Genomic DNA, 57,528 nt, shown 5'->3' on the forward strand with positions numbered 1-57,528 from the left:
CGATCCCTGCCTCGACCGCGGCGCGCAGGGCCGCGCCGACCTCGGGCCCGTCGGCCACCACGACCTTGTCGACACCCTCCAGGCCCCGGCTGCGCAGCCAGTCCACCAGCAGCGGCCCGGTGCGGTCCTCGTAGGTGCCGTCGGCCGCACGGGTCGAGGCGATGAGGACCCGCGCGCTGCCCTGCAGGTCCGGGCCGACGGTCTGATCCTCGCGCACGGCGCAATCCGCGTCGCTGCGCTGGGCGGGCATCTCCTTCATGACGTCCCCTCCTGCTCGCTCTCGCGGGTCCAGTCGCCACTCTTCCCGCCGGATTTCGCCAGCACCACCACGTCTTCGATGACCGCCAGGTGGTCGACGGCCTTGATCATGTCGTACACGGTCAGCGCCGCGACGGTGGCCGCGGTCAGCGCCTCCATCTCGACGCCGGTGACGCCGGCAGTGCGCACCCGAGAGGTGATCTCGATCCGGTCCTCCCGGGCGTCGAGGTCGAGCTCGACGCCGGTCAGGGGCAGCGGATGGCACAGCGGGATGAGCTCGCTGGTGCGTTTGGCGCCCATGATCCCGGCGATGCGGGCGGTCGCGAGCGCCTCTCCCTTGGGCAGATCGCCACGAGCGATGCGGTCGACGACGTCGGGCCGCGTGCGCAGCACGGCGCGAGCGGTCGCCTCGCGGGAAGTGATGGCCTTGTCGGTCACGTCGACCATGTGGGCGGAGCCGTCGGCCCGCACATGGGACAGGCCACTGGCGTGGTCGTTCATGAGTCTCCTCCAGGGATCAGCAGGGTCTCCAGGATGTCGCCGTCGCGCACGGTGTCGACGCCGACGGGGATCGTCACCAGGGCGTCGGCGGCCGCGAGGCCCCCGATGAGGTGCGAGGACGCTCCGCCCACCAGTCGTACCCTCCCCGACGGCAGCACACGCGCCCGCCGGTACTGCTCGAGGGCCGACGGAGACGCCTCGGCCGCCTCGAGCTGCAGCGGAAGGCGCAGACGCCTGCGCGGCGGTGCGCCGAGAGCGGGGCGGGCGATGAGCTCACAACTGAGGAGGGCGGAGACGGGGTTGCCGGGGAAGGCGAGCCACGGCAAGCGGCGGTCCGCGAGGTCGAGGGTGCCGATGCCCTGCGGCCCACCGGGCTGCATCGCCACACTCGGGAAGGTCATCGTGACGCCGTCCCCGGCGGCGGCGTGCCGGACCACCTCGAAGGCACCGGCGCTCACGCCTCCGCTAGTGACGATCAGGTCCGCGTCGTGCGTCGCGACCTGTTCGCGCAAGCTGCCCACGAGCGCGGCCGCGTCATCCGGCACGGCTCCGCGATGGATCACCTCGGCGCCGGCGGCCCTCAGCGCGGCGGCCAGCCCGGGGCCGTTGGCGTCGAACACGCCCCCGGCGATCGGCGTCGCACCGCGGCTGGCGACCTCGCTGCCGGTGGACAGCACGATCACCCGCAGCGGCGCCTCGATCTCGACGTCGGCGACGCCGCACGCGGCGAGGTGGGCGATGCGCGCCGGAGTCAGCACCTGGCCTGCCCGCAGGATCGTGTCGCCGCGGTGCGTATCGGAGCCCCGCCGCCGCAGGAAACGGCCCGGCACGGTCGACTGCGCGGTGAGCGTCACGACGCGCGCCGCGTCGTCCCCCGCACCGAATCGGCCGGACTCGCTCTCCTCGACCGGGATCACCAGATCCGCGCCCGCAGGGATCGGGGCGCCGGTCATGATCGGCCGCGCCGTGCCCGCCGCCAGCTCTCCGGGGAGGTCGCCCGCGGCGATCGTCGGCCCGAGCGGCAGAGTCACCGTGCCGGCGCCCGCGAGATCGACCCCCGCCACCGCGTACCCGTCCATCTGCGAGTTGTCGTGCCCGGGCACGTCCACGCCCGCCCGCGCCTGCGCGGCCGCAACACGGCCGACGGCGCTCTCGTCCAGCAATGCCACTTCTCCCCGTCGGGCGAGGGCGAGCAGGGCGGTGGCGTCGGCCACATGGTCGGCCAGGGGGATGCGGTCAGCACCAGCCATCGTCAGGGTCTCCCGTCGTCGCCAGGTGGGCCACTGTCGTGCGCGACCCCTTTCCAGTATGGCGCGCCTGCTGCTGACTCCCCGGTGCGGCACTCCCGCCCGTCTCGGCCCGCGGCGCACCCTGGACTCCTCGCCGACCCCCGCCACGACGCCGGGAGCTCCCCGAGGTCCCGGCTCGTGCACATCACGGGGGCCTATCCTGGGTGCAGAACCCGTTCGCCACGCGAGAGGAGGACATGCCATGAGTTCCCGCCGCATCGGCCTGGGCATCCCCAAGCTGCGCACGACGGACGAGACCACCTCTGCTCTGCCCGACACCTCGGACCGCCCGGCGACGCCTGCCTTGGCGGACCGCTTCGGTCGCGAGGCGACGGATCTGCGCCTCTCCCTCACCGACTTCTGCAATCTGCGCTGCACGTACTGCATGCCGGCCTCCGGCCTCACCTTCTTGAAGAAGGACCAGATGCTCTCGGTGGACGAGGTGGTGCGCCTGGTGCAGATCGGCGTGGAACGCCTGGGCATCGAGCAGGTGCGCTTCACCGGTGGGGAGCCGCTGACCCGGCCCGATCTCGAGGAGATCATCGCCGGCGTCGCCGCTCTGACCCCGCGCCCCGACATCTCCCTGACCACGAACGCGATCGGCCTGGACCACCGCGCCGCCCGCCTGCGGGAAGCCGGCCTGGATCGGATCAACGTCTCCCTGGATTCCGTGGTCTCCGAGACCTTCGAGCGGCTCAGCCGCCGCCCCCTGCTGCACCGGGTACTGGCCGGTGTCGACGGCGCCCGCGCGGCGGGTCTGGACCCGATCAAGGTCAACGCGGTACTGCTGCCCGGCGTCAACGATCACGAGCTGCCGGACCTGCTGGACTGGTGCCTCACCCGCGACCTGCAGCTGCGCGTCATCGAGCAGATGCCGCTGGATGCGGACCACATCTGGGACCGCGCCTCGATGATCTCGGCTGCCGATGTCCACGCGATGCTCGCCCCGCGCTACGCGCTCACCCTGGTCGCCGAGGCCCGCGACGGCGCCCCCGCGGAGCTGTTCGAGGTGGCCGACCCCGTCAGCGGCCTGCATCGCGGACGGGTCGGGATCATCGCCTCCGTGACCCGGCCCTTCTGCGCCGACTGCCGACGCACCCGGCTCACCGCCGAGGGCCGGGTGCGCACCTGCCTGTTCTCCCGTGAGGAGACGGATCTGCGCGGCGCGCTGCGCTCCGGGGCCGACGACGAGGCGATCGCGCAGATCTGGCGCGCCGCGCAGTGGGGGAAGAAGGCCGGGCACGGCATGGATCGTGCCGACTTCGTCCAACCCGAGCGCCCCATGAGCGCCATCGGCGGATGAGACAGAAAGACTGAGAAAGACGACATGACCACCATCGACAGGGTTCCCACGATCACGGTGCGGCTGTTCGCCGGTGCCGCCGCCGAGTACGGGGCCGAGACCGCTACCGCCCAGGGGGCGATGCTGCAGGACGCGCTCGAGGACCTGCTGCGCACCGCACCCCCGGAGGCCGCGCGAGTGATCGGCCGCTCCAGCTTCCTGGTGAACGCCGTGGCCTGCACTGATCTCACGCGCACGCTCACCGAGGGCGACAGCCTTGACGTGCTGCCGCCCTTCGCCGGCGGGTGAAGAGAGCGGGGCCCCGAGCGTCTCCGCTCGGGGCCCCGCCGTCCTCCAGGTCGGTCAGCCCTCGAGCTTGTCCGAACCTGCCACGTAGCCGATGGTCGTCCAGTCGGGCCGCTGGAAGCCCCAGGCGCCGAAGTTCGCGAGGTCGTCGACCGTCACGAAGAAGTCGTAGGACTGCCACAGCGGAATGACGCCCGCGAGCTGCCACAGGTTCGCATCGAGCTGGTTGATCAGCTCGAGGCGCGCAGCGGGATCGGTCTCCACGGCGGCCTGGTCGATGAGATCGTCGGTCTCGGAGTCACCGATCTTGCCGAAGTTCTGCTCCCCCTCGGTCTTCCAGATGGCGTCGCTGGAGGAGAGGAACGGGTTGCCGACCCAGCCGAACAGGGTCAGGTCGAACTCGCCGGGGATCACGTACTTGGCGAAGAGGTCCGTCGGCGGCACCTTCTGCACCTTCATGGTGATGCCGATTGCGGCGAGCTGCTCCTTCACCACCGGGACGACGGCCTCATTGGTCTTCGACCCGTCGTTGTACACGTAGGTGATCTCGAGGGGGGCGCCATCCTTCGTGGCCAGGTCGCCCTCCATGGTGTACCCGGCCTCCTCCAGAAGCGCCTTGGCAGCCTCCTGGTCGGGGGTGCCGAGATCACCGGCGTTGTCCTGGTAACCCTCCTGGTTCGTCATCAGGACATGGTTGTTCAGGGGCTCGGTATTCTCCGGGTACGGCATCGTCGCGTTGACCGAGAGGAAGACCTCCTCACGATCGATCGCGAGGAAGACCGCCTGGCGCACGGACTGGTCCGCGAGCGGACGGCCCTCGGCGCCGTTGAGCGTGATGTGCGACCAGTTCGGGCCGGCCGCCTTCCGGAGCGTGACCCCGCTGCCGATCATCGGCTCCACCACGGAGTACGTCGCCGGGACGGTGGTCTCGATGACGTCGAGCTGGCCGTTCTGGAAGCTCGTCGCGGTCGCGGTCGGATCCTCGATGGTGGTGAAGAGAACCTGCTCTAGGAGGGCCTTGTCGCCCCACCAGTTCTCATCCGGCTCGAGCAGCACGGTCTTGTTCGAGGCGTCGATCTTGCCGATCTTGTACGGGCCGGCAGTCACGAGGGGCTCCGCGAGCCACCCGGTGTTGAAGGCCTCGGCCGATTCCACGAGGGAATCCGGAGCGATGGCCGCGAGCCCGATCCAGTCGGCGTACTTCTCCTTGAAGGTGATGACGGCGATGAGGTCGCTATCGCCCTGCTCCACCTTCTCGACCTTGTCATAGCCCTCGGAGGACGAGACGCCGTACTCCTCCTTGGTGCCGTCCATCGTGGTGAAGACGTTCTCGATGGACGTGAAGTCGATCGGGGTGCCGTCGGACCACGTCATGCCCTCGTTGAGCTCGATCTCCATGACCTGCGGGTCCTCGGAGGTGAGCTCGATGCGCTTGGCGTAGTGCTGGTTCGGGGTGACCTCACCGGTGGCATTCGAGTACCACAGCTCGAGCGGGAAGATAGCCCGCAGCATCTCGCTGGTGTTCGCCTCGTTGCCATCCGAGTGCAGCGGATTCCAGTTCGCTGGGAACGCATTGTTCGCCAGACGCAGCACGCCGCCTTCGCCGAGCTCGTCACGCTCCATCGCATTGACGTCGTTCTCATCGACGGCGATCTGCTCCCCACCGTCACCGCCACCATCTGACCCGCCGGACCCCCCGGTCCCCGGATCCTGGCTGCACGCAGCCAGCGTCGCCATCGAGACGGACAGAGCCGTCGCCCCCAGCATCGAACGCCGCGTCAAACGCATGTGCTACTCCTTCGTTCGCGGGCGCCGAGATCTTCGTGCCCGCTCGAGTTCTATGACCTGCAAGTCAGATGGAACAACGACCACCGTGGTCGCATCGCCCGCCTGCGGTTCCGACAGTCTAGGCACCGGTGCGATCCACAACACACTCCTTCGAGGCGCTGTTACCGGTTCGCAACACAACGTTTTACGCAGGGCGCGTTCGCATTTCCCGACCGGCATGACGACAGCGCGGCGCCGCCGACCGAGGCGCCCGCTCCTCCTGGTCACCGCTGGTCAGGAAGCCGTACCGGCGCCAGCGGCAGCTCCCCCCACTCCCTTGAAAGCGGAACGATCGATGACGTCCCGACGCCGTTGGCGCGCGATCTCCGGATCCGGAATAGGAACGGCCGAGAGAAGTTCTCGGCTGTATTCATGCTGTGGATCGGAAAAGACATCCTCGGTATCGCCCAGTTCGACGATCTTCCCTTTTCGCATCACCGCGATGCGATCAGAGATGTGCCGGACCACCGAGAGATCATGGGACACGAACAGGAAGCTCACGCCCAGACGGACCTTGAGATCCGCGAGCATGGCCAGCACTCCCGCCTGGACCGTGACGTCCAGAGCGGAGGTCGGCTCGTCGAGCACGATCAGCTTGGGGTCGCAGGCCAGGGCCCGCGCCACGCCGACCCGCTGGCGCTGACCACCGGAGAACTCTGTCGGGAAGCGTGCCGCGTGCTCCGGGAGGAGGCCCACCGTCTTGAGCAGCCATTCGACACGCTCATCCATGCGTTCCTTCGTGTACCCCTGGACGCGCATCGGCTCCTTGAGGATGTCGGCGATCGGCATCCGCGGATCCAGCGCCGCCATCGGGTCCTGGAACACGATCGTGACGTCCGAGCGCAGGGCCGCCCGCTCCTTACGGGTCAGGTCCTGCACCTCCGTGCCGTTGACGCGGATGGCGCCCTGCTGCGGGGCGCGCAGCTGCATGATCTCCATCAGCGTGGTGGTCTTGCCGCAGCCGGACTCTCCGACCAGGGCGAGGCACTCGCCTTCACGGATGTCGAAGGAGATCCCGTCGACCGCCCTCTGCTCGCCGATCTTCCGGCGCACGAGAGCACCCTTGGTGATCGGGTAGATCCGGTGGAGGTCCTCGACCTCGAGCACTGTGGGGCGCTGCTCGCGCGGCGTGCTCACCGTGGAGCCGGCGGCGGGGTCGGCGACATGACGCAGCGCGGAGCCGGCGATACTCTTGGACCCTTCCGACTCGGCGAGATCCACCCGGGGGACGGCGGCGAGGAGGCTGCGCGTGTACTCCTCGCGGGGCCGGTAGAAGATTTCGTCGACTCCCCCGGTCTCGACCATCTGGGAGTCCTTCATGACCAGGACCCTGTCCGCGAAGCCGGCGACGACACCCATGTCGTGGGTGATGAGCACGGTCGCCGCACCCAGCATCTCCTGAGCGGATTTCAGGAGATCCATGACCTGCGCCTGGATCGTCACATCGAGCGCAGTCGTCGGCTCGTCGGCGATGATCATCTCGGGCTCGTTGGCGATCGCCATGGCGATCATCGCGCGCTGACGCATCCCGCCCGAATACTCGTGGGGATACTGGGTCGCTCGACGGGCCGGCTCGGGGATCCCCACGGCCTCGAGCAGCTCGATCGCTCGCCGGTCCGCCCGGGACACCGACACCTCCGGGTGGTGGATGCGGACGACCTCGGCGATCTGCTTCCCCACCTGGAAGACAGGGGTCAGGGCGGACAGGGGGTCCTGGAACACCATGGAGATGGTGTTGCCCCGCAGCGTCGAGAGCTGGCCGTCATCCATGGTGAAGAGCTTCCGGCCGAGCAGTTCGATCTCGCCGCTCACGGTGGCGTTGCGCGGGAGCAGCCCCATCACGGCGAGGGAGCTCACGGACTTCCCGGACCCGGACTCCCCCACGATGGCGAGGGCTTCGCCCTTGTGCACCTCGTAGCTGAGGTTCGAGACGGCATGGACGGTGCCGTACTCGGAGGGGAAGGAGACGCTCAGGTCCCGGACGGACAGGATCGGTTCAGACATAGCAGTTCCCCTCAGAGACGGCTGGAGCCGCTGGTCGGGTCGAGGGCATCGCGGAGGGCTTCACCCATGAGGTTGATGGAGATGACGAGTGCCGCGAGGACCGCCGCCGGCGGGATCCAGGTGTAGGGCGCGGAGATGTTGTAGTCCTGCAGAACGGTGCCCAGCGAGACCTGCGGATACTGGATGCCGAAGCCGATGAAGGACAGCCCCGTCTCGCCGAGGATCGCCGCACTCACTCCGAGGGTGGTGTCGATGATGATCCAGCTGGCGATGTTGGGGATGATGTGCCGCGTCATCGTGATCAGTGGGTTCACGCCCATGAAGCGTGCGGCTTCGACGTACTCGGTGCGCACGAGCTGCTGCGTCATCGCGCGCAGCACACGAGCTGTGAGCATCCAGGCGAAACCCGCGAGCAGCGGGATCATCCACAGCCAGGTGGCCTGCTGGAGGACCGGGCTGAACAGCATCAGCAGCAGCAGCGACGGGATCACCAGGAACAGGTTGATCAGGTTGACCAGACCGCCGTCCGCGATGGCGCCCCACTTGCCCTTGTTGCCGACGTAGCCGGCGACGATGCCCACGGCCAGCGCGAGGAACGAGGTGAGGAAGGCGGTGCCGATGCCGATCACCAGGGAGATGCGCAGACCCTGCAGGGTGCGCGCGAAGATGTCCAGACCGTTCTCGTTCACGCCGAGCCAGTGGTACATGCTCGGGCCTGTCAGTGCGTTGCGCAGGTCCCGCTCGAACGGTCCGTACTGGTAGATCATCGGCCCGAAGACCGCCATCAGCACGAGCAGCGCGAAGATGATCATGCCGAACCAGGCGCTCGTGCTGCGGAGGAACCGGCGGCGCAGGAGCTCTCCCCGGCTCAACGATTCGATCAGTTCGAGCCCTGAGATGTTCTCCGGATCGCCGCCCGGCGTCGAGGTGTTGGTATCGCCGACGGCAGCGCCGAGCACGGGGTTGGCCTCGGGGTCCGTGCTCGCGCGCAGTTGTGCCGCGTCGCCGGTGGAACGGATGTCCTGGGGATTCGTCATGGTGTCACCGGATCCTCGGGTCGAGCGCGCCCTGCAGGAAGTCTGCGAAGGTCGCGGAGATCAGGGTCAGGATCGCGGTGTAGAGCACCACGCCCGCCGTGCCGTTGACGTCCGCCATGGCGATCGCGGAGATCACGAAGCGTCCGATGCCCTGCCAGTTGAACATGAGCTCGACGAAGAGCGATCCGGAGAAGGCACCGCCGACGGCGAAGGCGAAGTACTGGCCCATCGGGATCAGGGCCATGCGCAGGCCATGGCGGTTCATCGCCCGCCCGCGGGTCAGACCTTTTGCCCGCGCGGTGCGCAGGTAGTCGCTCCCGAGCACGTCCAGGGTGGTCACCTTCATGTACCGCGAGTACGAGGCGGCGGCCGCCAGGGCCAGCACGATGGTGGGCATCACCAGCGCTTTGATCTGGTACCGGATCGATTCCCAGGACCCTGCTTCCAGCAGCGGGTTGATCGGGTTGATCGCCGGGAGCCCCCAGCCGGTGCCGTCCATGATCAGCTGGTTCGTCTGCTGCACGATCAGGATGATGACCGGGGTCGGCAGCGACAGCAGGAAGAAGGCCAGCAGGGTCGAGGCGCGATCGCCGAGGGAGTCGCGGCGCACCGCGGCGACCATGCCCAGGATGATGCCCAGGGCGGTGCCGATCACGGTGCCGAGCACGATGAGGCGGAGGCTGATCGGGATCCGTGTCTTCAGTTCGTCGAACACCGGGACCATCGACTTGTTCGTCCCGGTGGTGACGCCGAGGTCGCCGCGGATGAGGCCTCCGAGCCAGTTGGCGTAGCGCTCGAAGAGGGGCGTGTCGGGATTGATGTTGCGGGTGTTGAGGTAAAGCTGCGCGGTCTGGTGCGGAACGGGTTCCGTCGCCGCCGGCGGATACAGCACTTCCTCGGGGTGCATCAGGGAAGCTGCCAACAGGTAGGCGAAGCTCGTGGCGACGAACGCCAGGATCACGTACGTGAGCAGCCGGATGGAGATGAACCTAATCACGGTGTCTCCTGAGCAAACTGTCGAACATCCGCCAGCATTCCTCTCAGTACCTCGCGGGTACATCTGTCCAGTTTCCGTGCCGGAGCGGTTTCGCTCCGTTCCGGAGCCATGACCGGGTCGGCCACATCGGTGTGGCTCGAGACGTCCGTACGACCCATGACACATCGGTGTGTTGCGGGTCTCCCCCGTCCTGCACGTCGACACGATAGCGCCTCACACGCCGTCACTGTGTCGTCACTGGACCGGCCAGCCACCACCAGGCACACGGTTATGCTCGAATCGTGACCTTCTTGCACCTTCTCGTGCTGGCGCTGGGCATTCCTGCCGCCCTCGCTGCCGCCGATCTCCTCGGGCACCGGAACATCGGCCCCTGGCCGATCGGCCTGGTTGCTCTTGCCCTGATCCCGGTGGCCGGGTGGTTCTACAGCCCTTGGATCGCCGCCTTCGCCCTGGGCCTGGCGGTCGGAGCAGCCGGTGTCATCGTCACCTCGTGGACCCGATCGTTCGTGCACCGGCGTCAGACCCGCCGAGAGCAGGCGCGTCAACGAGAGCATTCCCGATCCCGCCAGCTCGAGGAGCCACTCACCCGCGATCGCTGACCCCGCGCCGGAGACGTCGCCCTTTGAGCCCTACCAAACGGTCACCACCGTCGCACCGCACGACGGCGCAGCTCGTCGGTCGCCGGCCATTCGGCCACCAACCCCTCGGCCTGCAGCCCTCGGTCAGAGGGGAATGATCAGCGTCGTCTCCTCGTTCAGCGGGCCGGATCCGCCGCGCCGCTGATCGCCTCCACGCAGCACGATCGCGTCGGCCCGCCCATAGGGCGCGAGCCGTCTGCCGGGGAGCAGATCCACTCGCTCCCGTCCGGTCCCGTCCCGACCCAGACGGCCGGGCAGCGCGCGCACGCCGTCCGGCCGGCGGCGCCCCGCCTCCGCACCGTCGTCCCCGAGCAGTACGCGACGAGGCTCGGCAGATGCCCCCGGCAGCAGCGGTCGCACGAAGAGGTGATAGCCCACGAGCGCCCCCACCGGGGTCCCGGGAAGATGGATCATCGGCGTGCCATCGGCCAGGTGCCCGTACCCCTGAGGGCCGCCGGGCCGCAGCAAGAGGTGTTCGAAACGGGAGGTGCCGGCGCCGCGCTCGCCGAGCAGAGTCTTGACCACGTCGAAGGCTCCGTGCCCGATCCCGCCGGTGGTGATCACCAGATCGACGTCGACCGCCGCCACCTCGAGACCGCTGCGCAGCTGCTCGTGCTCATCGCCGCTGTGGACCGCGTGAGCCTCGGCGCCATCGGCGGCGAGGGCGGCGCTCAGCATCGCGCCGTTGGACTCGCGCACGGTGCCGGGCTCCGCGGCCTCCCCGGTGAGCTCGTCCCCGGTCACCACCACCCCGACGCGCAGCGGCCGCAGGACCGGGAAGGTCGCCAGGCCGAGGGTGCGGGCCAAGCCGATCAGACCGCCTCCGACCCGGTCCCCTGGGCGGGCGAGCACGTCACCGCGCGCGACCTCTTCGCCCGGCCCGCGGACGTGACGCTGCGCCGGGGGCAGAGCCGCAAGCATGAGGGTCACGATCCCCGGCGCCGAGCCGAACGGGTCGGCGTCGGTGGCCTCGACCTCGATCACGACGTCGGCTCCGGCAGGAACCGGGGCGCCGGTCATGATGCGTGCCGCCGTGCCGGGCTCGAGCGCCGCGATCTCGCCCGGGCGTGCGGCGATGTCGATGCTCACCGGGAGCGCGGTCGAGCCCGTGGCGAGGTCCTCGCGTCGCACCGCGAAGCCGTCCATCGCGGCGGTCGGCACAGCGGGGATCTCCTCCGGGCTGCTCACCGGTGCGCCGAGCACCCTGCCCAGGGCGTCGCCCACCGGGACGTCGACAACGCCGCGCGGCAGATCGATCTCACGGCGCAGGAGGTCACGCCACTGCCAGGGCTCGAGGCCTGCGGCGGTCATGGTCCTCCTGAGGGGTCCGGGCGGGTGGGGCGACCACTCTCCATGATCCCCCATCCACAGCCCAGCGGGCTCCCACCCATCGGTCGGTCCGGGGGTGCATGATGGGTCCATGCGCGAGATCCGTTTCGACCGCTTCGGCGGCCCCGAGGTCCTGACCCTGCACTCCGATGCCCCGAGCCCGCAACCGGCGCCCGACGAGGTATTGGTCCGGGTCGCCTACGTGGGATTGAACCCTCTGGACTACAAGGTCCGCGACGGCTCGTCGGGGATGTCCAAGGACCTGCAGCTCCCTGCCGGCACCGGCCGCGAGATGGCCGGCACCGTGATCAGCGCGGGCTCCGGCCTGGACGACGCGGAGCTCGGCTCCCGCGGCCTGAACCCCGGCACCCGCGTGTTCGGCATGCGCGCACCGGGCGACGTGCGCGGCATGGCCGCCGAGGTCATCGCGATCGGAGCCGACGAGCTCGCCCCGATCCCCGACGAGATCCAGGACGAAGACCTCCCGCGCTGGGCCGGCCTGGCCCTGGTCGGCCTCACCGCGATCGCCACCATCGAGGACACCGCCCGGATCGAACCCGGCCAGACGGTTCTCGTGCACGGCGGCAGCGGCGGCGTGGGCCAGCTGCTGATCCCGATGGCCCTCGAGGCGGGCGCCGCCCAGGTCTGGGCCACCGGCCGCGCCGCCAACGCTGAGCGCATCCGCGACCTGGGAGCCATCCCGATCGCCTACGACGCCGAGGACTGGCAGGCGGAGATTCATCGCCAGACCGATGGCCGCGGCGTCGACGTCGTCCTGGACACCCACTACCACTCCACGTTCCTGCCCAGCCTCGATCACGTCACCGAGGGCGGGCTCCTGGTCACCCTGCCGACCCTCGCGGACCTCACCCCGGCCCATGAGCGCGGTGTCGACGCGAAGGTGCCCCGCATCAAGCCCGGCCGGGACCGTCTGGACCGGCTGGTGCAGGGGATCCGCGCGGGCCGCTACCCGCTGGAGGTCTCCCAGGTGCTGCCGCTCGCCGAGATCGCGCAGGCTCACCGCCTGCTCGAGGACGGCCACACCCGTGGCAAGCTCGTGCTCGACGCCCGAGCCTGAGCCCGACCTCCCGACTCCCTCGCTGCGCCACCCCTCGAACGGGTGACGCCGGACACATGTCCACCAGGTAGCCTGGCCCGCATGGTTTCGCCTTCCCCCGACGACTCTGATGCAGCCGTTCGCGCTCTCGAGCCGGTCCTGCAGAGCTCCGGGTGGGCGCTGCTGAACTCCCTGCCGCCCTATCAGGAGAAGGACGCGCTGCGTCAGGGCGCGCAACTGCGCCAGGCGGGCCACCCTCCGGAGCTGGTCGCCGCCGTGATGACCCAATCGCGGCTGCGCACGAAGGCCATCGACAAGTTCGGCGAGTTCGCCGCCTCGATGCTGTTCACCCCGCACGGCCTCGAGCAGGCGACCCGGTTGCCGGTCGCAGCGATGCACGCCGAACGGTTCCAGCGCGCCGGCGTCACCTCGGTCGCGGACCTCGGCTGCGGCATCGGCGGCGATGCCATGGCCCTGGCAGGGCTGGGCCTGGAGGTGCGGGCCGTGGACCGCGATCCCCTGGCGGTCGCCGTCGCCACCATGAACCTGCGGCCCTTCCCCTCGGCCCGGGCCAGACTCGGTGAGGCGGAGGGCCACGATCCCGCCGAGACCGACGGAATCTGGCTGGATCCCGCCCGTCGAGCTCCCACCCGCGGCGGCACCCGCCGGCTGCACGATCCCGAGGAGTACGAGCCGCCGCTGTCCACGGTCATCGAGCTCGCCCGTCGGCTCGGCACCGACGGTGACGTCGGCCCCCTCGGCGCGAAGCTCGGGCCCGGCATCGACCGCTCGGCGCTGCCGGCCGACGTCGAGACCCAGTGGCTCTCGTTCCACGGCCAGGTCCTCGAAGCCACAGCGTGGTTCGGGCCGCTCGCGCGCGCCGGCGTCGCCTCCTCGGCGGTGCTCATCGACCGCGCCGGTGCGCACCGCCTGGATCATGGGCCCGAGGCCCCCGGCGACCCCGAGCCCGGCACGCTCGGCGATCACCTCTACGAGCCGGACGGCGCCGTGATCCGTGCGAACCTCATCGGGCGTCTCGCCGAGGATCTGGGCGCCCATACGATCGACCCGACCATCGCGTACCTGACCGGCGACCGTCACGTGCGGACGCCCTTCGCCCGCGGCTACTCCGTGCGCGATGTGATGCCCTTCGGTCTCAAGCGCTTGACCGCCTACCTGCGCGAGCACCGCCTCGGCGTGCTCGAGATCAAGAAGCGCGGCACCGCGGTGGAGCCCGATGACCTGCGCCGCAAACTGCGCCCGCGGCGCTTCGGCGACGAGTCCGCCACGCTGATCCTGACCCGCATCGCCGGGGAGCAGTCCATCATCATCGCCTCCCCGCATGGCGCAGCGGCAGCGCCCGAGGCGGCGCCGTGAGCTCCCTCGACCCCCGATCCGCCCACACTGCACGCGACCCCGACACCGAATCCGCCAGCGGTGACGACGCCAGCGCCGGTGCCACCACCGCTGCGGTCACCGACGCTGGAACCGCCGGCCGTGGCGCCGACATGCACCGACGCCTGGTCGCCCTGCTCCTTCTGATCGCGGCCCTCGGCGGCCTCGGTCTGGCCACTCTCGGGGCCGGCGCCGAGCGTGGCCCCGGCCCCACCTTCGTCGGGCAGACCGGCCGTGAGTTCGACCCCCCGGAGCAACAGCAGCAGGACTACGAACCACCCGAGTGGCCGACGGAGAACATGCCCGCCCAACCGCCGGAATCCACCGGCACGAACTCGGGGCTCACCGCCACCTTGATCGTGATCGGCGTGCTCCTGGCCGTCGTGGCCCTCTGGGTGCTGTACCGGATGCGGAAGCTCGCCCGGCCGGCGCCCGGGGTCGCCGCGGCGGCCGATGAGGACGAGCTCACGCCCGCCCAGGCCCGCGCCGCTCTCGACGACGCCCGCTCCCACCTGTCGACCGTCGTCGACGCCCACGACGCGGTGATCGCCGCCTGGCTCGCCCTGGAGCGGGCGATCGGCGAAACCGGCGTGCGCCGTCAGCCCTCCCAGACCACCCTCGAGTTCGTCGTCGCGGTGCTCGGGGCCCTGGATCTGGACAGGGCCTCCCTGGACCGCCTCGCCCACCTGTATCGGCGGGCACTGTTCGACGCCGAGCCGCTCGGCGAAGGGGATCGCGACGAAGCGATCACCCTGCTGGACCGACTGACCGACCATCTCGGGGCCCCTCCGGCAGGCGGCCCCGAGTGATCCGGAACCTGCTTCCCCTGCTCTGGCGCCTCGCCATCAGCGTCGTAGCGGCCCTGGTCGTGGTCGGCGTCTGCGCACTGTTCAAGCTGCTGATCCCCATCCCGGTCCCGATCGCCCTGGGGCTGAGCATCGGCGCGATCTGGTGGATCATCCATGTCGGAGCCGCTCGGGCGGACCAGCTCGACGCCCCGCAGCTCGACCGCGACGCCGATTACGCCCTCCCACATGCCCAGGACATGCGCGTGCGGCGGCTCGAGGATCTCATCCATGGCGCCCAGCCCAGCCGCCGCATGACCTCTCGCGGCCTGGCCCGCACCCTCGGTGATGTCGCCGACGAACGCTCCCGCGACCCCGACGCACCACCGCTCAGCCCGGGCCTCACCCACTTGATCGCGCAGTCCCGCCACGCCGACGCGGAGAGCCATCCCGTCGCCCCGATCGACCGCCGTGCCCTGCACCGCTACCTACGAGAACTCGCCGTCGGCGAGGAGAGGGACCGATGAACCAACCCACCCCCATGTCACCTGCCGAGGCGACCGCCGCCGCGAAGTCCGTCCTGGACGCCGTCGAGACCGCGGTGGTCGGCAAGCGCGAATCCCTCGAGCTGGTGCTCACCGGCATCCTCGCCGGCGGCCACGTGCTGCTCGAGGACCTCCCCGGACTCGGCAAGACCCTCGCCGCGCGCTCCTTCGCCCAGGCGCTCGGGCTGCCCTTCACCCGCGCCCAGTTCACCCCGGACCTGCTGCCGGCGGACCTCACCGGCGCCGAAGTGTTCGACCAGCGCACCGGCGAGTTCGTGTTCCGGCCAGGACCCGTGTTCACCGGGCTGCTGCTGGCCGACGAGATCAACCGCACGCCCCCGAAGACCCAGTCGGCGCTGCTCGAGGCGATGCAGGAGCGGCAGGTCTCCGTCGAGGGAACCACCCGCAAGCTGCCCCAGCCGTTCCATGTGCTGGCCACCGCGAACCCCATCGAGCACGAGGGAACCTACCCCTTGCCGGAGGCGCAGCTGGACCGTTTCCTGCTCCGGCTGTCCTTCGGGTATCCCACCGCCGCGCAGGAATGGGAGGTCGTCTCCCGCCGCATCGACCGGCGCCGCGAGGAGCAGATCGTGCCCGAGATGCTCGATGCCGAAGGCCTGCTCGCCGTGCAGGACGCCGTGGAGAACGTGCACGTCGAGGACTCGGTGGGGCACTACGCGGTCGAGCTGGTCGCCGCGACCCGCAGCCATCAGCATGCCCTGGTGGGGGCCTCGCCGCGCGGCACCCTCGCGCTGATCACCTGCGCCCGTGCGCTCGCGGTGATCCGGGGGCGCACCTACGTCGTCCCCGAGGACGTCAAAGCACTCGCACATCCCGCGCTCGATCACCGCGTGACCGTGAAGCCGGAGCTGTGGCTGCAGAACGCCACCGGTGCCGGCGTCGTCGAATCCGTGCTGGACCAGGTCCCGGTGCCGGCAGCCGTCGAGCCCGCCCCGCGAGTCCCGTCGGGCGCTTCGGCGTGACCTCCCACCCTCCGCAGCCTCCGCCGGTGCGGACCGGGCCGTCGGCCGCCCTGGTGCGCGCCGCGGTGATCGGCTGCGCCGCGGTGGGTCTCGCGGTGCTGGTGGGCCGGCCCGTGCTGATCCTCGCCGGGCTGCCCCTCCTGGCCTGGGCATTGGTCGCCCTCGCGCGGCGGCTGGCCCGCGGCGAGGAGCACGGCGTCGCTGCGCCGCATGCCCGGACCACCCGGCGCACGATCGAAGAGGGTGGGACAGCCGCCGTCACGCTCACGACTGCGCCGGGTGTGCTCACCGCGGCGACGATCCCGATGCGGGCCCACGCGCTGTTCGGCCCGCGGCACGGCTCCGCCGCCGGTGACGGGTCGCTGCGCCTGCGAGTGACCGCGCAGAGATGGGGTCGCATTCGCATCGGCCCGATGCACGTGCTGGTCACCGACTCGCTCGGTGCCTTCCGAAGCCAGCAGCAGCTGCCCGCCTTGGATATCCAGGTCATGCCGTCCTCGACCGTTCTGGATGCCCCGGTCGAAGTGCCGACGCCGATCGGGGTCAGCGGCGTGCACCTGTCTCGCCGGCGCGGCGACGGCACGGCGCTGTCGGAGGTACGGGAGTTTCGCCCTGGGGACCGCTTGCATCGGATCAACTGGCGCGTCACCAATCGCACCGGGAAGCTGCACACCAACGCGACCTTCACCGAGCAGGACACGGAGGTCCTCATCGTGACGGACACGATCTCCGATATCTCTCCCGCCCCGTGGTCGAGCGACGAGGCCCCCACCAGCCTGGACATGACGATCCGGGCGACCTCCGCAGTGGCGCGCCACTACCTGACCGCCGGCGACCGGGTCTCCCTGTTCGACATCGGGCACCTCATCGGCCCGGTCCGCGCCGGCACCGGGCCCCGCCAGCTGCGCGTTCTCACCGACGCGCTGGCGCGAGCCGGCAGACAGGACGGCCGCACCCGCACTGCGCGACGCCTGCGCACGGTCCGTCCCGGCACCCTCACCGTGGTCTGCACCCCGCTGCTGCACGCGGAGGCGATCGGGCAGATCGGCGTGCTGGTGGCACACGGGGCCGACGTCATCGTCGTGGACACGTTGCCGCCGAGCATCGGAGACGTCTCGGTGCTGCGCGGCAAGGCGATGCGTATCGACTCCAAGATCTCGGACAGGTTCTGGCCGGAGGCGTGGGCCCTTCGCCGCTTGCTGCGCGAGACAACGGTGCGAGAACTGCGCGAGGCCGGAGTCCCCGTCACGGCGTGGGACGGCCCGTCCTCCCTCGCACCGGTGCTGTTGTCGTTGTCGGCCGCACGCTCCGCGCCACGGATGAGGAGGTCCTGATGCGCTTGGGAGGCCTCGTCGATCCGATCGCGAGCAGGTTGCTGGACCTGCAGAGCGTCAGTGGCACGCAGTGGGTGCTGCGCCTGACCGGCATCGCCGCGATGGTTCTGGCCCTGCTCACGACCCTGCCCGCCGGCTTGTTCTCGAACGTCGGGGCCGGCATCGTCTCCCTGGCCGTCGCGCTGGCACTGATCGTGCAGTTCCTGCGCCCGGACAGCGACCTCGGTCTCTTGGCACCGGCAGCGATCATCATCGCCCTGGCCGGCCAGGGCGACCTGACGATGCTCCGTGCAACCGGCGTCGGGTTCGCGCTGCTGCTGTCCCATGCGGCGTTCGCCCTCGCGGCGACGATCCCGGTCCACGGAGTGTTCGAACGTTCGGCGTGGCTGCTGGGTGGTCGCGGACTGCTGCTGGTGCTCGCGGTGAGCGTCGTGGGAAGTCTCGTCGTCGCGGCCCTGTCGGGCATCCAGTTCGGATCATGGATGCTGGTTCTCGGCGTCCTCGCGGTGATCGCCCTGTTCGCGACCGTGCTGCCCCGCACCCGGTGAGGTCCGGCAGCCAACTCATCCCACCGGTCGGCGCAGCCTGGGCCTCAGGTGCTCCCGCCGGTCACCCCCACGTCGGGCGCGGCGTCTCCGGGCCTTCGTAGGGCCGGTCCCCCACCTGTGCCTGGAGCTGGCCGAGGCGCTGCTCGAGGTCGGCTCGGACCGTGGCGTACGCCGGATCATCGGCGATGTTCGTCAGCTCCGCCGGGTCGGTGACCAGGTCGTACATCTCCCACTCCGCCTCACGGAGCGCGTCGGACGAACCGGGCGCCCCCATGCCATCGCCGTAGTAGTGGATCAACTTGTGGGTGCTGGTGCGGATCCCGTAGTGCGCGGGAGCATTGTGCGAGGGGTCCTCGTGCTCCCAATAGCGGTAGTACATGGCATCCGGCCAGTCTGCGAGGGCCTCGTCGTCGGCCGTGCCATCGAGCAGCGGGAGCAAGCTGCGGCCCTGCTGGTCGGGCAGTGTTTCGGTCGGGTCCGCACCGCAGGCGTCGAGCACGGTCGCGGCGAGGTCGACGTTGGTGGCGAGCTCGTCGATCACGGTGCCGGCCGGGATGGCAACCGGCCACCGGACCATCATCGGCATCTGCAGGGACTGGTCGAACATCAACCGCTTGTCGAACCAGCCGTGGTCGCCGAGGAAGAACCCCTGGTCGGAGGTATAGATGACGATCGTGTTCTCAGAGAGCCCATGTGCCTCGAGATCGGCGAGCACCCGACCGGTGGAATCGTCGATGGCCTGGATGGTCTGCAGGTAGTCGCGCATGTACAGCTGATAATTGCGCCGGGCGCGCGCCTCACGGTTCTCCTCGCCGGCCAGCTCCGGCGGCAGCGGCTGCTTGAGATCATTCTCGGTGAGGTCGTCGGCGACGCTCATGCGGACGTCGCGGACCGCCCGGCTCATGGTCGAGTGGTCGGCGAAGAGCGTGTCGGGTTCGTGGATCGATCCAAGTGGGTAGAGATCCGCGTGACGGGGGTGCGGGATCCAGTTCCGGTGCGGTGCCTTGTGGTGAAGGAGCAGGCAGAAGGGCGCGTCGGGGTCCTCGCCCTGCGCGCGGTGGAGCCAGTCGAGGGCGAGGTCGGTGACGGTGTCGGTCGCGTAGCCGGGGACGACGTCGTCCACCCGCTCACCGGCTGCATCGACGCCGTACATGACGGGGTCGTTGTACTCGCCCTGGCCGCGGTAGATCCTCCACTCGTCGAAGCCTTGGGGATCGTTGTGCGCCTCGTGACCGAGGTGCCATTTGCCGAACAGGGCGGTGCGGTAGCCGCAGTCTTGAAGTACCTGCGGGAAGGTGCGCACGCGATAGTCGAAGCCGGAGTAGATCGTGGCGGCGCCGTTCACGTGCGAGTAGGTGCCCGAGAGGATCGTTGCGCGGCTCGGGGTGCAGATCGAGTTCGTGCAGTACAGCGAGTCGAGCCGTGCGCCCTGGGCCGCGATCCGGTCCAGGTTCGGGGTGCTGTTGACCCTGCCCGAGTACGCGCTGATCGCGTGCGCCGCGTGATCGTCGGTCAGGATGAAGACGACGTTGGGACGGGCCTTCGGAGGCTCGTCTGCTGTCCCTGCCGCACCGGCTCGTGGTCGGGGCGGTTGGACGGCATTCTGATCGTGAGGCGTCATCGTCGGCTCCATGGGCTCATTCTCGCACCGGACCTCCCGGCACGCCCTCTCTCGACGCGCCCCGTGATCTCGTTGGTGCTGGCACGCTGCCGTGGCGCAGCGCCTTCACCCGGCGCGCGGCTCCGCGTCACTGTCGTCTCGGTCCTGGTCGGCTCGGTTGGCGCCGGTGGAGCCGGTGATCTCGGGTGTGTCGATGGGTGGTGAAGTGGGGTCGCCGGTGCCCATCACCTCGGCCTGCACGTCCGGGTCCTCACCTTCCGGTGGTTTCTGTTCTGCCCCTTCCGCAGGTTCTCGTAGCGAGGGTGCGGTGGAGCTGTAGTGGTGCCCGGTCGGAGTGATGATGGTCAGCGTGCTCGGCTCTCCTTCGGCGGCCGGCTCGTTCGAGGTCTCCCAGCCGGGGATCTCCTTGACCAGGTTGAAGCGCTGGCAATGCCCGATGCCGTTGTCGGGCGTCGTCTTGCCGCCGTCGGCGTACCTCGTGGCGTGGTCGACATCGTGGATCGCCGAATCGCACCATGGTGTGCGGCAACGCTGGTCGCGAAGCAGGATGAAGTGTCGAACTGTGCCTCGAAAGAGTCGCCGGCGGGGGTCAGCGCCGGTGAGCTCCCCGGTGTGTGGATCGGTGTACAAGCGGCGTATCCATCGCGTGGCGTCGATGAGCACTTTGCGCGTCGGCCTCGAGTCTGCAACCGCCGGCCCACCGTGGGCTTCGCGCTCTAGCGACGGATCCTGCGGGGATTGCGACATGGGCCGGTCATCGGTTCTGGGCTCGGGCTCGGCTTCGGGCCCGGACTCTGGTTCCGGCCCGAATTGGGACTCGTCGCCCACGTCTCCCGATGTCGAATCGGTGGGCTCCAGCTCGTTCTCTCCGGGCGACTCTGACGCTTTTTCCGACTCTTGGCTCAGGCCCGGAACTACCGAGGACTTCCCCTCAGCTGCGGCGCTGCGCTGCCCAGTCTCAGGCCTCGTCGCGACTCCGAGGGCGACATCGCGGGCGATCCGCCCGGGAATCGGGTGCCCCTCCATCCACGCGGTCCTGTCCTCATCGTTGAGCAAGGTCGTGTCCGTCATGAGCAGATTGATCTCTACCGGTATCTCATCGACGGTTGCGGCTCCCGTCACGCGTTCGACCAGGGTGTCTGCCATGATCTGGCCCTTGCCTCGCCGGTCCCCGGAGCTCTTCGCAGATTTCGACTCGATCGTCAGTGCTTTGAAGGCGGCGACGCCCTCTTTCGCGGGAAGTACCGCGCGGAATATCGACATCCCGTCCGGTGCAGGCCGGAGCGATACTCGCCGCTGCGACACGGCTCGTTGCGCTCTCTTCACGGCCGCTTCCGGGTCGAGCTCCTGCGCTCTCGCACGGGTGACATGCCCCGACTTCGAGGCCGTCATGGCGGGGAGTTCGAGCTCGAGCTCCCGATCGATCTGATCCCGGTCCTCGTCATCGAGGATGAGGACATTCTTGGCCACCTCGTGCGCAGCCCACTCACTGATCTCGCCTCGTTGAAGGAGCTGCGTGGTGCGCGGCAGAGTTTCGACGAGAACACGGTGCAGCGTCAACTGGTCGGACCCCTGTTTCGGCGTGATCCGCCGGGCGAGTGCGATTTGATCAGCAACACCACGGCCAAGGAGCGCCCGCGGTACATCTTGACGACGCTGCCGCTCGACCTGCGAGTCTCGGAAGGCGATCTCGGTGCGAGCTTGGACTGCACTGATCGTCCCCTTGCTCCGCTCGAGTGTCCTGACCACGTCGATGAGCTGGGCATCTGAGGCAGCCACCGGGCCCTCGACGCACGGCGCTCGCTCGAGGAGGCTCGCGAGCTCCTCTGTCCAGTCCTGCAGCGCCGAGCTCATGATCGCCTCCTTGCGAGGTCCCCGGACGAGGCAGCTTCTCTCCCTCGATTCTCCGTTCGCTTCAATCGCTCAAGCATCACTCGTCGCGCGGGCGCCGACAACCCCTACCAGAAAATGGGGAGAAAGTTGTGGAAAAGGGTGCTGTGTGGAGGAAAGAACTGGAGAAGTCCACATTCGTGCACCGACTGTGGATACCTTCACGATGAGGTGGGGCCCGCATTCCTCTCACCGGTTACGCGCCGGTTTCCTCCGCACGACGATTCGCCCGCCAGACCCTGCAGGCATGGCAAACGCCCAACACCTTGGTGGCGTTGGGCGCTGGCTGCACGGTCGTCAGGAGAGAGTCTCAGATCTCGCGGTGCGTGGCCTCCGGATCTATTGGCCCTTCTGTCTCAGGTGTGCGCTCGGGGATCCACGGGTCTCCTTGTTCGTCGACAGGAACATCCCCGTCGACCAGACGCGACTCCAGCGACTTCGAGTAGATGGGGATCGGCTCCGACGCCACCTCGATCGTACCGTCAATGTCCTGCCACGGGCCGCCGTTCACGGCGAACTGGCCACTGAACGTAGTGGTCAGAGTGACGTCGTACCAGCCCTCACCTGCGTAGGTCCCAGAGACCTCTTCCGACGGATACGCCTCCCCTGGGCTCTTCGTTGTGATCTCGTTACCGTCGCCCAGATCCCAGTGATAGGAGACCGGGACAGCACGAACCGAAACCGGCACCGTGAGAACCTCGGTCTCGAGGGTCTGCGAATCCGCATCAGCGTGCAGCACGTTCACCATACTGACCGGCAACCATCCATCCTCAGGACCAGCGCTGGCCACTAGGGGTGCGACCGGCATCGATTGGAAGTCGCTCACGGTGATCGTGATGACCACAGGCGCAGAACCTTCCTGGGATGCCGCTCCACGCTCCAAGCAATTAAACCCTAAGAGATCCTCTTCGTCGTTTACGGTATCTATCCGGACAGTTTCCGTGGGCACGTACCCTTCCCCCTCCGGGGCCAATATGTCGGATAAGGTGCAAGCCATATTCCCAACCCCGCAGGCCAATTCTCGAAACCTGTTTGAGTCTGGCGGCAGGTCTGAGCATTCGAATTTACTGTTTACGCCGAGCTCTCTTGAAGTGACATATTCATCGGGACGACCACCAGTACTGGCGCCCGACCTCCCGTTCGACGAATTCTTCGAATTCCCGTAACCCACAATGTCTTCGATGTCAGACAGGCCGATTCCCACCTCGTTATCCTCGACAGTGGGTGTAACGGCAGAATCGGGCGCGGCCTTCGAAGTCGACTCGGAGATCGACTCTCCGTCAGCATTGGCGGTCATTGGCAAAAGTGCCGCGACCATGCAAACTAAGATCGCGAGACTCCGAACCCAAGCGTGACTCCTATCAAATCGCCACTGCGCCCCTTCACCCATTTCCGGACTCCCCAAACGTCATCCCGCTAACTATCCAAGCATCTCCATCCCATTCAACACCCACGGCCGCCGTATAGTCTACATTTCCGACTTTACGTAGTTCTTCGCCATCCACGGTCGGTTCGGAGTGCGCGCCAACCGTGAATACATAACCAACCTCGTAGTCGAAGCTATCTGAAGATAGATGCGTTATACCAAAATCCGTAATCTCAACTTCACTCCAAGACAGACCATTGGACTGCCCTTCGATTCGCTCAACAAAATCAACACATGCCGCACATTCCTCTGTATGCAAATTTCGAAGGGGAGCCGAATCTCCTGTCTGGTACCCCCAGTACACGTTTGCAAAGTAGAACCGCACCGCCTGCTCCGCCCCCTCAGGCGTGTTCTCGTCCATCCCCGGGAAGTCCGCAGGGTCCGGCGCCGGGATGTCGGGCGCGGCCTCAACCGGGTCCCCCTCGGCCCCACCGCCGTCACTGGAGGGGGCCTCATCGCCGCCTCCGTCGCTGGCGCCGCCGTCGTCGCTGCCGATGCCGACCTCAGGGGGTGGCTCGGTCACGGTGCCGTCGCCGCCATCACCGCATGCGGCAAGACCGAAGGTCAGGGCGGCCGCGGCCACGGCGGCCAGGAGTCGTCGGGACATGCGAGAACCTTCCGGATGTGCAACAGATCACCGCGACCTTACCGGGGGCTCCTCGGCCCCACCAGCATTCCGCCGAAGTTGTGGACGACCGACGTCGGGGAGGATGCATCCTGCGTCGCTGTCAGTGCTCGCCTCACGTATTCCCCATCTGCGCTCCTCGTGAGAAGCGTCCCTGCGGCCTGCCGAAGGCCATCCGCGAGGACTACGGTGACCTTCATGTGGCAGATGATGGATCTCCTGTACGGGCACAAGAAGGACATGGTCGCACCGGAGGACGCCCTCCCCGGTCGGGACCAGTACCCCTATCCCCTCGCGCGCGAGCACCTGGTGCTGGGCACCGACATGCTCGGCCCGGACTCCCCCATCGATCCGCGCCCCTGGCCGACGGACACCGAGGAGATCATCCTTGCCGGCGGCTGCTTCTGGGGTATCGAGCGCATCGCCTGGCAGATCCCAGGAGTGCACACCACGTCCTCCGGGTACGCCGGCGGCTACACGCCTCACCCCACCTACGAAGAAGTCTTCTCCGCGAAGACCGGCCATACAGAAGCCGTCCGTGTCATCTACTCCGGTGGCGACGAGACTCTACGGGCGCTGCTCACGCAGTTCTGGCAGCAGCACGATCCGACCACCGCGAACCGCCAGGGCAATGACGTCGGCACCGAGTACCGCAGCGCCGTGTACTGGACTTCCACAGCGCAGGGCATGGTCGTTCAGGAGTCCGTCACGCGCTATCAGCAGGCGCTGGACCAGGCCGGCCGCGGCAGCATCACCACGGAGCTGAAGCCCCTGGCCGAGGCCGGGAACGGCATCTACTACACGGCCGAGCCGGAACAGCAGCAGTTCCTGGAGAAGAACCCCGGTGGCTACTGCAATCACGGGTTCAACGGGGTGGCCTGCTCGCTCTGACCGCCGTGCGATTGCCGTGAAGGTCAGCCGGTCGTCCCGCCGGATGCCGTGCGCGGCAGCCCCTCACCGATGTCCCCGCCCATGAGGTTCCGGCGCTCGCCGATCTCGGGCCCCCTGGCCGGGAGCGCTGGAGCGGGCGCTGCGCCCATGAGCTGCGCGGCGAATCCGCCGGCCTCGCGTGGCAGCGGGGCACCACCGGGACCGCAGGCGGAAGCCGCTGCCGAGCGACGCTCCCGGGCCTCCACGCCGGCCCGGGCGAAGCGCGTCATCTGCTCCGTGGTCGGGTAGGCCGCGCTGACCACGATGTCCAGACCCAGCAGAGTCACCGGCAGCGCACCATCCCCCGCGGATTCGAGCAGCGCCCGCACGGGTTCGCACTCCTCGAAAGCCCAGGCATCCTCGTCCCGCAGGTAGACGGTGATCGGATGGCCGTCCAGTGCCAGCGCGGCAGCGTCGTCGAGGAAGGCTTCCTGCGTCTCGGCATCCGGTGGCGGAGAGGGCAGGAAGATGTCCAGTCCCGCCAGCTGTCCGAGGTCATCCGCGTCGTTCATGACCACCACGGTAGCGCCCTGTCCGACCCACGGGGCGCGAGGCCCACCCCACGCCTGGACGGGGCGGGGTCAGGGCCGGTCAGCGCAGTACTCGCCGCGCCGTCCGCAGCCACGCCTCGCCCTCCTCGGTGTAGCCGAGCCGGCTCAGGTAGACCCCACTCGTCACGCGTTCGAGATGCGCCCAGGCCAGGGTCCGCTCCGCATCGAGCCCGACGCGCCCGGCCAGACGCTCGGCGAGCGCGGCGTGCCAGCGTCTGCCGGATCCCGGCCCGTCGGTGCGGTCGAGAGCCTCGATGACCTGCTGGTGATCACGCAGCGCCACTCCGAGGTCGTACTCGGGCTCGCAGAGGAAGCCGTCGGGGTCGATGAGCACGTGCGAATCGCCTCGCTGCAGGACGTTCGCGGGATGCGGGTCACCGTGGACCACCACCTGATGCGGCGAGGGTGACTCGATGAGGTCGAGCGCCAGCGTCCGGGCCCGGGCGAGCACGTCGGCATGAGTGTCAGCGCAAATATCGGCAGGATTGTGGGCCTGCAGCGGCGAGTCGAGTCCGTCCGCCGCGAGGGCACTGTCGATGATCGCGAGGAGGGAGCGCGCCTTGTGCTGCGGGGTGAAGGGAATGCCGACGGCGAGCGGGACCTCCCAAGCCTTCAGCAGCAGGTCGCCGAGAACATCGGTCTGCGCGACGGGATCGGGGACGGTCTGCGGGAGTATCGGACCGAGCCGCTCGAGAAGCAGCGCGTCGTGCCGCGGGTCGTAGGCGAGCAGGCGGACGTAGCCGTGCCCGTCCGCCGCGTCCAGGATCCGAGCCTGCTGCGCCACGTCGGCGCCCCCGCCACCGAACTTCACGACGACACCACGGCCTGCTTGCGCGTCACCCTCCGGGCTTTCTCGCCCCTCTGGTCGGTCCTGCGGGCCGGCGGGTCCCGGCCGACGCTCCGCCTCGAGCACGGGCAGTCCGGCGCCGGCCAGATGCACCTGCCGCAGCTCCAGACCCCAGTGCGTCAGCACTCCGCGCAGACGCTCGGGAAAGGCGGCGACGAGATCGTGCGCCCACGGCTGCGCGGCCCAAGGCCGGGCGTGCAGGAGGGCGACGACCTGCTCCGGGGTCACGGCAGCACCCGCGGGGACGGGGAGGCGAGCTCGGATACCGGCCGCACCTCCTGGGTGTCGTCCGGCGACTGCCAGGTCATCTCGCCGATACCGACGCGGCCGCGCGACCGGCCGCGTCGAGGGTGCGACCCAGCGGCCGATAGTGCTCGTGCACAGCCTCGCGATACGCCTCGGCGTCTCCGGCTTCCAGAGCCGTGAGCATCGCCTGGTGCGCATTGACGGTGTCCAGGATGTCCTCGGACGCAGGGATGTCCAGCAGCGGCACGGCGGTGGTGTGGATCTCCCAGAAGGCCTGCGCGAGCTGGCGCAGCAGGTTGTTGGGCAGCTTCGAGAACAGGGCGCCGTGGAAGGCGGCGTCGGCCTCCGGGAATGGTTGGCCCGTGCGAGCGAGCGAGCGCATCTCGCCCACCAGGGTCTCCAGTTCGGGGTTCACGGTGTCGCGATAGATGTCCACGAGCTGATCCGCGACGGAGAGGTCGATCGCGATGCGCAGCTCCACGACCTCCCGCAGGGCCCGCAGGTCGTTGTCGTCGTCGAGTCGCGCTCGGAACAGCAGCCCGTTCACGAGCGGCGCGAGCGAGAGCTGGCCGACGAAGGTCCCGTGCCCGTGGCGCACCTCGACGATGTCCAACGAGGCGAGCGTGCGCATGGCCTCCCGGACCGAGGAACGGGAGATCTCGAGGCGCTCGCACAGCGCGGTCTCGGTGGGCATCGGATCGCCCGGCACCAGGGCCTCGGCCAGGATCAGCTCCTGGATCCGTTCGACGGCGCCGTTCCCGGCCCGTTTGGTGTGCACCATGTCGTCCCCTCCCCGGCGTACTGCCACGCTCTGTGACGTCCGCCCCATCATGCCGTGACTCGTCCCGTCGGCCTCGGATCGGCCCGACGGGTCACCACCTGGTCTCGATCTTCACTGCGGCAGTGGCGGTCACGGCTCAGGTCCTGTACTCTCCCGAGTCATCAGACATCATACGTCTGATCTTCGCGAGGTGGCGGATATCCCGTCGAGTCGCGAGGACGGGTTCCCCACGACCCTGACGCCACGGGCGTCGGGACCACCCACTGAAGGGATGGCATCAACGGTGATCACCACCTCCATCGATCGGTTCGGCCGACGCAGCTTCCTCCGCGGCTCCGCCGCCCTCGCCGGCGCTGCCGGCCTCGTCGCAGGCATCGGTGCCTGTGCTCCTCGCGACTCCGAAGCGGGCACCGGGTCCGACTCCGGCGGCGCCCCCGCCGGTGAGGCGAACCCGGACGGCCACCTCACCGCCGCCATCAGCTATGAGCTCGGCACCAACGGCTACGACCCGATGACGACGTCGGCCGCCCTGACCGTCGCGGTCAACTGGCACACCCTCGAGGGCCTGACCGAGCTGCATCCCGTGACCCGTGAGGTCTACGCGGCGCTGGCCACCGAGGTCCCCTCCGCCGACAGCACCTCCGTGGACGTCGCCCTGCGCGAGGGCGCGGTCTTCCACGACGGCACGCCGGTGACGACCGACGACGTGGTGTTCTCCTTCGAGCGCGTGATGGACCCCGCGAACGCCTCGCTCTACGCGCAGTTCATCCCGTTCATCGACTCGGTCACCGCGAAGGATGACACCACCGTCACCTTCACCCTGACCGCTCCCACCGGCGTGTTCGCCGACCGGCTGTCCACCGTGAAGATCGTGCCGAAGGCCGCCGTCGAGGCCGACGCCAAGGCGTTCGACTCGGACCCGATCGGGACCGGTCCCTGGAAGATGACGGACAACGGAGCCGCGTCCAAGGTCGTCGAGTTCGAACGATTCGACGACTACACCGGCGATATGCCCGCGAAGGGCGCCACCATGAGCTGGCAGATCATCCCCGACGCCGCGACGCGCACCAACGCCCTCCAGTCCGGCACCGTGCAGTCGATCGACTCCGTCCCCTACCTGTCGATCGACCAGCTCAAGGGGTCCGGCCAGGTCGAGTCCGTCGGCGGTTTCGGCCTGCTGTTCGCGATGTTCAACAACGCGGAGTCCAATCCGTTCCACGACCTCAAGAACCGGCAGGCCTTCCTCTACGCGATCGACATGGACAAGGTCATCGAGACCGGTCTGAGCGGCCAGGCGGAACCCGCCAGCTGCTTCGTGCAGACGGACCACCCGAACCACAAGGAGGCCTCGACGGTCTACTCCCTGGACGCGGACAAGGCGAAGTCCCTGTTCGCCGAGACCGGGCTGACCTCCTTCCGGATGCTGGTCACCGACCACGGCTGGGTCCAGCAGGTCACCCCGATCATCCAGGAGTCCCTCACCGCGCTCGGCATCGAGGTGACTTTCGAGCAGAAGCAGTCCGCCGACGTCTACAACACGATCGATTCGGACCCGGACTCCTACGACGTGGTCATCGCTCCCGGCGACCCCTCGGTGTTCGGCAACGACCCCGACCTGCTGATGCGCTGGTGGTACGGCGGCGACGTCTGGACCGACACCCGCATGCACTGGAAGGGTCAGGACTCCTACACGGAGGTCCAGGACCTGCTCACCCAGGGCCTGGAGACCGCTGACGCGGCCGAGCAGGAGACCGTCTGGGGCCAGCTGTTCGACCTGTTGTCGAACGAGGTCCCGCTGTATCCACTGTTCCACCGCAAGGCCCCCACGGCCTGGGCCCCCACCACGCTGGTGGACTTCAAGCCGATCTCGCTGACCGGGCTGAGCTTCATCGACGTCGCGTCCACGCAGACGGCCTGACCTCCGCGAGGCGGGACGGCGCCGCTCCGTCCTGCCTCGCGCTCGGCCCGCCGAGACCCGACGGCCGTCCTGCGTCGGCCCCGCCGTACCTACTGTCCTGACCCACAGCTCGACCCACGGAGGACCTCGTGTCCCAACTCGTCCGACTCATCGGGCGGCGCCTGATCGCGCTGCCGCTGATGATCCTCGGCGTCACCCTGATGGTGTTCGTCATCATGTCGTTCTCGCCCTCGGACCCCGCGCGCCTCGCGCTCGGCGAGTCCGCCTCGCCGGAGGCCCTCGACCTCTACCGCGAGAACAACGGCCTGAACGACCCGATCTGGCTGCGCTACTTCACCTTCCTGGCCGGCCTGGTGCGCGGAGACCTGGGCACCAGCAGTGGCAACGTCCCCGTCACCGACGTGGTCGCCCGCGCCTTCCCGATCACCCTGCAGCTGACCTTCCTGGGGCTCGCGATCGCGATCGTGATCGCTGCGATCCTCGGCGTGCTGGCCGCCCTGTTCCGTGACCGGTGGGTGGACCAGGCGATCCGCGTGTTCACCGTCGCGTCCCTGGCGACCCCGTCGTTCTGGCTCGCGATCCTGATGATCCAGTGGCTCGGGGAGATCCCCGGCGGCTGGGGCATCTTCCCCGCCCTGGTGACCCGCTGGGTCGGACTCTTCGACGACCCCGGCACCTACCTGCGCAACATCGCGCTGCCGGCCCTGGCCCTGGCCATCCCCGTGGCCGGCTCCCTCACCCGCGTGGTCCGCACCGCCATGGTCGAGGAACTCGACCGCGACTACGTGCGCACCGCCGTGGGAGCCGGTGTCCCCTACTCGATCGTCATCAGCCGCAACGTGCTGCGCAACGCCCTGATCACCCCGATCACGGTGCTCGGCCTGCGCGTCGGCTACCTCATGGGCGGCGCCGTGATCATCGAGATCATCTTCAACATCCAGGCCATGGGCCAGCTCATCCTCGACGGCGTCACCCGCAACGACGTGTTCCTGGTGCAGGGCGTGACCCTCGTGGTCGCGATCGCCTTCATCGTGGTCAACATCGCCGTGGACGTCCTGTACGTCGTCGTCAATCCCCGCATCAGGAGCGTCTGACATGCGACCGAAGCTCGGATCCCGCCTCCAGTCCGTCAGCGGCAGCCCGCTGGCCTCCTTCACCTCCCTGCCCTTGCCCAGTCGCTTCGCGGTCGTGTTCCTGGCGCTGCTCGCCCTGATCGCGATCTTCGCGCCGCTGACGAGCTCGTACAGCCCCCTCGCCAGCGGCACCCCCGTGCTGCCGCCGAGCGCGGAGCACTGGATGGGCACGGACGCCATCGGCCGGGACATCTTCTCGCGCGTCTCCCATGGCGCCCGGTCCTCGCTGCTGATCGGCCTGGCGGCGACCGCCGGCGCCCTGGTCGCCGCCACCGTGCTGGGCTCCTTCGCCGCGACCGCCGCGAAGATGCCCTCGGAGATCCTGATGCGAGTGCTCGACGTGATCATGTCGTTCCCGGGCATCGCCCTGGCCGCCGTGTTCGTCGCCGTGTTCGGCACCTCGCTGCCGGTGCTGATCTTCGCCATCGGCTTCCTCTACGTGCCGCAGCTGGCGCGGGTGGTGCGCGCCAATGTGCTCTCCCAGTTCGGTGAGGACTATGTCGCGGCCTCCCAGGTCATGGGCGCCTCCACCTCGTGGATCCTGCTCAAGCATGTCGCACGCAACTGCATCGCGCCGATCATGGTGTTCGCGACCGTGCTGGTGGCCGACGCGATCGTCCTGGAGGCGTCGCTGTCCTTCATCAACGCCGGGGTGCAGCCACCGGCCCCGTCGTGGGGCAACATCCTCGCCGATGGCAAGCAGCTGCTGCTGGCCGGTTACTGGTGGCCGACGTTCTTCCCCGGCCTCGCGATCCTGCTGACCGTGCTCGGCCTGAACATCCTCTCCGAGGGGCTCACCGACGCCATGGCCAGCCCGCGCATCAAGGCGACGGTCGACGTCGCAGCTGCCGAAGCAGCAGAGTCCGCCGAGCCCCATGAGTCGAATCAGTCCGTCGAGTCCCACGAGGCGCTCGGCGCGACCGACCGGGCGACCGCGCAGCGTCTGCTGCTGGATTCCCTGGCCTCCCTGCGCGCGGCCGAGCGGTCGCGCCCGGCCCGGCCCGTGGCTGACAGTTCCGTGCCCCCGCTGCTGGACGTCCAGGATCTGCGCGTCTCGTTCCCGGAGGCGCACGGCGAGGTCGACATCCTCGACGGCGTCTCCTTCCAGGTCCGGCCCGGCGAGACCATGGGCCTGGTCGGGGAATCCGGATCCGGCAAGTCGGTCGCGAGCCTCGCGATCATGGGGCTGCTGCCGCGCACCGCGCGCGTCAGCGGCACGGTGATGCTGGGTGGGACCGACCTGCTGTCCGTGTCGCAGAAGCAGATGAATGCCCTGCGCGGGCACGAGATCGCCATGATCTACCAGGACGCGCTGAGCTCTCTGAACCCCTCGATGCTGATCCGCTCGCAGCTCGCACAGCTGACCAGCCGCGGCGGCACCCGCAACGCTCGGGACCTGCTGGAGCTGGTGGGCCTGGACCCCGAGCGCACCCTGGCCGCCTACCCGCACGAGCTCTCCGGTGGCCAGCGACAGCGCGTGCTGATCGCGATGGCGCTGACCCGCGATCCGACGCTGGTGATCGCCGACGAGCCCACCACCGCGCTCGATGTCACGGTGCAGAAGCAGGTCGTCGAGCTGCTGAACTCCCTGCGCGAGGAGCTCGGTTTCGCGATGGTGTTCGTCAGCCACGACCTCGCCCTGGTCGCCCAGCTCGCCCACCGCGTGACCGTCATGTACGCGGGCCAGGTGATCGAGCAGGGCATCCAGCACGAGATGCTCATGGACCCGCGCCACGAGTACACCCGTGGGCTGCTGGGATCGGTGCTGTCGATCGAGGCCGGTGCCGAACGGCTCCACCAGGTCCCCGGCATCGTCCCCTCCCCGCGCGACTTCGCCCTCGGCGACCGCTTCGCCCCGCGCTCGCTGGATCCGTCGGCCGATCCCGCCCGCCGCCCGAAGCTGCTGGAGATCGGCGAGTCCGGTCACCGCGTGGCCAGCACCGGCGCCGTTCCCGCGCCTCTCGAAGGAGACCTGCGATGACCGAGACGACACGTTCGACCACGGACGCAGTACCCACGATCGAGCTGCAGGACGTGCACGTGGTGCACAAGCTGCGCACCGGCAGCCTGCTGCACCCCGACACGATCCGCGCCGTCGACGGGGTCAGCGTGTCGGTGCGCCGCGGCGAGGTGCTCGGCATCGTCGGCGAATCCGGGTCCGGAAAGTCGACCCTGGCCCGAGTGATGACCGGCCTGCAACCGGTGACCAGCGGGAGCGTGCTCTTCGACGGTCGCCCCTTCAGCCGCTCCCGGGCACGCCGCCGAGAGCTCGGTCGCACCGTCTCGGTGGTCTTCCAGGACCCGGCGACCGCCCTGAACCCGCGCCTGGCGGTGCGGGAGACGCTCCTGGATCCGCTGCGGGTGCACGGCATCGGCACGGAACGGGACCGGATCGCCCGGGTCAAGGAGCTCCTGCACCTGGTGGGCCTGCCGCAATCGGCGCTGGAGGTGCTGCCTCGGCAGATCTCCGGTGGTCAGCGTCAACGCGTGGCGATCGCCCGAGCCCTGGCGCTCGAGCCTCAGATCATCGTCGCCGACGAGCCCACCAGCGCCCTGGACGTCTCGGTGCGCGCCCAGGTGCTGAACCTGCTCATGGACCTCAAGCGCGAGCTGGGCCTGGGCCTGGTGTTCATCTCCCACGACATCAGCACGGTCCGCTTCGTCTCCGACTCGATCATCGTCATGAACCACGGGAAGGTGATCGAGCACGACACCGCCGCGCGGATCTTCACCGATGCCCAGGACGAGTACACCCGCACCCTCCTCGCCGCCGCCCCCTCGCTGCTCTGACGGCCCGACCCCACACCCTGCTCGAACCACTCAGCACTCGTCTCCCGAAGGAGCACCCCTGACATGACCTCCCCGCAGTCCAGCACCCCCACGCCCGCCTCCGCGTCCGAGGGCCTCACCGGCGTCGTCCCGCCGCTGATCACACCACTGACCGCCGACGGTGAGCTCGACGTCCCCTCGCTCGAGCGCCTCGTCGCCCACCTGCTCGAGGGCGGGGTCGACGGCATCTTCGCGCTCGGCTCCAGCGGCGAGATCGCCTACTTCGACGATGCGCGACGCGCCCAGGTGCTCGAGGCCGTCACCGGCGTCGTCGCCGGCCAGGTGCCCGTCATCGCCGGTGTCATCGACACCCAGACCCACCGCGTCATCCAGCAGATCCGTGCCGCAGAGCGCTTCGACCTCTCCGGGTACGTGGTCACCGCCCCCTTCTACGCGATCACCGGCCCGGAGGAGATCGATACCCATTTCCGCACTGTCGCAGCCGCCGCGGATGCCCCCCTGTGGGCGTACGACATCCCCGTGTGCGTGCATGTGAAGCTCGCCGCTGCCCAGCTGCTGCAGCTCGGACGCGACGGAGTGATCACCGGCGTCAAGGACTCCAGCGGGGACGACGTCGGCTTCCGCCGGCTGTCGGCCGCGAACCGCGCGGCGGGCTCCCCGCTGACCCTGCTCACCGGCCACGAGGTCGTCGTCGACGGCGCGTACCTCGCCGGGGCCGACGGCTCCGTACCCGGCCTGGGCAACGTGGATCCTGCCGGGTACACACGCATGCACCGCGCGGCGCAGGCCGGCGACTGGGAGCAGGTGCGCCTGGAGCAGGACCGCCTGGCCGCCCTGTTCGAGATCGTCTTCCAGCCCACCGACAAGGTGGGCCCGGCCGCCGGTGTCGGGGCCTTCAAGACGGCGCTGCGCGAGCTCGGCATCATCTCCACCAATGCCATGACCGTCCCGATGTCGCCGATCGAGGGAGAGGCCGTGGGCCGGATCCGCGCGATCCTCGAGCAGACCGGTCTGCTGGACGGCGCCCATGCCTGACCCGGTCCTCGCCCTCGACATCGGGGGCACCAAGATCCGCGCCGCCCTGGTGCACGGGGCGGATCCGTCCGACGCCGCTGGTGCGACCGCAGGCCTCGCCGGAACTGCACTGACTCCTCGGATCGAGCGCGTGGCACAGGTGGCGACGCCGGCGGGCGAGGGGCCCGAGGCGATCCTCGGCGCCGCACTCGACCTCGCCGCGCAGGTACGTGGCGCGACGGGTATCCGCGCCGTAGGCATCTCCTCGGCCGGGGTGATCGACGCCGCGCGCGGCCTCGTCACCCATGCGACCGGCTCCCTGGCCGGGTGGGCGGGGACCGACGTCTGCGGTCCCTTCGCCCAGCGGTTCGGAGCCCCGGTCAGCGTACTGAACGACGTGCATGCCCACGGGATCGGCGAGGCCCGTTTCGGGGTCGGCCGCGACCATGCCTCCTTGTTGCTGCTCGCCGTCGGCACCGGGATCGGCGGCTGCCACGTCGTGGACGGCTCCGCGGTCCTGGGTTCCCACGGCGCCGCCGGGCACGTCGGCCACCTCGCCGTCCCCGAAGCCGAGGGCGTGCCGTGTCCCTGCGGGCGTATCGGCCACCTCGAAGGGCTGGCCTCCGGGCCGGGCATCGTGCACCTCGCGCAGCGGCACCGGGCGGAGACGGCCGGGTCCGGCTCCGGGGCTTCGACCGCTCCTCCCCTCACCGACGGACACAGCCTTGCGCGCGCAGCCCAGGAGTGCGATCCGGCGGCGCTGGAGGCGTACCGGGTCGCGGGCTTCGCGACCGGCCGCGTGATCGGCGGGCTGCTGAACACCCTGGACGTCGATGTCGTCGCCGTGACCGGGGGCGTCGCCGAGGTCCAGGGCCCCTGGCTCGCGGCGCTGGAGGACGGCATCGCCCACGACGCGATGGACGTCGTCGCATCCACCCCGGTGCTGACGGCGAGCGCCGGCACCCACGCCGCACTGCTGGGCGCCGCCGCCCGCGCCCTGGACGATCTTCCGGCTTCGCGCGGCGCACTCCGCACTGCACATCCCCCGAGTCCGCTCTCCCGCTCACTGAGTCAAAGGTTCCGCATGCATCCCCTGATCGCTCCTCTCGAGGGCACGCTGATCGTGTCCTGCCAGGCCTACCCGGGGGAACCGATGCGCGATCCCGGCACGATGGCGCGGGTTGCCGCGGCCGTGGAGAGCGGCGGGGCGAGCGCGGTGCGCGCGCAGGGTCTCGCGGACATCGAGCAGGTCGCGGGCATCGTGGATGTCCCCGTGATCGGGATCTGGAAGGACGGCGCCGAGGGCGTGTTCATCACCCCCACCCTCGAGCACTGCCTCGCGGTGATCGACGCCGGGGCCGACATCCTCGCCCTGGACGGCACCACCCGTCCCCGGCCCGACGGCCGCACCCTCGCCCAGACCGTCGAGGCGGTGCGTCAGCGCTTCGACGGCCCGCTGATGGCCGACTGCGACAGCGTGGAATCGGCGCTGATCGCCGCAGACCTCGGGATCGAGCTCATCGGCACCACCCTGGCCGGGTACACCGGCGCCCGGGAGAAGACCGACGGCCCCGACCTCGCCCTGCTGAGCGAACTCGCCGGCCGGCTCCCGGCATCCTCCGTCCTGGTCGCCGAAGGGCGCGTGCACACCCTCGCCCAGGCCGCCGCCGCCCGGCAGACGGGGGCGTTCGCCGTCGTCGTCGGCACCGCGATCACGCACCCCACCAGCATCACGACCTGGTTCCGCGACGCCGTGGCATCGGTGGAGCTCCTGTAGAGCTACGTCCTGACCGCTGCACCTGTTCACCGCCGAACGGAGACCCATGGAAGGCAACCCGCAGAGCGCCCGCGATCTGCCCGCGAGCGTCTGGACCTTCACCGGCTGTGCCCCGTCCGACCTGCGGATCACCGGGCAGCGGCGCGCCGGTGCGCCTGATCGGCCACCAATCCGATGCCGGTGAGGAGCATGCCCCGATTCTCGTCGGCGATGTCGCCGACGCCCTCGCCCCCTGACCCAGCGGGGCGAGACCCTGAAGAATGCACCCCCAATGAAGGAGCACCATCGATGGACATGCCCATGAGTCGACGAGGACTGTTCGGCACAGCCACCGCCCTGACCGCCTTCGGAGCCGGCGCCGTATCGGCGGCCGCCCTGCCGCCCGCCAAGGAGCACGGCACCCGCCACGGCATCTACGAGGAGCAGGTCCTCGCGGCCCCCGGCGACTACGGGGTGGCGAACTTCCGCATCCCCGCCCTCGCCGTGGCCCCCAACGGCGATCTGCTGGCCGGATTCGACGGGCGGCCGCAGTTCGGGGACGCGCCCGCCCCGAACTCCATCTGGCAACGCCGTTCACGGGACGGCGGGCGCACCTGGGAGGAGCCGACCGTCGTCCACCAGGGCTTCGAGTCCGAGGTCCCCGGCGAGAAGCTCGGCTACTCCGACCCCTCCTACGTGGTGGACACGGAGGCCGGGATCATCTATAACTTCCACGTGTTCTCCAAGGACCAGGGTGTGTGGGGATCGCAGTACGGCAACGACGACGAGGACCGTCAGGTGCTCAGCGCCGCCGTGTCCGTCAGCCACGACAGCGGCGAGACCTGGGAGCACCGTTCGATGACGGAAGTCGTCAAGCCCGCGGACTGTCGCGCGACCTTCGCGACCTCCGGCGCCGGCATCCAGCTGCGCTACGGGAAGCACACTGGGCGCCTGGTCCAGCAGTACGCCGGGTTCTTCCGCGGCACGGGGGACGACGAGATCGTCCAGGCATACTCCGTCTACTCCGACGACCACGGCGAGACCTGGACGATGGGCACTCCTGTGGGCTCCGAGATGGACGAGAACAAGGTCGTCGAGCTCTCCGACGGCACGCTGATGATGAACTCTCGCGAGCACGTGCGCACCGGGCACCGCTGGGTGGCGCTCAGCCACGACGGCGCACAGACCTGGGAGGACCTCCACCGCGACCCGAGCCTCGTGGACCCGGGCAACAACGCGCACATCACCCGCGCGTATCCGGACGCCCCGCAGGGCTCGGACACAGCGAAGGTGCTGCTGTTCTCCCATGCGGATCACGTGCCCAACTCGCGCGAGCGGGGCACCATCGAGATCTCGACCGACGACGGTGCCACCTGGGAGCGCAAGCGTGTCTTCCAGCCCGGCGCCTGTGCGTACTCGGTGCTGATCGCACTGGGCAGGGGCGAGTACGGTCTCCTGTACGAGGCGCAGGATGAGGCCATCACCTTCGCTCGACTCGACCTGGATTGGATCCTCTCGCGGTGATCTCCCTCGGCCACAGCCCGTCCCGGCGGGCCCGACGTGGTCGTGGGCGGCGGCGCCCGATCCCCCGGGTGCCGCCGCCCACGCGAGGGGTCCGGCTCAGCGCGCGCCGGGCTTGCCCGGGGCCGGATTCGAGATGGTGAACTGCGGGGAGGTGAACTCCTCCCAGTGCTCCGGGTTCTCCGGATCACCGAGGGGCTTCAGCACCCGCATCTCCAGGACGTAGTCCCCGTTCTTCACGGTCTTGGACTTCTCGTTCTTCAGCGCGTAGCTGCCGTCCCAGGCGAAGACCTCCGGTTCCGCGGAACGACCCAGATGATCGGCGGAGTCGATCAGGCCGACGGACGGGTTGACGACCTTCATCGTCCCGTTCTTCTTCACCTCGTAGGCACGGATCTCCATCGTCTCGACGGGGTAGGAGAAGTAGTACGCGAGGTAGGGGACGTCCCCTTGCTGCATCGTGTAGGTGCTCCCGCCCTCCGGGTCCAGCAGCACGCCGCCCGCGCCATCGCTGACCCCGAGCGAAGGCAGACCCATGCCCTGGTCATCGAGGACCGGAAGGGCCTGATAGTCACCGGAGAGGCCCGCGAACGGGACCACGAGATCATCGTCGGCTCCGGTGAGGGTCACCCAGCCGCCGTAGATGATGCCGTCCTCGCCGAAGTCCTCGCCGAGCGTCACGCTGACCTCCGCGGTGCCGCGGGCGGGCACCGTCACGGTCGACGCCGAGGGCTCGGCGATCCCTTCGGCCGTGTAGAACGTCGGGTCGAAGGTGGGGGCGCCGGTGGCGATGCCGTGGCGGACGCCGACGTCGTAGGTACGGTCCTGGTCGGAGTCGTTGGTGACGCTCACCGTGACCGCCTGCGGCCCGTTCTCGCCCTCGCCCAGCGAGATGGACGGTTCCTCGACCGTCGTGGTCGAATGCGTGGCCTCGACCATGTCGAGCAGGCCCGCACCCTGGCGGTGAACCGGCTCGAGGTAGCCCTGATCCGGCATCAGCGACCAGGTCAGCGGATCCGCGGTGTTCATCATCGCGGACTTCACGTCATGGGGTTCGAGGGTCGAATCGGACTCCAGGAGCAGTGCAGCAGCGCCCGCGACGTGCGGAGCCGCCATCGAGGTGCCCGACTTCGAGCCGTGGCCGCCCTGTTCGAGAGGGACGGTCGACCAGATCGAGCCGCCGGGAGCTGCGACGTCCGGCTTGAGGGCCAGTTCTGCGGTGAGCCCGTACGAGGAGAAGTCGGAGACGAGCCCGCCGGTCGCGTTCTCGACGACGGTGGTGCCCTGCTGCCAGGTCCACGTCACCTCACCGGCGGCGAGCGCCTCCTGCAGGGCCGCACCGTCGGCCTGACCGATCATGACGACCGGGACCGTGATCGCGGGGTCGCCCTCGACCGACGGGTTCACGGCACCGGGCGAATTGTTGTAGAGGATCACGGCGTCGTAGCCGGCGAGCTGACCCGCCAGCGCCTTCTCGTGGAACGAGCAGACCCCGCGCTCGACGAGCAGGGCCTCGCCCGCCCCGGAGGCCGGGGCGACGGCGGCGGGATCGCAGGCCTGGCCGGCCTCCGATCCCGGGGCACCGGCCGGGATCAGCGCGAGCTCTCCGGAGGTGGGCGCCGCCGGGCCGCCGGTCGCGGCCGAATACGCACGCTCCTCGTCGGCCGCCGTGGCATACGGCGTGCGCAGATGGGTGTTGTCCACCGAAGCGACGGTGATGGCGTCGGAGGCGACGCCGGGGGCTCCGCTGGAGAAGGTCCCTGCGGTCCCCTCGTTGCCGGCGGAGATGACGACGGTGACACCGTTCGCGGTGAGTGCATCGGTCAACTGCGCCGTGGGGTAGTCCTGCCACGTCATGAAGCTGGCGCCGAGGGACATGTTCACGATGTCGGCGCCGTCGGTCTGCGCCTGCTCCATCGCCTCGAGGATCACGTCGGTGCTGCTGGTGCCGTCGCAGCCGAAGATCCGGTAGGCGAGGAAGTCCGCCTCCGGCGCGACGCCGGTCACCTCGCCGTCGGCGCCGACGATGCCCGCGACGTGGGTGCCGTGGCCGCCGCAGTCATCGGGATAGTCGTCGGGGGCCACGGGGACTCCGTTGCTGGAGTCGTAGTCGTCACCGACGTAGTCGTACCCGCCGACCACACGGTCGTTCGGGAAGTCCGCGGTCTCGTCGTCGACGCCGGAGCCCCCGAGGTCAGGGTTGTTGTAGTCGATCCCGGAGTCGATCACGGCGACCGTGACGCCCTCACCGGTGAGACCATCCACCTCCTGCACCTGGTCGACCCCGGTCATCGCATTGCCGTACACGTCCTCCGGGGCGGAGTCGGACGGTACGGGGGCCGACACCTCCAGCACCGGGTACACGGCGCTGACGCCCTGGACGTCGCGCAGCTTCGCCACGTCGGTGTCGTCCATCTCCACCGACATGCCGTTCCAGCCCTGGACGAAGGATTCCTCAACGGTGAGCGGGATCGAGGCGGCCTCCGCGCGGGTGCTGACGGCGTCCTGCGCCGAGGAGTTGGTTGCGCGGGTGCCGCCTCGCAGAACCGGCTCGCCCTCGACCTCGACGAGCCAACGGCCCGGGATAGCCGCCGGGGATGCGTCCAGGACCTCGTCCGGGGCCGGGGCCTCGACCCCGAGATCGGAGGCGGAGCCGAGTGGTTGGGGGTCTCCGCCGTCGGCGAGAGCTGGTGGGGCCACGAGCAGGCCGGCGACGAGCGTCGCGCCGGCTGCGGCCGCGAGCACTGCGCGCGACCGCGCCAGGACAGGATGGTTGACGGACATCGAAGTAATCCTCCGGGGATGGGACGGACGGTGCACTGCGCATCGTTGCGCCCGGGTATCCGGCGGGCACCGGCACTGCGCATCTCACCACGCAATGGGGCTCGGCGTGGGCCATATCACCGAGATGGTCGGCCACGATCGTGCAACGACGGCCCGTCGCGCTCCGCTCCGCAGGGCCGGATACCCTCGCCCCGTGACCCCCGACGCCACTGCTCGCCCCGTGCGGCGCACCCGCGCCGTGCCTGCCCCTGCGGTGGAGATCGCCCGGCGCGTGGTGCCGCCGCTGCTCGCCGTGCTCGCGACCGCCGCCTATGGGCTGCTCGGCACCCAGCAGTTCCGGAACCTCGTCGCGCGGTCCTGGGACCTGGGGATCTTCACTCAGCTCGCGCGGGCCTACGGAGAGTTCCGCGCCCCCATCGTCCCCATCAAGGGCGACGAGGTGAATCTTCTGGGCGACCACTTCCACCCGATCCTGGCACTGCTGGCTCCGGTGTGGTGGGTATGGCCCTCCGGGGAGGCACTGCTGTGGACCCAGGCTCTGCTGTTCGGGATCTCCGCGATCCCCCTGACCCGCCTCGCGATCGACCGGCTCGGGCCCGCACTGGGCTCTCTCGCCGGCGCGGCGTACGTGTTCTCCTTCGGCCTGCAGGCGGCGGCCTCCGTGCAATTCCACGAGATCGCCTTCGCCGTGCCGCTGCTGGCGCTGTCGCTGACCGCCCTGCTGCGCGAGCGCCCACTGGCCGCGATCCTGTGGGCGGCACCCCTGGTGCTGGTGAAGGAGGACCTCGGGCTCACGGTCGCCCTGCTCGGTGGGCTCATCGCGCTGCGGCACCGCTCGCACCGGCTCGAGGGACTGGGCCTCGCCGGCTGGGGTGCGGGCTGGTTCGTCCTGTCGACCTTCGTGATCCTGCCGCTGCTGAACACCGCCGGCCAGTACGACTACACCGACAACCTCGGTTCGCCGCTGGAGGTGTTCTGGCCGCCCGTGAAGTGGCTGACCGTGCTCATGCTGCTGCTCGCCGCAGGACTCATCGGGGGCCGCTCACCGCTGATCGCCCTGATGCTGCCCACCCTGGCCTGGCGCTTCACCGGCACCGTCGATTTCTACTGGGACTGGTACTGGCACTACAACGCGGTGCTCATGCCGATCGCGCTCGCGGCGATGCTGGACGCCCTCGGTGATCGCCGCACAGCTCACGCCGCCGCCTGGCTGCGCCTCGACGCCCCGATCCCGGCGCGCCGGATCCGGGTCACGGCGGTCGCCGCCTCGGCCGTGGTCACCCTGATGCTGGCCGGCGCGATGCCGCTGCTGGACATCGTCCGCCCCGACCAGTGGGAGCGCACCTGGAGGGCCGAGCCCGCCGCCGCGGCCCTCGAAGCCGTGCCCGACGGCTCTGTGCTCTCCGTCGACATCACGCTGATGGCCCAGGCCGTCCCGGATCACGACGTGCAGTGGATCCACGGCCCCAATACGCGCGCCCCCGACTGTGTGCTGAGCGATCAGTACGCCTTCTCCTGGGCCAACAGGCCTCCTGCGGACATCACGGTGTGGGCACAGCAGACCTGGGGCGCGAGCTACGAGACCGTGTACGAGAACGGAGGCTTCACCGTCGCCTGCCGCCCCTGACGGGGCCGCCGGGTCGGGGCGTGACCTACTCGGTTCCCCGGTTCGACGTCGACGTCGGTTCAGGGACCGTCGATGTCGAGTCTGCGGATTCCGTCGAGTTCCCAGGGTCAGTCGGGGTCTCCGTCGGGGGTTCCGTAACCGTCGAGGTCGCCGTCGGGGTCACCGTGATCGGCGGCGACTCAGAATCCGTCGGCGACTCAGATTCCGTCGGGGGCTCGGGGTCCGTCGTCGGAGACTCCGTCGGGGGCTCGGGGTCCGTCGTCGGAGACTCCGTCGGGGGCTCAGGGTCCGTCGACTCCCCCGTCGTCTCCTCCGGGGAGGGCGAGGTGTCCGGGTCCTCCGTCGGCGAGTTCTCCGGATCCTCCGGGGTCGTCTCGGAGGGCGGGGTCGTCTCGGAGGGCGGGGTCGTCTCGGAGGGCGCGGGCGGTGTCGAACCACCGCTCCCGCCGGTGCTCCCGCCCTCGTCCTGAGAGTCTCCGCCCGAGCCGCCCTGGGGCGTCTCCTCACGACCTCCGCTGTTCCCGGTCGAGCTGTCCTCGGTCTCCGGGGGGTCCACGGCGGTGGGCTCGGCGGGCTCTGCCGGCGTGGGATCGACGGCGTCCTCGGGTGCGGGCTCCTCGGTCTCCTCGGCGGTGGGGCTCTCCGCGTCGGTCTCCTCGGCGGTCGGCGAGGGATCGACCGCCGTCGGCGAGTTCTGCGGGTCGGTCGCTTCACCGCCGCCATCGGACGGCACGGTCTCAGATGTCGCAGTCGTGGCGGCCTGATCGGGGTCCCCGGCGAGCGCGGCCAGGGGGCCGACGCCGGCGACGCCGAATCCTGAGAGGGCGCCGACGGCAGCGACGCTCGCGGCAGCCAGGGCGATGCCGGCCCGCGGTCGCGACCGCAGCGGATCAACGCTGCGGATGCCCGTCACTCGTCTGCGCATGGACGCTCTCCCCCTGTTCCTCTGCCTGCGCCAGTACCTGTACCGGTGCCGGCGAGTCGGTCCTGCCCGCATCCGACCTGCTGGTCCTGTGCATCTCAGCGTAAACGCGTCGCCCGGAGAAGGGAACCGCGTCCGCGACGCGTCACAGCGGCACCAGCAGCGACGTCGACATCAGTCCATCTTCACGTGGCGGGTACGGCGGGCCCGGGGATCGACCTGGGCCTGCTCCCGTTTCGCCTTCGCCGACTCCACCCACAGTCGCCACGGCGAGTATCGTTCCGCCGCGAGGGCGATCTGGAGTCCTCGCGAGAGCGCCTGATCCGTCGGCGTCGCGGGCAGGGCCGCGAGCTCGGCCGCTCGTTCGGGCAGCAGATGCGCTGTCCCGCAGGCGCTCCAGCGCGCGGCGATCTGCGTGATCTGACTGCGGGTGTCGAGCATCGAATGGCCCGCCCCGGGAACCTCCAGCAGCCGCGCGCCCGGGATCCTCTCGGCCAGGTCCCTGGCGATCCGGGGTGGGGCGATCAGATCCTGCGAGCCGGCGATGACGAGGGTCGCGGCAGTGATCGCGGGGGCGAGCGCATGCAGGTCCAGCACCTCTCCGGTGAAGGGCGGCACCGCACGGGTGTGCTCGCCGGAGATGATCAGCGGGTCCAGGGGGCCGCCGTCGGCGTGATGGCCCCTCCCGAGCTCCGTGTGCGCGATCCGCGCGGTCAGGTCGTACTCCATCACGTACGGCGTAGACTGCAACCATCCCTGGTTGAGCACCTGGCGCACGCTGTTCCAGGTCAGCTGGCCGCGGCCCAGCGCGAGCAGGTCCACCAGGTCGCGCACCGCCGACGGGCCGCCATGCTCGTGGACGGCGAGCAGGATCGGCCCCGCACGGTGGGCGTCGACCGTGCCGTCCCGGGACAGTCGGCGCAGGGCGGAGGCGGTCGTGGAGGTCGCGGGGTTCGTGCCCTCCCAGTACAGGGCCCGAAGTGTCGCCTGCGCGATGCGTTCGTCGTCGGCGCTGGTCAACGGCGAGTCGAGCACCAGTGAATGCACCCGCTCGGGGTGGAGGACGGCGAGCGCCTGTGCCAGGTACGCGCCGTATCCGACGCCGTAGACCGCGACCTGCGGAACCCGGGCGTGGTCCAGCACCGCGAGCAGATCACGGATCACCTCACGCAGCGTCATGGCATGGGCGGGGAGGTCGTCCCCGGCGGCGTCCAGGCGCGAGAGCCCCACACCGCGATGTTCCATCATCAGCACGTCCAGGCCGCGTCCGGCGAGATTGCGTCGCAGCACGTCGTACGGCAGCACCGACGCCCGATCGGGGCCGTCAGGGATCAGCAGCACCGGGGCCTGAGCGCTCGCGGTTCGGGCCGTGGCGTCGGCCTCCTCGGCCGCCGGCGCGGAGGCCCGGATGCCCCGGCCCGGCCGCGGGCGGCGCGGGACCGTGCGGGCGTAGCGCAGCGGGAACAGTCGCTCGTCGTCGGCGGAGATCTCGCGGTAGACCGTCATCAGGTCGTTGCGGATCTGCAGCAGATCGTCCTGCGCGGGACGGTCGAAGAGGTCAGCGGAACGCAGGAGTGGAAGCTTCACTCGCCGGTCCGACCGTCCAGCAGCTCCGCGAGCACGTCGAGGTGGCCGGCATGGCGGGCGGTCTCCCCCACCATGTGGGTGAGCACCCACCGCACGCTGCGCAGGTGCTCCCCGTCGCTGATCTCCTCGTCAAGATCCCGTCCGTGCAGCTGAGTGCGGGACAGTTCGGTCGCGGCCGCATAGTCGGCGAGGGCGGCATCGAGGGAGGCGTCAGGCGCAACGGCCCACTCGGCGTGCGGTCCGGACTGCTCATACCGGGTGTAGTCGACCTGCTCCTGCGGGACCCCGCCCATGAACTCGCGGAACCAGTAGCGCTCGGCATTGGCCAGGTGCCGGACCAGGCCCGTGACCGTCGTCCCGGAACCGACCAGGCGCGTCGCGGCCTGCTCATCGCTGAGACCCGTGGCCTTCCAGATGACGGTGGCGCGGTGGAGGTCGAGGAAGCCCTGGAGAGTCTCCGTCTCCGCGGCGACGGCCGGGGGCACGGGGCGGTTTCCCGGGAGCGTCGCGAAGGCATCATCGCCGCTGTCCGCCTCGACCGCGGCCTGCTCGTCGGCGAGACGGTCCACCAGGATGTCGAGCTCGTCCGGGACCTTCGGGACGTCGGCGGAGGCTGGGCCGGCCGCGGGTTCCCCCGGCTCCGCGCGGTGGTTCGGGCTCACGCCTGCTCCTCGGTGCCCCGGCCGATGGTGTTCCACAAGAAGGTGTACAGCAGGGCGTTCATCCGAGCGGCCTGCTCGTTGGTGGCCGCTCCGCCGTGCCCGCCCTCGGTGTTCTCCCAGGAGCGCACGTCGGCTCCCAGGGATTCCATCGCGGCGGTGAACTTGCGGGCGTGCCCGGGATGCACGCGGTCGTCGCGGGTGGAGGTGAGCAGGAACGTCGGCGGGTACGTCACGTCCTCGCGCAGCAGGTGGTACGGGCTGAAGGTGCGGAGGAACTCCCAGTCGTCCGTATCCGGATCCCCGTACTCGGCCATCCAGGAATAGCCGGCCAGCAGCTGGTTGTATCGCTTCATGTCCAGCAGCGGCACCTGGATGACGACCGCCCCGAACAGCTCGGGGTACAGCGTGACCATGGCTCCGGTGAGCAGGCCGCCGTTGGAGCCGCCGCGCACCGCGAGGTGATCGCGGTCGGTGACACCGCGCTCGAGAAGATCCTTCGCGACACCGGAGAAGTCCTCGTAGGCGCGATGACGATTCTCCTTGAGCGCCGCCTGGTGCCATCGGGGCCCGTACTCGCCGCCGCCGCGGATGTTCGCCAGCACATAGGTGCCACCGCGCTCGAGCCACGCCTTGCCGATGGCCCCGAGGTAGCTCGGGGTCAAGGAGATCTCGAAGCCGCCGTAGCCGTACAGCAGGGTGGGCACCGGGGCATCGGACTCCGCGCGGTCGGTGCGGGAGATCTCGAAGTACGGGATGCGGGTGCCGTCCTCGCTGGTCGCGAAGTGCTGGCTGACGTCCAGTCCGTCCGTGTCGAAGCGGGCAGGCGTGGACTTGATGATCTCGAGGTCGCTCGGGTCCCCGCCGGCGGCGACCTCCGCGAGATCACCGAGATGCAGCGTGGTGGGTTCGATGAAGCCGGTCACGCTCACCCAGATCTCGTCGTTGACGTCGGCGTCGACCGCCGCCACACCGATCGATCCACGCAGCTCGGGGTAGAGGTCGCGGCGCTCCCAGGCGCCGTCCTCGTTGCGGGTGTGCACCTCGAGGCGGTGCACGACATCCTCGAGGATCGACAGCACGACGGCCGAGCGGGTGATGGTCATGCCCTCGAGCGAGGTGGTGTCGGTGGGCTCGAACAGCATCTCCAGCTCGGGTTCGCCGCGCTGGAAGCGCTCGAAGTCGCCGACGACCAGCGAGCCGGACGGGAACGTCGAGCCGCCGATCTCCCAGTCGCTGCGGGGGCTGAAGATGCCCAGGTCGCGGTGCGCGCTGGCCTCCATGTCCCGGGGCACCTCGACCGTGCTGAGCACGGGCGGCTGCTGGCTGCGATCGACGACGTGGACGGTGGTGTCGTAGAACGCGTGCGCCTCGATGACCCAGTCGCGCTCCCAGCCGGGGGTGGAGTCGTGCGCGGCGAACACCGCCATGTCGTTCTCCGCGACCTCATGCACCAGCTGCGCCTGCGCCAGCGGGGTGCCGCGGGTCCACAAGCGGGCCTGGCGGGCATAGCCGGAGCTGGTCAGGGTCCCCTTCCCGAAGTCGGTGGAGACCCACACCGTATCGACGTCGATCCAGCTGAGGCCGCCCTTGGCCTCGGGGCGGAAGAAGCCGCCCTCGGATTCGGGGACGAAGGCGAGGGTCTCGAGGTCGAACTCCCGGGTGACGTCCGCGTCGGAGCCGCCGTGGGAGAGATCCACGAGGGCACGACGGTAGGGCTCGCCGTCCTCGAGTCCCACCGGGCGCAGCAGGCTCGCACCGTGCCATACCCAGTCCTCGCCCTCGGCCTCGTTGAGCGCGTCGACGTCCAGCAGGATCTCCCAGGTGGGATCGTCGGTGCGGTAGGACTCCAAGGTGGTGCGGCGCCACAGCCCGCGCTCGTGCTCGGCGTCGGTCCAGAAGTTGTACAGGAACTCCCCGCGCTTGACCACCCCGGGGATCTTGTCCTTCGCGTCGAGGATCTCGCGGATCTCGCGCTGCAGGGTCGCGGCGAGCGGGTCGCCGCTGACATCGCGCGGATCGCGCACCTCGTCGAGCTCGGACTCCGCCTGTGCGTTGCGCTCGTGGACCCAGGCCAGGGCCTTCTCGCCGGTGACGTCCTCGAGCCACTGATGGGGGTCCCGAGTGCCGTCGGGGGTGGGCAGCTGCGGGGTCGGCGAGTGCTGCGGGGCGGTGTCGGTCATCTGTTCTCCTTGCCGGGGGCGGTGTTGATGGGGACGGTGCTGTCGGGGCCGGTGAGAGCCGTGAAGTCGTCGAGGGTGCGTGTCCAAGCAGCCTTCCAGGCGTCACGATCCGCGGCGCTCCCGAGGCCCTTGTGCTCGATGCTGAGGGTGCTGCGCGGGTTCCGGGAGCTGCCGGCGCCGGGGGAACGAGTGGCGCTGCCCTTCGCTGCGGCCTTCGCGGTGATGTTCACGCTGAGGCGGGTGCCGTCCTCCACCGCTGCGCGCCAGTAGCGCCACGTCGCGGTGTCGGTGAGGCTCGGCTCCTCGAGCCCGAGTCGTGCCCGTCGCGCCGGTGTCATGTAGGCATCCCAGCGCGCCCGCACCGCATCCGGGTCCCCCACCAGGGTGCGGGAGGCGGAGGCCGCGAAGTCGCCTTCGCAGCTCTGCCCCACCACGCGCCGGCCGATGAGCTGCTCGTAGGTGACGGTGACGCCCTGGGCCCACCACTCGGTGATGTCCCAGCGCTCAGGGAGCAGGCGCGCGATCGCGGTGTGGTCGAGATCCCGGCCGCCGGCCTGCTCGATCCGGTCCACCCAGGTGGCCAGCGCGGTGCCGGTGCCGGATTCGATCGATGCGGCCCGCGGATGCTCCGCGGGAGACATATCGGTGCTCATGGACCCAGCCTACGGGGGTTCCGGTGCCCCAGGTCACTCCTTCGCAGACCGTCGGCGCCGCGTGGAAGACTGGCGCCATGCGCCGACGCCATCTCCTCGCCATGGCCCCCGCGGCCGCGCTCGCCGCCTGTACCCCGCAGGGCGAGGATCCGCCGAGTGATCCGGAGGCGACCGGCCCGGGTGACCCCGAAGCGACGGGTGACGACACCACCGCCGAACCGACCGGCCGCCCGACCACGACCGCTGCGCCACCGACCGCCGCGGAGGAGCTGCTCGCGGAGCTCTCGCCCCGGGAGCTGGCCGGCCAACTGGTCCTGGTCGGCATCCCCGCCGGCAGCGAGATTCCCCCCGCAGTGCTCACCGAGCACCACGCCGGTGGGGTCTTCCTGCTGCAGGTCTGGGAGAGCCCCTCCGCGGTGGACGACGCCGTGGCCACCGCCCGCGAGGGATCTCGGGTCGATCTGCCGCCGCTGATCGCGGTCGACCAGGAAGGTGGCCAGGTGCGGATGCTGCGCGGGGACGCCGCCCGTCGGACGCCGTCGGCCGAGGAGCTCGGCTCCGACGGCCCGAGCGCGGTCTCCGAGGCATACACGGTCATCGGGGAGGACCTCGCTGCGCGCGGGATCCAGGTGGCCCTCTCCCCCGTCGCCGATGTCGTCGACCCCGCCCTCGGCGACGCCAACGAGCCCGTCGGAGGTCTCGACCGTGGTTTCGGAACGGATCCCGAGCAGGTGGGAGCCTGCGTGGCGGCGGCAGTCGAGGCGCTGGCGGCGCAGGGCGTCGCCGCCACCCTCAAGCATTTCCCGGGCCTGGGACGGGTGGACCAGAACACCGACTTCTCGGCCGAAGGCATCGAAGACCCCACGACCGGGCCCGAGGACCCGTTCCTGGACTCCTTCACCGCGGGGATCGATGCCGGCGCGCAGCTGGTGATGATGTCCTCGGCGATCTACCCGCAGCTCGAGGCGGGCGTCCCCGCGATGTTCTCGCGCGTCGCGATCCAGGAGCTGCTGCGCGGGCAGCTCGGCTTCGACGGGCTCGTGGTCACCGACGACATCGGTGCTGCGAAAGCCGTCGCGGCCATCCCCGTCGCCGAGCGTGCCACGCGGCTGCTCGAGGCGGGCGGGGACGTGGTGGTGACCGCGGACGCCTCGCTCACCGGCGAGCTGGTCGACGCGATCGAGGACTGGGCCCGGCAGAGCCCCGAGAACGAACAGCGGATCCAGGAGTCCGCGGGCCGCATGCTCGCCCTCAAGGACGGGCTGGGACTGCTCCAGCGGTGACGTCGCTCAGGCCTTGTCGAGCGTGATGAGGTGGTTCAGGGGACCGTAGCCGCTGCCACTGCTGCGCGAGACCTTCCAGTCCCGGGCGTTGTCGATGGCGCTGGCGAGGAACTCGCGGGCCGAGGCGACGATGGTGACCAGGTCGTCGTCGGCCCCCTTCTGACCGCTGTCCCCCAGTTCACCGGCGCGATCGAACTCCTCGATGCGTGCGAGCTGCGCCGCGATCGCGGCCGACAGGGTCGAACCAGCCCCGCGCACGTGCCGGTCGGGCACGCGGTCGGCGCGCAGCAGATCGGTGCCGCCGGGGTGGACGAGCACGTCGACCGCGTCGTCGTCCACCAGGCGTCCTCCGGTGACCAGCACGGCTGGCGGGCCCAGCGCCTGCAGCGCGAGCGCCTGGTCGCGCATCTCGTCGATCGAGGTCGCCAGCGGCCTGCCCAGCAGCTGGGCCGCCTCGGCCATGTTCGGCGTCAGCACGTCCACCAGCGGCAGCAGGGACTCCCGCAGCGCGCGAGCACCCTGGGCGGAGATCAGCGGCGCACCGTCGCTGCCCACCATCACAGGATCGAGGATGAGTCGCCCCAGTCGTCCCCGATGCTCCCGCACCGCGCCGGCGACGGCCTCGACCACGGCGGCGCTGCCCAGGCCGCCGATCTTGGTGGCGTCGAGGAAGAGATCGGAGGCGACGGCGTCGATCTGGCTGCGGACCACGTCGCCGGGAAGATAGTGGATGCCCGTGTGCCCCTGCGTGTTCACGGCGCAGACCATGCTGACGGCGCTGGCGCCGTACACCCCGAGCGCCGTGAACGTCTTCAGATCCGCCTGGATGCCCGAGGCACCGTCGGAGTCGGAGGCGGCGATCGTCAAGACCAGAGGCGGGCGCATGCGGACTCCATCCGTCGAGGCCGGGGCCGGAGCAGGAGGCTCCGTCGGCCATGTGCCCGGAGAGTACCAACCGCGACTGGTCGCTCCTGCGCGGCTCCGACTCCCTATCCTGTGAGGGCACGCATCGCGACGAGCGTGCGAGAATCACCCGGGGACGAGGGTCCCGAAACGGGGGCATGGGGCCCTCCGCGCCGGGGAGGTGGCGATGACTCAGGATCCGCACGGCGGCGATCAGCGACCGGCGGGCTCCGGCCTGCCCGACTTCACCGGTCACGAGGAGGGCGGGCTTCCCGACCACGGGGCTGCCGATCAGGGCGTCACCCTCGGCGAACCCGGTCAGCGCACTCGCAACCGGACCCTCGCGATCGTGCTCAGCGTCATCGCCTCCAGCGTCGTGCTGCTCGCCGTCATCGCTCTGGTGCTGTCGCAGACGGTGTTCCGCTCCGTCCTGGAGGAGGACGATCCCACCGCGTACAAGACCGCCGAGCGCACCGGTGAGGGGCAGACGGAGTACGTGCCCGATCCGGAGGAACCCGACATCGCTCCTCCCCCGCCGATCTTCACCGAGAAGCCCACCACGAACTGCACGATGCCGGAGGACGGCACCCCGGCGGCGAAAGCGGACCCCGGCACCATCCGGGGCGGGGACCTGCAGTACACGGTCCCGGAGACCTGGGAGCATCCTTGGGGGTCGTCCTACCTTCCATATCTGACGGAGACCGACGCCCAGGCCCGAGTGGTCGAGGGCAGCTGGTTCAGCGTCGTCAACCTCGGTCGCGTGGTCTGGCCGGAGGACGAGGGCGGCTACCCCGGTCTGGAGACCGCCGGGGTCGCGATCTTCCAGTGCTACGCGACCACGTCGGGCGTCGTCTCCTATTTCGGGGAGCACCCCGAGGTCACGGACTACCGCTCCGAGGCCACGACGGTCGATGGCCACCCCGCCTGGATCGTGCAGGCCACCTATCATTTCGAGGATCCCGAGATCCTCGAGACCTCGAGCGCCTCGGTCGTGACTGCTGTCGTCGTCGAGGGCCCGAACGGTCCCAGCGCCCTGGCCAGCGACGTCGCGGCCGACCAGCCCGAACACGTCCAGGAACTCGAAGACATCATCGCCAGCCTCGACGTCGTGGAGTGACGCCGCGGCAGTCGCGAGCGACCGCAGAAGGAGCAGCCCGTGGACAGCGGACCGCAGTACACCTCGACCCAGCCGCAGAGCCCCGGCCCGGGCGGCGGGCGCGGGGGCGCACTGCTGATCGGCGCCCTCGCCTTCGCCATCGTCTTCCTGCTGATCGTGGGCGCCACCGTGGGGTACCTCGTACTGCGTCCGACCGGTGGCGGAGACCAGGCCGGTGACACGACGTCGGCCTCGGCGACACCGGTGGACCCCGAGAGCACCTCACAGGATCCTGAGCCCTCCGGCGAACCGACGGAGGTGGTGGAGCAGCGCTGCTTCGAGCCCGAATACGAGCGGACCTCCTCGAACCCCTCCAGCAAACTGCGCGGCGGGGGCCTCGAGTTCATCCCCCCGGCGGCATACAGCGGCCGGGGCTCCAGCGGTTACGCCCACTTCGTCAACGACTCCCAGATCGCTTACGGCGAAGTCGAGGACAGCTGGATCTCGACGATCACGGTCGGCAAGGTCGAATGGCAGCCCGACGTCGAGTACCCGGGCAACGAGGTCGCCTCCCAGAAGATCGCGAAGTGCTTCTTCACCGATGGCAACTGGGGCGAGCAGGCCCGCGAGCGCACGTGGGACGACGAGACCACCCAGCCCGTGACGGTCGCCGGGATGCCCGGCTACGAGACCCGGGCAATGGTCAACTTCGGTTCCGACGATCTCGAGAAGACCGACGCCAGCGAGATCGTCGTGGTGGTGCTCGATACCGAGCAGGGACCCAGTGCTCTGATCACCGAGACCGCCGTCGGGGTCACCGCACACGAGGAAGCGGCCGACGAGGCCTATACCTCCCTGACCGCCCTCTCCGGGTGACCGGACAGACCCTGAGGGTCCCGCTCAGACGACGGCGGAGGCCAACCGGCAGAGGTTGTCCAGGATCATCATCGGCATCGGCCGCTGGTTCCATTCCTTGAGCGTGAGCTCCCGGCTGCAGGACCGGTAGACGTCCTCGACCACGTGCATCTTCCCCATGAAGTCGGTGCCACCGATCATCATCGAGCTCTCCATGTCCAGCAGGAACGAGCGGATATCCATGTTCGAGGAGCCGATCACCGTGACCGAATCGTCGATGGTCACGTGCTTGGCATGCAGGATCGTCGGGGCCCGGTAGAGCCAGATCTTCACGCCCGCTTCGAGCAGCGCCGAATAGTACGAGCGCTGGGCGTGGAAGACCAGGAACTGATCGCCGATCTCCGAGACGAACAGCTCGACCTCCACCCCGCGGCGAGCGGCGGTGATGAGCGCCGACAGCATGGACTCGTCGGGCACGAAATAGGGGCTGACGGCGCTGATGCGGTCTCTCGCCGAATAGAACAGCTGATTCAGCAGGAGCAGATTGTTCTCGAACACGAAACCCGGTCCGCTGGGGACCAGCTGGCACTCGTAGCCCCCGGAGGTGTCCGACGGCCTCGTGACCACAGTCTCCAGCGACAGCTGCTCCGAGGCCTCGTAGTACCAGTCGGTGGAGAACAGCAGGTTCATCTCCGAGACGATCGGCCCCCGGAAACGCGCCATCGTCTCCTGCCAGTGCAGCCCGCGACGGATGTTGGACCGCTTGTTGTAGTGGGCCGCGATCATGTTCTGGCTGCCCATCCAGCCGATCTGGCCGTCCACGATCAGCAGCTTGCGGTGGTTGCGCAGGTCGGGGCGCTGGAAGGCGCCGTCGCTGAACGGCTTGATCGGCATCATCGGGTAGTGCTCGATCCCATGGGCGTTCAGGCGTCGCCGCATCGCCCGGTAGACCGAGCCGTGGCTGAGCGACCCCCAGTGGTCGTAGAGGACCCGCACGGTGACACCGCGCTCGGAGACCTCCGTGAGCGCTGCGAAGAAATCCTCGGTGACGTCGTCGAGCGCCATGGTGAAGAACAGGACGTGCACCTCACGCTGCGCGGTGCGGATATCCGCGGCCATGCGGGCGATCGAGGTCTTGTAGTCGATCTCCAGATCGGCGGAGTTGTTGCCCGTGAGCGGGAACGCGCCCAGTTCTCGGTTCAACCGCACGGCGGACTGCAGCCAGCTGGGGGCGTCGGCGTCGAGCTCGCTGTCAGGGATGCTCTGCGCCCGCACATGCATCAGGCGATTGACGATCTTCTGCTTCTCGCGTCGCTTCCGGGGCAGCTCGGCCTTGCCCAGGATCAGGTACAGGGGGAACCCGATCAGCGGGAAGATCATGATCGCCATCAGCCAGGCCAGCGCCGAGCCCGGGCGACGATTGCGCGGCACCAGGAGGAGACCGAGGATCCGCAGGATCACGTCCACGACCAGGAAGGCATAGGTCGCCACGACCACCCCGTGGTCGAGCAGCCACTGCCACGCCTCAGCCATGAATCAGCCCCTCCTTCGGACACCGGAACGGCGGGCCCCCGACCTGGGGACCCGCCGTGTCAGCATACGGTCGAGCGGGTGCCGCTGCCCGAGCGCTGCGTCAGTTGCCGCGAAGGATCGCGAGAATCCGCAGGATCTCGATGTACAGCCACACCATGGTGGCGGCGAGGCCGAAGGCGCAGCGCCACGCGTAGTTGCGGGGAGCACCGGCGCTGGCGGCGCGCTGGACATCTTCGAAGTCCATCACCAGGCAGTACGAGGCCATGACCACGGCGAGGCCGCCGATGATCAGACCGACGACGCCTTCGCGCAGGCTGGTGCCGGAGATCAGCAGGTAGCCGATGTTGACGACACCGAAGATCAGGTACGCGATCATCGCGACCATGAAGATCTTGTTCAGGGCCGGGGAGGTGCGCAGGATCCCCATCCGGAACAGCACCAGCACGGTGCCGGCCACGGCGAGCGTGCCGAGCACGGCCTGCAGGGCGATGCCCGGGTAGATGTTCTCCATGGTCCCGCTGATGCCGCCCAGGAGCAGGCCTTCGAACCCGGCGTAGGCGAGCACGAGGACCGCTGAGGGCTGCTTCTTGAAGATGTTGACCAGGGCGAGGACCAGACCGCCGATGAGCCCGATGAGCGTGGCGGCCCCGGCGATCAGCAGGCCGAGCTGCTGTCCCGCTTCCCCGGCGACCACGCCGAGCAGCATCGGGGTCACGGCGATGACGAACCCGACGACCACGATCAGGCCGAGGGTCGCGGTGATCGCGTTCAGGGCGTCCCGCATGGTCATGCGGCCGGTGTCCTGACCGGTCGCAGCCGGGCGGGCGTACATGGCCTCGAGCTGGTCGCCGCCCTGCTGGTCGAACCCTGAGGACCACTGGGTCCCCTGGGCCGGTCCGCCCTGCGACTGACCGAACTGGGGGGCGTTGTAGTTCCGCCCCTGCTGCACTGCCTGGTCCTGGCCGAACACGATGTTGTGGCGTGCCATGGCGCTCCTCACGAGAGATGGTGGGCCGACGTCGGGGTGCATGCTGGAGGGTCCCCGGCGCACCGACTCGTCCATCCTACCGGCGATTCCCGTGCCTGGGCTGGACGTGGAATCCGCTCTCAGCGAGCAGCGCGCAGGGCGTGATCGAGGTCCTCGATCAGGTCGTCCACGTTCTCGATGCCCACGGACAGCCGCAGCAGATCCTCGGAGATGCCTGCCCGCTCGCGCGCCTGCGGGGTCATGGCCTCATGGGTCATGGCCGACGGGCGGCAGATGAGCGACTCGACCCCGCCCAGGCTGACCGCGCAGGCGGGGTACCGCAGGGCGCGCAGGAACGCGACGCGGTCCAGCCCTGCCGCGAGCTCGAAGGAGAGCACAGCGCCGGTCCCGGTGGCCTGGGAGGCGTGGACCCGCGCCTCGTCCTCGCTGTACGAGCCCGGGTACCAGACCTCGCGGATGGCCTCGTGGCCACGCAGGAAGTCGACGATCGCGATCGCATTGTCCTGCTGGCGCTCCAGGCGCAGGGGCAGGGTCTTGATCGCCTGGATCAGTCGGAAGGACTCGCCCGGGGCCAGCACGCCGCCCTGCGCCTTCTGGGCGAGCGCGAAGGCTTCGGCGAGGTGGGGGTCGTTCGTGGTGATGGCGCCGGCGAGCAGATCCGAGTGCCCGGCGAGGTACTTGGTGGCGGACTGGACGACGACGTCGGCCCCCAGGTCGAGCGGCTTCTGCAGCACCGGCGTCATGAAGGTGTTGTCGACGATCACGAGGGCGCCGTGGCGATGGGCGAGCTCGACCAGTCGGCGCAGGTCGGTGATCCGCAGCGTGGGGTTCGCGGGGGTCTCCATGAAGATCGCCTTGGTGGCCGGCGTGAAGTCCTCGTCGGTGAGCGCGCCGAGATCGTCCACGAAGCGCCCGGTGACCCCACGGCCGGGCAGCACGAGGTCGACGAAGCGGTAGGTGCCGCCATAGACGCTGGCCGGCAGTATCACCTCATCGCCCACCGTGAGGGTGGACAGCGAGGCGGCGGTGGCGGCCATCCCGGACGCGAAGGCGAAGCCGTGGGCGGCGCCGTCGAGGGTCGCCAGGACCGTCTCCAACTGCGCCCGGGTGGGATTGGATCCACGCTGGTAGGCGTAGGCGCCGTCCTCGCTGCCGGGATCGAGCTCGAAGGTCGAGGAGAGGTGCACCGGGGGGACGACGGCTCCGTGCTCGTGGTCCCGCAGGGTATGCACGGCGGCGGTCTGGATATGCACGGGGCCTCCACGAGGGTCGGGTCGATGACTCAGCTTCCGATTCCACCCTAGCCACCGGGCACGTCGACTCCGGAGCGGGATGACCGTGTGTGACGCGCCGCAGAATCCAGGCCCGGCTGCACCCGCGGAGCCTGCAGGCCCCCAGGCCCCCAGGCCCGCAGGCCCGAAGGCTCGTGATCAGACGCTCGCGGGCACCGCGGGGATCGAGCCGGTGGTCGCGAGCTCGTTGCTGTCCAGCACAGCCAGGGTGCGGCGAGCTCGGACACGCAGGGCCACCAGGGTCGCGACGACCATCGCGAACCCGGTGCTCGCCAGCACGATCGCGACGATCATCGGGGCCTCGTAGCCGAAGCCGGCGGCGATCACCGCGCCGCCGAGGGTCGCGCCCAGGGCGTTGGCGACGTTGAACGCGGCCTGGTTCATCGATGCCCCGAGCAGCTCGGAGCGGTGGGCGATGCGGATCATCCAGGTCTGCATCGCCGGGCTCAGCGAGGAGTTGACCAGGTTCACCACGAAGAAGCCGACCACGAGGGCGGTGAACGAGCTGTGGGCGACCAGGAAGAGTGCCACCAGCGCCGTGATGTACAGCGGGAAGCCGATCAGCAGGGTGCCGTTCAGGGAGCGGTCGGTGGTCACGCCACCGATGACGTTGCCGATGGTCATCCCCAGTCCTGCGGCGGCCAGCACCCATGGGACGGCGCTGGCGGGGGCGCCCGTGACCTCGGTGGTGATGTCCGCGATGTAGCTGAAGACCGCGAAGGCGCCGGAGAAGCCGATCGCGGCGATGCCGATGACGATCCACAGCTGGAGCCGGCGCAGCGCGACCAGCTCGTCGAGCATGCGGCGACCCTCGACCTTCTCCTGCCGGGGAACGGTGAGGTACAGAGCCGCCACGGTGACCAGGAAGACCCCGGTCAGCAGCAGGTAGACGGAGCGCCAGCCGGCGGCCTGTCCGACGGCGGTCAGGATGGGCACGCCGATGAGGTTGGCCACGGTGAGCCCGGACAGGGCCAGAGCCGTGCCCTTGCCCTGGCTCCCGGGCCCCATCAGCGAGGCGGCGAGCAGGGAGGCGACACCGAAGTAGGCGCCGTGGGGAATGCCGGCGAGGAAGCGGGCGAACACCGTGAGCTCGAAGGTGGGCATCACCGCGGACAGCAAGGTGCCCGCCGCGAGGGCGACGGCGAGCGCGACGATCATCGAGGAGCGGCTCCAGCGCACCGAGAGCAGGGCGAGCGCGGGGGCTCCCACCACCACGCCGAGGGCGTAGGCGGTGATGGCGAGACCTGCGTGGGCGATGCCCGTCTCCGGGTCGGAGGCCATGACCTCGGGCATCAGGCCGTGCGCGATGCCGGGCAGCAGGCCCATCGAGACGAACTCGGAGCCGCCGATGCCGAAGCCACCCAGGGCGATGGCGAACAGCGCCAACCGGCGGCGGGCAGGGGTCAGAGGCGGGGAAGCGGTGCGGGTGTCGTCGACAGTGGTCATCAGGGTTCCTCGACGTTCGGGAGCGGGAAGGTGCAGGCGGGCTCCATCGACCCAGCACCAGGATAAGCAAACGCTGTTGCGTTACGTCAAGGGGGTGGGTGGGTCGATCCGCGTCACACCGGGTCGCGCCGTCGACGCCTCCGCGACGCGGAACGCTGCGTCGCCGGGCCCCGTGCGAAGATGACCGGCGTGAGACCGACCAGCCCTCTGGACCGCGTAGCGGGTGCGCACGACGCCGCCGTCCTCGCCGTCGCGCGCCGGGGCGACCCCGTCTCCCGGGCAGACGTCGCGCAGGCCCTGCAGGTCACCCCTCAGGCCGTCTCCAAGATCCTGGGCCGCCTGATGGACCGCGGGTTGGTGGCGGAGGCCGGCACGATCGTCTCGGGACCTGGCAAGCCCACCACCTTGTACCGGATCGTCCCCTCGTCCCGGCGCGCGATCGGCCTGCACCTGACCCGCTCACGGGTGCACGGCGTGGTGGTCGATCTCACCGGCGAGATCCTGGAACGGCGAGAGCTCGAGACCGGCCACCTGCAGCCCGTGCCGGAACTGA

At 69.7% G+C, this 57,528-nt stretch carries 50 protein-coding genes and 1 pseudogene (2 of these 51 cut by a window edge); 25 read left to right on the forward strand and 26 right to left on the reverse strand.

The genetic code is table 11. From position 1 onward, the window contains the following. The 3 genes in view from INT51_RS08455 to glp are tightly spaced (each overlapping or abutting the next) and all read right to left on the reverse strand, a layout consistent with a single transcriptional unit that may run on beyond the window. On the reverse strand, nt 1-259 hold the start of the coding sequence (locus INT51_RS08455; RefSeq protein WP_193104859.1) for a molybdenum cofactor biosynthesis protein MoaE. 857 nt of this gene lie to the left of the window's left edge; the window shows 259 of its 1,116 coding nt (coding positions 1-259); the start codon lies at nt 257-259; its stop codon lies beyond the left edge, outside the window. Further along, nucleotides 256-759: a cyclic pyranopterin monophosphate synthase MoaC gene (gene moaC, locus INT51_RS08460; protein ID WP_193104860.1), complete on the reverse strand. Its 504-nt coding sequence runs from the start codon at nt 757-759 to the stop codon at nt 256-258. Before moaC ends, INT51_RS08455 begins: the two co-directional genes overlap by 4 nt. Continuing rightward, entirely contained in the window at nt 756-2,009 is a 1,254-nt protein-coding gene (gene glp / locus INT51_RS08465; RefSeq protein WP_193104861.1) for a gephyrin-like molybdotransferase Glp, read from the reverse strand. Before glp ends, moaC begins: the two co-directional genes overlap by 4 nt. 241 nt (nt 2,010-2,250) lie before the next feature. On the opposite strand from glp, the gene moaA reads away from it, so the two are divergent. Together moaA and INT51_RS08475 are read left to right on the forward strand one after the other, a co-directional pair. Beyond that, nucleotides 2,251-3,351 carry a GTP 3',8-cyclase MoaA gene (gene moaA / locus INT51_RS08470; protein WP_193104862.1) on the forward strand — a complete coding sequence of 367 codons (1,101 nt, stop codon included), beginning with the start codon at nt 2,251-2,253 and terminating at the stop codon, nt 3,349-3,351. A 24-nt stretch (nt 3,352-3,375) separates the two neighbouring features. After that, entirely contained in the window at nt 3,376-3,639 is a 264-nt protein-coding gene (locus tag INT51_RS08475) for a MoaD/ThiS family protein (protein ID WP_193104863.1), read from the forward strand. Between the two features lie 54 nt (nt 3,640-3,693). Here INT51_RS08475 and INT51_RS08480 read toward each other — a convergent pair whose 3' ends face one another. The 4 genes from INT51_RS08480 to INT51_RS08495 form a co-directional block, all read right to left on the reverse strand. Then, on the reverse strand, nt 3,694-5,424 hold the full coding sequence (locus INT51_RS08480) for an ABC transporter family substrate-binding protein (protein ID WP_193104864.1): 1,731 nt from the start codon (nt 5,422-5,424) through the stop codon (nt 3,694-3,696). Between the two features lie 273 nt (nt 5,425-5,697). Next, the gene (locus tag INT51_RS08485; RefSeq protein ID WP_193104865.1) at nt 5,698-7,467 is read right to left on the reverse strand and encodes an ABC transporter ATP-binding protein; all 1,770 of its coding nucleotides are present in this window, start codon (nt 7,465-7,467) and stop codon (nt 5,698-5,700) included. Between the two features lie 11 nt (nt 7,468-7,478). Next, a complete protein-coding gene (locus INT51_RS08490) occupies nt 7,479-8,504 on the reverse strand; it encodes an ABC transporter permease (protein ID WP_193104866.1) in 1,026 nt (341 codons plus the stop codon). Between the two features lie 4 nt (nt 8,505-8,508). Further along, nucleotides 8,509-9,501: an ABC transporter permease gene (locus INT51_RS08495; protein ID WP_304502123.1), complete on the reverse strand. Its 993-nt coding sequence runs from the start codon at nt 9,499-9,501 to the stop codon at nt 8,509-8,511. A gap of 281 nt (nt 9,502-9,782) precedes the next feature. On the opposite strand from INT51_RS08495, the gene INT51_RS08500 reads away from it, so the two are divergent. Further along, nucleotides 9,783-10,100, forward strand: a complete 318-nt coding sequence (locus INT51_RS08500; protein ID WP_193104868.1) for a hypothetical protein — start codon at nt 9,783-9,785, stop codon at nt 10,098-10,100. Nucleotides 10,101-10,223: 123 nt separating this feature from the next. Here INT51_RS08500 and INT51_RS08505 read toward each other — a convergent pair whose 3' ends face one another. After that, nucleotides 10,224-11,450, reverse strand: coding sequence for a molybdopterin molybdotransferase MoeA (locus INT51_RS08505; protein WP_193104869.1), 1,227 nt, complete (start codon nt 11,448-11,450; stop codon nt 10,224-10,226). A 109-nt stretch (nt 11,451-11,559) separates the two neighbouring features. Between INT51_RS08505 and INT51_RS08510 the strand changes: the two genes are divergently transcribed. The 7 genes from INT51_RS08510 (at nt 11,560) to INT51_RS08540 (ending at nt 18,115) form a co-directional block, all read left to right on the forward strand. Continuing rightward, nucleotides 11,560-12,546: an NADP-dependent oxidoreductase gene (locus INT51_RS08510; protein WP_193104870.1), complete on the forward strand. Its 987-nt coding sequence runs from the start codon at nt 11,560-11,562 to the stop codon at nt 12,544-12,546. Between the two features lie 81 nt (nt 12,547-12,627). Beyond that, on the forward strand, nt 12,628-13,902 hold the full coding sequence (locus INT51_RS08515) for a class I SAM-dependent methyltransferase (RefSeq protein ID WP_193104871.1): 1,275 nt from the start codon (nt 12,628-12,630) through the stop codon (nt 13,900-13,902). Further along, nucleotides 13,899-14,729, forward strand: a complete 831-nt coding sequence (locus INT51_RS22655) for a DUF4129 domain-containing protein (RefSeq protein ID WP_193104872.1) — start codon at nt 13,899-13,901, stop codon at nt 14,727-14,729. Before INT51_RS08515 ends, INT51_RS22655 begins: the two co-directional genes overlap by 4 nt. Further along, a complete protein-coding gene (locus INT51_RS08525) occupies nt 14,726-15,232 on the forward strand; it encodes a hypothetical protein (protein WP_193104873.1) in 507 nt (168 codons plus the stop codon). The genes INT51_RS22655 and INT51_RS08525 overlap by 4 nt, the downstream gene beginning before the upstream one ends. Next, nucleotides 15,229-16,233 (forward strand): MoxR family ATPase, encoded by a 1,005-nt coding sequence (locus INT51_RS08530; RefSeq protein ID WP_193104874.1) that lies wholly within the window; start codon nt 15,229-15,231, stop codon nt 16,231-16,233. Before INT51_RS08525 ends, INT51_RS08530 begins: the two co-directional genes overlap by 4 nt. Nucleotides 16,234-16,259: 26 nt before the next feature. Beyond that, entirely contained in the window at nt 16,260-17,567 is a 1,308-nt protein-coding gene (locus tag INT51_RS08535) for a DUF58 domain-containing protein (protein WP_304502124.1), read from the forward strand. Beyond that, nucleotides 17,567-18,115: a hypothetical protein gene (locus tag INT51_RS08540; protein ID WP_193104876.1), complete on the forward strand. Its 549-nt coding sequence runs from the start codon at nt 17,567-17,569 to the stop codon at nt 18,113-18,115. Before INT51_RS08535 ends, INT51_RS08540 begins: the two co-directional genes overlap by 1 nt. A 61-nt stretch (nt 18,116-18,176) precedes the next feature. On the opposite strand, the gene INT51_RS08545 is transcribed toward INT51_RS08540, so the two are convergent. The 4 genes from INT51_RS08545 to INT51_RS08560 form a co-directional block, all read right to left on the reverse strand. After that, nucleotides 18,177-19,736 carry a sulfatase gene (locus INT51_RS08545; RefSeq protein ID WP_193104877.1) on the reverse strand — a complete coding sequence of 520 codons (1,560 nt, stop codon included), beginning with the start codon at nt 19,734-19,736 and terminating at the stop codon, nt 18,177-18,179. A 105-nt stretch (nt 19,737-19,841) separates the two neighbouring features. Further along, nucleotides 19,842-21,590: a DUF222 domain-containing protein gene (locus tag INT51_RS08550; protein WP_193104878.1), complete on the reverse strand. Its 1,749-nt coding sequence runs from the start codon at nt 21,588-21,590 to the stop codon at nt 19,842-19,844. 346 nt (nt 21,591-21,936) lie between these two features. Continuing rightward, the gene (locus tag INT51_RS22180; protein ID WP_226832128.1) at nt 21,937-22,944 is read right to left on the reverse strand and encodes a PKD domain-containing protein; all 1,008 of its coding nucleotides are present in this window, start codon (nt 22,942-22,944) and stop codon (nt 21,937-21,939) included. Nucleotides 22,945-23,008: 64 nt separating this feature from the next. Then, complete coding sequence (locus tag INT51_RS08560; RefSeq protein ID WP_193104879.1) at nt 23,009-23,659, reverse strand: DUF6318 family protein; 651 nt, start codon at nt 23,657-23,659, stop codon at nt 23,009-23,011. A 216-nt stretch (nt 23,660-23,875) separates the two neighbouring features. Here INT51_RS08560 and msrA point away from each other — a divergent pair, with 216 nt between their 5' ends. Beyond that, nucleotides 23,876-24,568, forward strand: a complete 693-nt coding sequence (gene msrA / locus INT51_RS08565) for a peptide-methionine (S)-S-oxide reductase MsrA (protein WP_193104994.1) — start codon at nt 23,876-23,878, stop codon at nt 24,566-24,568. A gap of 23 nt (nt 24,569-24,591) precedes the next feature. Here the strand turns inward: msrA and INT51_RS08570 are convergent, their stop codons facing one another. From INT51_RS08570 to INT51_RS08580, 3 genes are all read right to left on the reverse strand, one after another. After that, nucleotides 24,592-25,119, reverse strand: coding sequence for an arsenic metallochaperone ArsD family protein (locus INT51_RS08570; RefSeq protein ID WP_193104880.1), 528 nt, complete (start codon nt 25,117-25,119; stop codon nt 24,592-24,594). 79 nt (nt 25,120-25,198) lie between these two features. Further along, entirely contained in the window at nt 25,199-26,233 is a 1,035-nt protein-coding gene (locus INT51_RS08575) for an aminoglycoside phosphotransferase family protein (RefSeq protein WP_193104881.1), read from the reverse strand. Nucleotides 26,234-26,309: 76 nt separating this feature from the next. Further along, nucleotides 26,310-27,032, reverse strand: coding sequence for a FadR/GntR family transcriptional regulator (locus tag INT51_RS08580; RefSeq protein WP_193104882.1), 723 nt, complete (start codon nt 27,030-27,032; stop codon nt 26,310-26,312). Between the two features lie 283 nt (nt 27,033-27,315). Here INT51_RS08580 and INT51_RS08585 point away from each other — a divergent pair, with 283 nt between their 5' ends. The 9 genes and pseudogenes from INT51_RS08585 (at nt 27,316) to INT51_RS08615 (ending at nt 37,167) form a co-directional block, all read left to right on the forward strand. Next, nucleotides 27,316-28,950 carry an ABC transporter substrate-binding protein gene (locus INT51_RS08585; protein WP_304502125.1) on the forward strand — a complete coding sequence of 545 codons (1,635 nt, stop codon included), beginning with the start codon at nt 27,316-27,318 and terminating at the stop codon, nt 28,948-28,950. Nucleotides 28,951-29,078: 128 nt separating this feature from the next. Next, nucleotides 29,079-30,044: an ABC transporter permease gene (locus INT51_RS08590; protein ID WP_193104884.1), complete on the forward strand. Its 966-nt coding sequence runs from the start codon at nt 29,079-29,081 to the stop codon at nt 30,042-30,044. A 1-nt stretch (nt 30,045) separates the two neighbouring features. Continuing rightward, nucleotides 30,046-32,064, forward strand: coding sequence for a dipeptide/oligopeptide/nickel ABC transporter permease/ATP-binding protein (locus tag INT51_RS08595; RefSeq protein WP_193104885.1), 2,019 nt, complete (start codon nt 30,046-30,048; stop codon nt 32,062-32,064). Beyond that, nucleotides 32,061-32,873, forward strand: a complete 813-nt coding sequence (locus INT51_RS08600; protein WP_193104886.1) for an ABC transporter ATP-binding protein — start codon at nt 32,061-32,063, stop codon at nt 32,871-32,873. The genes INT51_RS08595 and INT51_RS08600 overlap by 4 nt, the downstream gene beginning before the upstream one ends. A 63-nt stretch (nt 32,874-32,936) precedes the next feature. Beyond that, nucleotides 32,937-33,908, forward strand: coding sequence for a dihydrodipicolinate synthase family protein (locus INT51_RS08605; RefSeq protein WP_193104887.1), 972 nt, complete (start codon nt 32,937-32,939; stop codon nt 33,906-33,908). After that, nucleotides 33,901-34,872 (forward strand): annotated as a pseudogene (locus INT51_RS22185) (ROK family protein); the annotation flags it as partial. The gene INT51_RS08605 and the pseudogene INT51_RS22185, both read left to right, overlap by 8 nt. A 99-nt stretch (nt 34,873-34,971) precedes the next feature. Further along, entirely contained in the window at nt 34,972-35,664 is a 693-nt protein-coding gene (locus tag INT51_RS22190; RefSeq protein WP_226832165.1) for an N-acetylmannosamine-6-phosphate 2-epimerase, read from the forward strand. A gap of 107 nt (nt 35,665-35,771) precedes the next feature. After that, a complete protein-coding gene (locus INT51_RS22530; RefSeq protein WP_255509776.1) occupies nt 35,772-35,900 on the forward strand; it encodes a hypothetical protein in 129 nt (42 codons plus the stop codon). Between the two features lie 64 nt (nt 35,901-35,964). Then, on the forward strand, nt 35,965-37,167 hold the full coding sequence (locus tag INT51_RS08615) for an exo-alpha-sialidase (RefSeq protein WP_193104889.1): 1,203 nt from the start codon (nt 35,965-35,967) through the stop codon (nt 37,165-37,167). Nucleotides 37,168-37,263: 96 nt separating this feature from the next. Here INT51_RS08615 and INT51_RS22660 read toward each other — a convergent pair whose 3' ends face one another. Beyond that, nucleotides 37,264-39,948 carry a S8 family serine peptidase gene (locus tag INT51_RS22660; protein WP_193104890.1) on the reverse strand — a complete coding sequence of 895 codons (2,685 nt, stop codon included), beginning with the start codon at nt 39,946-39,948 and terminating at the stop codon, nt 37,264-37,266. 193 nt (nt 39,949-40,141) lie between these two features. Here INT51_RS22660 and INT51_RS08625 point away from each other — a divergent pair, with 193 nt between their 5' ends. Next, nucleotides 40,142-41,575 (forward strand): DUF2079 domain-containing protein, encoded by a 1,434-nt coding sequence (locus tag INT51_RS08625; protein WP_304502126.1) that lies wholly within the window; start codon nt 40,142-40,144, stop codon nt 41,573-41,575. Between the two features lie 25 nt (nt 41,576-41,600). Here INT51_RS08625 and INT51_RS08630 read toward each other — a convergent pair whose 3' ends face one another. The 5 genes from INT51_RS08630 to INT51_RS08650 form a co-directional block, all read right to left on the reverse strand. Then, a complete protein-coding gene (locus INT51_RS08630) occupies nt 41,601-42,500 on the reverse strand; it encodes a hypothetical protein (protein ID WP_193104891.1) in 900 nt (299 codons plus the stop codon). A gap of 171 nt (nt 42,501-42,671) precedes the next feature. Next, nucleotides 42,672-44,084, reverse strand: coding sequence for an alpha/beta fold hydrolase (locus INT51_RS08635; protein WP_304502127.1), 1,413 nt, complete (start codon nt 44,082-44,084; stop codon nt 42,672-42,674). Then, nucleotides 44,081-44,746: a DinB family protein gene (locus INT51_RS08640; protein ID WP_304502128.1), complete on the reverse strand. Its 666-nt coding sequence runs from the start codon at nt 44,744-44,746 to the stop codon at nt 44,081-44,083. Before INT51_RS08640 ends, INT51_RS08635 begins: the two co-directional genes overlap by 4 nt. Beyond that, entirely contained in the window at nt 44,743-46,926 is a 2,184-nt protein-coding gene (locus INT51_RS08645) for a prolyl oligopeptidase family protein (protein ID WP_193104892.1), read from the reverse strand. Before INT51_RS08645 ends, INT51_RS08640 begins: the two co-directional genes overlap by 4 nt. Beyond that, nucleotides 46,923-47,579 (reverse strand): hypothetical protein, encoded by a 657-nt coding sequence (locus tag INT51_RS08650; RefSeq protein WP_193104893.1) that lies wholly within the window; start codon nt 47,577-47,579, stop codon nt 46,923-46,925. The genes INT51_RS08645 and INT51_RS08650 overlap by 4 nt, the downstream gene beginning before the upstream one ends. 77 nt (nt 47,580-47,656) lie before the next feature. On the opposite strand from INT51_RS08650, the gene INT51_RS08655 reads away from it, so the two are divergent. Further along, nucleotides 47,657-48,862 (forward strand): glycoside hydrolase family 3 protein, encoded by a 1,206-nt coding sequence (locus INT51_RS08655; RefSeq protein WP_193104894.1) that lies wholly within the window; start codon nt 47,657-47,659, stop codon nt 48,860-48,862. A 6-nt stretch (nt 48,863-48,868) separates the two neighbouring features. Here the strand turns inward: INT51_RS08655 and thiD are convergent, their stop codons facing one another. Further along, the gene (gene thiD, locus INT51_RS08660; RefSeq protein ID WP_193104895.1) at nt 48,869-49,747 is read right to left on the reverse strand and encodes a bifunctional hydroxymethylpyrimidine kinase/phosphomethylpyrimidine kinase; all 879 of its coding nucleotides are present in this window, start codon (nt 49,745-49,747) and stop codon (nt 48,869-48,871) included. Between the two features lie 205 nt (nt 49,748-49,952). On the opposite strand from thiD, the gene INT51_RS08665 reads away from it, so the two are divergent. Continuing rightward, nucleotides 49,953-50,882, forward strand: coding sequence for a hypothetical protein (locus INT51_RS08665; protein WP_193104896.1), 930 nt, complete (start codon nt 49,953-49,955; stop codon nt 50,880-50,882). Between the two features lie 39 nt (nt 50,883-50,921). Continuing rightward, nucleotides 50,922-51,737 carry a hypothetical protein gene (locus INT51_RS08670; protein WP_193104897.1) on the forward strand — a complete coding sequence of 272 codons (816 nt, stop codon included), beginning with the start codon at nt 50,922-50,924 and terminating at the stop codon, nt 51,735-51,737. A 24-nt stretch (nt 51,738-51,761) separates the two neighbouring features. Here INT51_RS08670 and cls read toward each other — a convergent pair whose 3' ends face one another. From cls to INT51_RS08690, 4 genes are all read right to left on the reverse strand, one after another. Then, entirely contained in the window at nt 51,762-53,249 is a 1,488-nt protein-coding gene (cls, locus tag INT51_RS08675; RefSeq protein ID WP_193104898.1) for a cardiolipin synthase, read from the reverse strand. A gap of 100 nt (nt 53,250-53,349) precedes the next feature. Next, nucleotides 53,350-54,237: a Bax inhibitor-1/YccA family protein gene (locus tag INT51_RS08680; protein ID WP_193104899.1), complete on the reverse strand. Its 888-nt coding sequence runs from the start codon at nt 54,235-54,237 to the stop codon at nt 53,350-53,352. Nucleotides 54,238-54,356: 119 nt separating this feature from the next. Then, entirely contained in the window at nt 54,357-55,490 is a 1,134-nt protein-coding gene (locus INT51_RS08685; RefSeq protein ID WP_193104900.1) for a PLP-dependent aspartate aminotransferase family protein, read from the reverse strand. A 177-nt stretch (nt 55,491-55,667) separates the two neighbouring features. Beyond that, entirely contained in the window at nt 55,668-56,975 is a 1,308-nt protein-coding gene (locus tag INT51_RS08690) for an MFS transporter (RefSeq protein WP_193104901.1), read from the reverse strand. 180 nt (nt 56,976-57,155) lie between these two features. Between INT51_RS08690 and INT51_RS08695 the strand changes: the two genes are divergently transcribed. Next, nucleotides 57,156-57,528, forward strand: partial view of an ROK family transcriptional regulator gene (locus tag INT51_RS08695; protein ID WP_193104902.1) — the 5' end (the start) only. The gene runs 728 nt beyond the window's last position; the window shows 373 of its 1,101 coding nt (coding positions 1-373); the start codon lies at nt 57,156-57,158; the stop codon falls past the right edge of the window.

The sequence above is a fragment of the Brachybacterium sp. FME24 genome (assembly GCF_014897705.1).
In the GTDB taxonomy this organism is placed as follows: domain Bacteria; phylum Actinomycetota; class Actinomycetes; order Actinomycetales; family Dermabacteraceae; genus Brachybacterium.

What these genes read in the sequence shown, in the direction of transcription:
- INT51_RS08630 (WP_193104891.1), bottom strand. Translation starts at nt 42,500, where the DNA reads ATGCGCAGACGAGTGACGGGCATCCGCAGCGTTGATCCGCTGCGGTCG.
- INT51_RS08690 (WP_193104901.1), bottom strand. Translation starts at nt 56,975, where the DNA reads ATGACCACTGTCGACGACACCCGCACCGCTTCCCCGCCTCTGACCCCT.
- INT51_RS08680 (WP_193104899.1), bottom strand. Translation starts at nt 54,237, where the DNA reads ATGGCACGCCACAACATCGTGTTCGGCCAGGACCAGGCAGTGCAGCAG.
- INT51_RS08550 (WP_193104878.1), bottom strand. Translation starts at nt 21,590, where the DNA reads ATGAGCTCGGCGCTGCAGGACTGGACAGAGGAGCTCGCGAGCCTCCTC.
- INT51_RS08540 (WP_193104876.1), top strand. Translation starts at nt 17,567, where the DNA reads ATGCGCTTGGGAGGCCTCGTCGATCCGATCGCGAGCAGGTTGCTGGAC.
- INT51_RS08645 (WP_193104892.1), bottom strand. Translation starts at nt 46,926, where the DNA reads ATGACCGACACCGCCCCGCAGCACTCGCCGACCCCGCAGCTGCCCACC.
- INT51_RS22180 (WP_226832128.1), bottom strand. Translation starts at nt 22,944, where the DNA reads ATGGTCGCGGCACTTTTGCCAATGACCGCCAATGCTGACGGAGAGTCG.
- INT51_RS08505 (WP_193104869.1), bottom strand. Translation starts at nt 11,450, where the DNA reads ATGACCGCCGCAGGCCTCGAGCCCTGGCAGTGGCGTGACCTCCTGCGC.
- INT51_RS08615 (WP_193104889.1), top strand. Translation starts at nt 35,965, where the DNA reads ATGAGTCGACGAGGACTGTTCGGCACAGCCACCGCCCTGACCGCCTTC.
- INT51_RS08580 (WP_193104882.1), bottom strand. Translation starts at nt 27,032, where the DNA reads ATGGTGCACACCAAACGGGCCGGGAACGGCGCCGTCGAACGGATCCAG.
- INT51_RS08480 (WP_193104864.1), bottom strand. Translation starts at nt 5,424, where the DNA reads ATGCGTTTGACGCGGCGTTCGATGCTGGGGGCGACGGCTCTGTCCGTC.
- INT51_RS08545 (WP_193104877.1), bottom strand. Translation starts at nt 19,736, where the DNA reads ATGACGCCTCACGATCAGAATGCCGTCCAACCGCCCCGACCACGAGCC.
- INT51_RS08570 (WP_193104880.1), bottom strand. Translation starts at nt 25,119, where the DNA reads ATGAACGACGCGGATGACCTCGGACAGCTGGCGGGACTGGACATCTTC.
- INT51_RS08515 (WP_193104871.1), top strand. Translation starts at nt 12,628, where the DNA reads ATGGTTTCGCCTTCCCCCGACGACTCTGATGCAGCCGTTCGCGCTCTC.
- INT51_RS08485 (WP_193104865.1), bottom strand. Translation starts at nt 7,467, where the DNA reads ATGTCTGAACCGATCCTGTCCGTCCGGGACCTGAGCGTCTCCTTCCCC.
- INT51_RS22190 (WP_226832165.1), top strand. Translation starts at nt 34,972, where the DNA reads ATGCATCCCCTGATCGCTCCTCTCGAGGGCACGCTGATCGTGTCCTGC.
- INT51_RS08665 (WP_193104896.1), top strand. Translation starts at nt 49,953, where the DNA reads ATGACTCAGGATCCGCACGGCGGCGATCAGCGACCGGCGGGCTCCGGC.
- INT51_RS08475 (WP_193104863.1), top strand. Translation starts at nt 3,376, where the DNA reads ATGACCACCATCGACAGGGTTCCCACGATCACGGTGCGGCTGTTCGCC.
- INT51_RS08530 (WP_193104874.1), top strand. Translation starts at nt 15,229, where the DNA reads ATGAACCAACCCACCCCCATGTCACCTGCCGAGGCGACCGCCGCCGCG.
- msrA (WP_193104994.1), top strand. Translation starts at nt 23,876, where the DNA reads ATGTGGCAGATGATGGATCTCCTGTACGGGCACAAGAAGGACATGGTC.
- INT51_RS08510 (WP_193104870.1), top strand. Translation starts at nt 11,560, where the DNA reads ATGCGCGAGATCCGTTTCGACCGCTTCGGCGGCCCCGAGGTCCTGACC.
- moaC (WP_193104860.1), bottom strand. Translation starts at nt 759, where the DNA reads ATGAACGACCACGCCAGTGGCCTGTCCCATGTGCGGGCCGACGGCTCC.
- INT51_RS08490 (WP_193104866.1), bottom strand. Translation starts at nt 8,504, where the DNA reads ATGACGAATCCCCAGGACATCCGTTCCACCGGCGACGCGGCACAACTG.
- glp (WP_193104861.1), bottom strand. Translation starts at nt 2,009, where the DNA reads ATGGCTGGTGCTGACCGCATCCCCCTGGCCGACCATGTGGCCGACGCC.
- INT51_RS08655 (WP_193104894.1), top strand. Translation starts at nt 47,657, where the DNA reads ATGCGCCGACGCCATCTCCTCGCCATGGCCCCCGCGGCCGCGCTCGCC.
- INT51_RS22660 (WP_193104890.1), bottom strand. Translation starts at nt 39,948, where the DNA reads ATGTCCGTCAACCATCCTGTCCTGGCGCGGTCGCGCGCAGTGCTCGCG.
- moaA (WP_193104862.1), top strand. Translation starts at nt 2,251, where the DNA reads ATGAGTTCCCGCCGCATCGGCCTGGGCATCCCCAAGCTGCGCACGACG.
- INT51_RS08650 (WP_193104893.1), bottom strand. Translation starts at nt 47,579, where the DNA reads ATGAGCACCGATATGTCTCCCGCGGAGCATCCGCGGGCCGCATCGATC.
- INT51_RS08595 (WP_193104885.1), top strand. Translation starts at nt 30,046, where the DNA reads ATGCGACCGAAGCTCGGATCCCGCCTCCAGTCCGTCAGCGGCAGCCCG.
- cls (WP_193104898.1), bottom strand. Translation starts at nt 53,249, where the DNA reads ATGGCTGAGGCGTGGCAGTGGCTGCTCGACCACGGGGTGGTCGTGGCG.
- INT51_RS08560 (WP_193104879.1), bottom strand. Translation starts at nt 23,659, where the DNA reads ATGTCCCGACGACTCCTGGCCGCCGTGGCCGCGGCCGCCCTGACCTTC.
- INT51_RS08600 (WP_193104886.1), top strand. Translation starts at nt 32,061, where the DNA reads ATGACCGAGACGACACGTTCGACCACGGACGCAGTACCCACGATCGAG.
- thiD (WP_193104895.1), bottom strand. Translation starts at nt 49,747, where the DNA reads ATGCGCCCGCCTCTGGTCTTGACGATCGCCGCCTCCGACTCCGACGGT.
- INT51_RS08605 (WP_193104887.1), top strand. Translation starts at nt 32,937, where the DNA reads ATGACCTCCCCGCAGTCCAGCACCCCCACGCCCGCCTCCGCGTCCGAG.